Annotated in this window: 51 protein-coding genes and 2 tRNA genes (1 of these 53 running past the window's edge); 27 read left to right on the plus strand and 26 right to left on the minus strand. The window is 41.7% G+C overall.

Going from position 1 to position 57,671, the window contains the following annotated elements; all coding sequences use genetic code 11:
• Positions 1–514: 514 nt before the first annotated feature.
• Positions 515–1,120 (minus strand): LysE family translocator, encoded by a 606-nt coding sequence (locus WAE57_RS13195; protein WP_337710934.1) that lies wholly within the window; start codon positions 1,118–1,120, stop codon positions 515–517.
• Positions 1,121–1,233: 113 nt separating this feature from the next.
• Between WAE57_RS13195 and WAE57_RS13200 the strand changes: the two genes are divergently transcribed.
• Positions 1,234–1,728, plus strand: a complete 495-nt coding sequence (locus WAE57_RS13200) for an Lrp/AsnC family transcriptional regulator (RefSeq protein WP_337710935.1) — start codon at positions 1,234–1,236, stop codon at positions 1,726–1,728.
• Positions 1,729–1,916: 188 nt separating this feature from the next.
• Here the strand turns inward: WAE57_RS13200 and WAE57_RS13205 are convergent, their stop codons facing one another.
• On the minus strand, positions 1,917–2,303 hold the full coding sequence (locus WAE57_RS13205; RefSeq protein ID WP_337710936.1) for a hypothetical protein: 387 nt from the start codon (positions 2,301–2,303) through the stop codon (positions 1,917–1,919).
• Positions 2,304–2,564: 261 nt separating this feature from the next.
• Positions 2,565–3,458 carry a site-specific tyrosine recombinase/integron integrase gene (gene xerA, locus WAE57_RS13210; RefSeq protein WP_337710972.1) on the minus strand — a complete coding sequence of 298 codons (894 nt, stop codon included), beginning with the start codon at positions 3,456–3,458 and terminating at the stop codon, positions 2,565–2,567.
• A 202-nt stretch (positions 3,459–3,660) separates the two neighbouring features.
• Between xerA and WAE57_RS13215 the strand changes: the two genes are divergently transcribed.
• Complete coding sequence (locus WAE57_RS13215) at positions 3,661–3,990, plus strand: hypothetical protein (RefSeq protein WP_086176885.1); 330 nt, start codon at positions 3,661–3,663, stop codon at positions 3,988–3,990.
• Positions 3,991–4,044: 54 nt separating this feature from the next.
• Here the strand turns inward: WAE57_RS13215 and dapF are convergent, their stop codons facing one another.
• The 4 genes from dapF to WAE57_RS13235 form a co-directional block, all read right to left on the minus strand.
• The gene (gene dapF / locus WAE57_RS13220; protein WP_337710937.1) at positions 4,045–4,890 is read right to left on the minus strand and encodes a diaminopimelate epimerase; all 846 of its coding nucleotides are present in this window, start codon (positions 4,888–4,890) and stop codon (positions 4,045–4,047) included.
• Positions 4,891–4,904: 14 nt separating this feature from the next.
• Complete coding sequence (gene lysA, locus WAE57_RS13225) at positions 4,905–6,149, minus strand: diaminopimelate decarboxylase (protein WP_337710938.1); 1,245 nt, start codon at positions 6,147–6,149, stop codon at positions 4,905–4,907.
• A 38-nt stretch (positions 6,150–6,187) separates the two neighbouring features.
• The gene (locus tag WAE57_RS13230; RefSeq protein WP_337710939.1) at positions 6,188–6,409 is read right to left on the minus strand and encodes a lipoprotein; all 222 of its coding nucleotides are present in this window, start codon (positions 6,407–6,409) and stop codon (positions 6,188–6,190) included.
• 134 nt (positions 6,410–6,543) lie between these two features.
• A complete protein-coding gene (locus WAE57_RS13235) occupies positions 6,544–7,947 on the minus strand; it encodes an amino acid permease (protein WP_237786279.1) in 1,404 nt (467 codons plus the stop codon).
• 283 nt (positions 7,948–8,230) lie between these two features.
• Here WAE57_RS13235 and radA point away from each other — a divergent pair, with 283 nt between their 5' ends.
• The 3 genes from radA to WAE57_RS13250 all read left to right on the plus strand — a co-directional run bounded on the left by radA (position 8,231) and on the right by WAE57_RS13250 (position 11,369).
• Complete coding sequence (gene radA / locus WAE57_RS13240; protein ID WP_337710940.1) at positions 8,231–9,622, plus strand: DNA repair protein RadA; 1,392 nt, start codon at positions 8,231–8,233, stop codon at positions 9,620–9,622.
• Positions 9,623–9,737: 115 nt separating this feature from the next.
• Complete coding sequence (locus WAE57_RS13245; RefSeq protein ID WP_337710941.1) at positions 9,738–10,718, plus strand: Tim44-like domain-containing protein; 981 nt, start codon at positions 9,738–9,740, stop codon at positions 10,716–10,718.
• Between the two features lie 135 nt (positions 10,719–10,853).
• Positions 10,854–11,369, plus strand: a complete 516-nt coding sequence (locus WAE57_RS13250) for a tetratricopeptide repeat protein (protein WP_337710942.1) — start codon at positions 10,854–10,856, stop codon at positions 11,367–11,369.
• A 56-nt stretch (positions 11,370–11,425) separates the two neighbouring features.
• On the opposite strand, the gene WAE57_RS13255 is transcribed toward WAE57_RS13250, so the two are convergent.
• Positions 11,426–11,950 carry a cysteine peptidase family C39 domain-containing protein gene (locus WAE57_RS13255; RefSeq protein WP_337710943.1) on the minus strand — a complete coding sequence of 175 codons (525 nt, stop codon included), beginning with the start codon at positions 11,948–11,950 and terminating at the stop codon, positions 11,426–11,428.
• Between the two features lie 247 nt (positions 11,951–12,197).
• Between WAE57_RS13255 and ahcY the strand changes: the two genes are divergently transcribed.
• The 6 genes from ahcY (at position 12,198) to WAE57_RS13285 (ending at position 22,090) form a co-directional block, all read left to right on the plus strand.
• Positions 12,198–13,580, plus strand: coding sequence for an adenosylhomocysteinase (ahcY, locus tag WAE57_RS13260; protein WP_337710944.1), 1,383 nt, complete (start codon positions 12,198–12,200; stop codon positions 13,578–13,580).
• 152 nt (positions 13,581–13,732) lie between these two features.
• A complete protein-coding gene (gene metF / locus WAE57_RS13265; protein WP_237786272.1) occupies positions 13,733–14,569 on the plus strand; it encodes a methylenetetrahydrofolate reductase [NAD(P)H] in 837 nt (278 codons plus the stop codon).
• A 30-nt stretch (positions 14,570–14,599) separates the two neighbouring features.
• A complete protein-coding gene (locus tag WAE57_RS13270; RefSeq protein ID WP_337710945.1) occupies positions 14,600–15,316 on the plus strand; it encodes a 16S rRNA (uracil(1498)-N(3))-methyltransferase in 717 nt (238 codons plus the stop codon).
• A gap of 170 nt (positions 15,317–15,486) precedes the next feature.
• A complete protein-coding gene (locus WAE57_RS13275) occupies positions 15,487–18,348 on the plus strand; it encodes an EAL domain-containing protein (protein ID WP_337710946.1) in 2,862 nt (953 codons plus the stop codon).
• A gap of 145 nt (positions 18,349–18,493) precedes the next feature.
• Positions 18,494–20,773: an NADP-dependent malic enzyme gene (locus WAE57_RS13280; protein ID WP_337710947.1), complete on the plus strand. Its 2,280-nt coding sequence runs from the start codon at positions 18,494–18,496 to the stop codon at positions 20,771–20,773.
• A gap of 81 nt (positions 20,774–20,854) precedes the next feature.
• Positions 20,855–22,090 carry a multifunctional CCA addition/repair protein gene (locus tag WAE57_RS13285; RefSeq protein WP_337710948.1) on the plus strand — a complete coding sequence of 412 codons (1,236 nt, stop codon included), beginning with the start codon at positions 20,855–20,857 and terminating at the stop codon, positions 22,088–22,090.
• A 130-nt stretch (positions 22,091–22,220) separates the two neighbouring features.
• Here the strand turns inward: WAE57_RS13285 and epmA are convergent, their stop codons facing one another.
• The 5 genes from epmA to WAE57_RS13310 form a co-directional block, all read right to left on the minus strand.
• Positions 22,221–23,201 carry an EF-P lysine aminoacylase EpmA gene (gene epmA, locus WAE57_RS13290; protein WP_337710949.1) on the minus strand — a complete coding sequence of 327 codons (981 nt, stop codon included), beginning with the start codon at positions 23,199–23,201 and terminating at the stop codon, positions 22,221–22,223.
• A complete protein-coding gene (locus tag WAE57_RS13295; RefSeq protein WP_337710950.1) occupies positions 23,198–24,265 on the minus strand; it encodes a 4-phosphoerythronate dehydrogenase in 1,068 nt (355 codons plus the stop codon). Before WAE57_RS13295 ends, epmA begins: the two co-directional genes overlap by 4 nt.
• A gap of 213 nt (positions 24,266–24,478) precedes the next feature.
• Positions 24,479–25,708: a CaiB/BaiF CoA-transferase family protein gene (locus WAE57_RS13300; protein WP_337710951.1), complete on the minus strand. Its 1,230-nt coding sequence runs from the start codon at positions 25,706–25,708 to the stop codon at positions 24,479–24,481.
• Positions 25,709–25,759: 51 nt separating this feature from the next.
• Positions 25,760–27,082, minus strand: a complete 1,323-nt coding sequence (locus WAE57_RS13305) for an MFS transporter (protein ID WP_337710952.1) — start codon at positions 27,080–27,082, stop codon at positions 25,760–25,762.
• Positions 27,083–27,312: 230 nt separating this feature from the next.
• Positions 27,313–28,536, minus strand: a complete 1,224-nt coding sequence (locus WAE57_RS13310) for an acyl-CoA dehydrogenase (RefSeq protein WP_337710953.1) — start codon at positions 28,534–28,536, stop codon at positions 27,313–27,315.
• A 260-nt stretch (positions 28,537–28,796) separates the two neighbouring features.
• Between WAE57_RS13310 and WAE57_RS13315 the strand changes: the two genes are divergently transcribed.
• On the plus strand, positions 28,797–29,750 hold the full coding sequence (locus tag WAE57_RS13315) for a LysR substrate-binding domain-containing protein (RefSeq protein WP_337710954.1): 954 nt from the start codon (positions 28,797–28,799) through the stop codon (positions 29,748–29,750).
• Between the two features lie 117 nt (positions 29,751–29,867).
• Here the strand turns inward: WAE57_RS13315 and WAE57_RS13320 are convergent.
• Both WAE57_RS13320 and greB read right to left on the minus strand, forming a co-directional pair.
• Positions 29,868–29,957: transfer RNA gene (locus WAE57_RS13320), tRNA-Ser, on the minus strand.
• A 90-nt stretch (positions 29,958–30,047) separates the two neighbouring features.
• Positions 30,048–30,542, minus strand: a complete 495-nt coding sequence (gene greB / locus WAE57_RS13325) for a transcription elongation factor GreB (RefSeq protein ID WP_337710955.1) — start codon at positions 30,540–30,542, stop codon at positions 30,048–30,050.
• A 364-nt stretch (positions 30,543–30,906) separates the two neighbouring features.
• On the opposite strand from greB, the gene WAE57_RS13330 reads away from it, so the two are divergent.
• Complete coding sequence (locus WAE57_RS13330; protein ID WP_337710956.1) at positions 30,907–32,016, plus strand: transglycosylase SLT domain-containing protein; 1,110 nt, start codon at positions 30,907–30,909, stop codon at positions 32,014–32,016.
• A gap of 70 nt (positions 32,017–32,086) precedes the next feature.
• Here the strand turns inward: WAE57_RS13330 and WAE57_RS13335 are convergent, their stop codons facing one another.
• Both WAE57_RS13335 and ttcA read right to left on the minus strand, forming a co-directional pair.
• Positions 32,087–32,470 carry an SCP2 sterol-binding domain-containing protein gene (locus WAE57_RS13335; protein WP_086176171.1) on the minus strand — a complete coding sequence of 128 codons (384 nt, stop codon included), beginning with the start codon at positions 32,468–32,470 and terminating at the stop codon, positions 32,087–32,089.
• Between the two features lie 215 nt (positions 32,471–32,685).
• Entirely contained in the window at positions 32,686–33,609 is a 924-nt protein-coding gene (gene ttcA / locus WAE57_RS13340) for a tRNA 2-thiocytidine(32) synthetase TtcA (RefSeq protein ID WP_086176172.1), read from the minus strand.
• A gap of 499 nt (positions 33,610–34,108) precedes the next feature.
• Here ttcA and WAE57_RS13345 point away from each other — a divergent pair, with 499 nt between their 5' ends.
• Both WAE57_RS13345 and htpX read left to right on the plus strand, forming a co-directional pair.
• On the plus strand, positions 34,109–34,975 hold the full coding sequence (locus tag WAE57_RS13345; protein ID WP_337710957.1) for a lytic transglycosylase domain-containing protein: 867 nt from the start codon (positions 34,109–34,111) through the stop codon (positions 34,973–34,975).
• Positions 34,976–35,110: 135 nt separating this feature from the next.
• Complete coding sequence (gene htpX / locus WAE57_RS13350; RefSeq protein WP_086176174.1) at positions 35,111–36,016, plus strand: protease HtpX; 906 nt, start codon at positions 35,111–35,113, stop codon at positions 36,014–36,016.
• A gap of 220 nt (positions 36,017–36,236) precedes the next feature.
• On the opposite strand, the gene WAE57_RS13355 is transcribed toward htpX, so the two are convergent.
• Together WAE57_RS13355 and WAE57_RS13360 are read right to left on the minus strand one after the other, a co-directional pair.
• Positions 36,237–36,821 (minus strand): DUF4112 domain-containing protein, encoded by a 585-nt coding sequence (locus tag WAE57_RS13355; protein ID WP_337710958.1) that lies wholly within the window; start codon positions 36,819–36,821, stop codon positions 36,237–36,239.
• A gap of 173 nt (positions 36,822–36,994) precedes the next feature.
• Positions 36,995–40,090, minus strand: coding sequence for a multidrug efflux RND transporter permease subunit (locus WAE57_RS13360; protein WP_337710959.1), 3,096 nt, complete (start codon positions 40,088–40,090; stop codon positions 36,995–36,997).
• A gap of 315 nt (positions 40,091–40,405) precedes the next feature.
• On the opposite strand from WAE57_RS13360, the gene WAE57_RS13365 reads away from it, so the two are divergent.
• On the plus strand, positions 40,406–40,780 hold the full coding sequence (locus WAE57_RS13365; protein WP_337710960.1) for a diacylglycerol kinase: 375 nt from the start codon (positions 40,406–40,408) through the stop codon (positions 40,778–40,780).
• A 130-nt stretch (positions 40,781–40,910) separates the two neighbouring features.
• Here WAE57_RS13365 and WAE57_RS13370 read toward each other — a convergent pair whose 3' ends face one another.
• Positions 40,911–42,512, minus strand: a complete 1,602-nt coding sequence (locus WAE57_RS13370) for an isocitrate lyase (protein ID WP_086176177.1) — start codon at positions 42,510–42,512, stop codon at positions 40,911–40,913.
• A 649-nt stretch (positions 42,513–43,161) separates the two neighbouring features.
• On the opposite strand from WAE57_RS13370, the gene WAE57_RS13375 reads away from it, so the two are divergent.
• The 3 genes from WAE57_RS13375 (at position 43,162) to WAE57_RS13385 (ending at position 45,927) form a co-directional block, all read left to right on the plus strand.
• Positions 43,162–44,151 carry a LysR family transcriptional regulator gene (locus WAE57_RS13375; protein WP_086176178.1) on the plus strand — a complete coding sequence of 330 codons (990 nt, stop codon included), beginning with the start codon at positions 43,162–43,164 and terminating at the stop codon, positions 44,149–44,151.
• A gap of 127 nt (positions 44,152–44,278) precedes the next feature.
• A complete protein-coding gene (locus tag WAE57_RS13380) occupies positions 44,279–45,607 on the plus strand; it encodes a hemolysin family protein (RefSeq protein ID WP_337710961.1) in 1,329 nt (442 codons plus the stop codon).
• Between the two features lie 38 nt (positions 45,608–45,645).
• Positions 45,646–45,927 carry a hypothetical protein gene (locus WAE57_RS13385; RefSeq protein WP_337710962.1) on the plus strand — a complete coding sequence of 94 codons (282 nt, stop codon included), beginning with the start codon at positions 45,646–45,648 and terminating at the stop codon, positions 45,925–45,927.
• A gap of 60 nt (positions 45,928–45,987) precedes the next feature.
• Here WAE57_RS13385 and WAE57_RS13390 read toward each other — a convergent pair whose 3' ends face one another.
• Positions 45,988–46,488 (minus strand): hypothetical protein, encoded by a 501-nt coding sequence (locus WAE57_RS13390; protein WP_237786254.1) that lies wholly within the window; start codon positions 46,486–46,488, stop codon positions 45,988–45,990.
• Between the two features lie 361 nt (positions 46,489–46,849).
• Between WAE57_RS13390 and WAE57_RS13395 the strand changes: the two genes are divergently transcribed.
• From WAE57_RS13395 to WAE57_RS13405, 3 genes are all read left to right on the plus strand, one after another.
• On the plus strand, positions 46,850–47,581 hold the full coding sequence (locus WAE57_RS13395) for a hypothetical protein (RefSeq protein WP_337710963.1): 732 nt from the start codon (positions 46,850–46,852) through the stop codon (positions 47,579–47,581).
• 163 nt (positions 47,582–47,744) lie between these two features.
• Positions 47,745–47,830 (plus strand) — tRNA-Leu (locus WAE57_RS13400).
• A gap of 116 nt (positions 47,831–47,946) precedes the next feature.
• Positions 47,947–48,354, plus strand: a complete 408-nt coding sequence (locus WAE57_RS13405) for a hypothetical protein (RefSeq protein ID WP_337710964.1) — start codon at positions 47,947–47,949, stop codon at positions 48,352–48,354.
• 28 nt (positions 48,355–48,382) lie between these two features.
• On the opposite strand, the gene WAE57_RS13410 is transcribed toward WAE57_RS13405, so the two are convergent.
• The gene (locus WAE57_RS13410; protein ID WP_237786251.1) at positions 48,383–48,697 is read right to left on the minus strand and encodes a DUF5713 family protein; all 315 of its coding nucleotides are present in this window, start codon (positions 48,695–48,697) and stop codon (positions 48,383–48,385) included.
• A 444-nt stretch (positions 48,698–49,141) separates the two neighbouring features.
• Here WAE57_RS13410 and WAE57_RS13415 point away from each other — a divergent pair, with 444 nt between their 5' ends.
• A complete protein-coding gene (locus WAE57_RS13415; RefSeq protein WP_337710965.1) occupies positions 49,142–49,696 on the plus strand; it encodes a hypothetical protein in 555 nt (184 codons plus the stop codon).
• Between the two features lie 49 nt (positions 49,697–49,745).
• Here the strand turns inward: WAE57_RS13415 and folP are convergent, their stop codons facing one another.
• The 3 genes from folP to rlmE all read right to left on the minus strand — a co-directional run bounded on the left by folP (position 49,746) and on the right by rlmE (position 53,405).
• Positions 49,746–50,603 carry a dihydropteroate synthase gene (gene folP, locus WAE57_RS13420; RefSeq protein WP_337710973.1) on the minus strand — a complete coding sequence of 286 codons (858 nt, stop codon included), beginning with the start codon at positions 50,601–50,603 and terminating at the stop codon, positions 49,746–49,748.
• 129 nt (positions 50,604–50,732) lie between these two features.
• A complete protein-coding gene (gene ftsH / locus WAE57_RS13425; protein WP_086176187.1) occupies positions 50,733–52,622 on the minus strand; it encodes an ATP-dependent zinc metalloprotease FtsH in 1,890 nt (629 codons plus the stop codon).
• A 132-nt stretch (positions 52,623–52,754) separates the two neighbouring features.
• Complete coding sequence (gene rlmE / locus WAE57_RS13430) at positions 52,755–53,405, minus strand: 23S rRNA (uridine(2552)-2'-O)-methyltransferase RlmE (RefSeq protein ID WP_086176188.1); 651 nt, start codon at positions 53,403–53,405, stop codon at positions 52,755–52,757.
• A gap of 196 nt (positions 53,406–53,601) precedes the next feature.
• Here rlmE and yhbY point away from each other — a divergent pair, with 196 nt between their 5' ends.
• Complete coding sequence (gene yhbY / locus WAE57_RS13435) at positions 53,602–53,925, plus strand: ribosome assembly RNA-binding protein YhbY (RefSeq protein ID WP_237786249.1); 324 nt, start codon at positions 53,602–53,604, stop codon at positions 53,923–53,925.
• Positions 53,926–53,934: 9 nt separating this feature from the next.
• On the plus strand, positions 53,935–54,474 hold the full coding sequence (locus WAE57_RS13440; protein ID WP_337710966.1) for a DOMON-like domain-containing protein: 540 nt from the start codon (positions 53,935–53,937) through the stop codon (positions 54,472–54,474).
• Positions 54,475–54,625: 151 nt separating this feature from the next.
• On the opposite strand, the gene WAE57_RS13445 is transcribed toward WAE57_RS13440, so the two are convergent.
• Entirely contained in the window at positions 54,626–55,099 is a 474-nt protein-coding gene (locus WAE57_RS13445; RefSeq protein WP_337710967.1) for a hypothetical protein, read from the minus strand.
• A 312-nt stretch (positions 55,100–55,411) separates the two neighbouring features.
• Here WAE57_RS13445 and carA point away from each other — a divergent pair, with 312 nt between their 5' ends.
• Both carA and carB read left to right on the plus strand, forming a co-directional pair.
• Positions 55,412–56,551 (plus strand): glutamine-hydrolyzing carbamoyl-phosphate synthase small subunit, encoded by a 1,140-nt coding sequence (carA, locus tag WAE57_RS13450; protein WP_301434634.1) that lies wholly within the window; start codon positions 55,412–55,414, stop codon positions 56,549–56,551.
• Between the two features lie 13 nt (positions 56,552–56,564).
• A protein-coding gene (gene carB, locus WAE57_RS13455; protein WP_237786245.1) for a carbamoyl-phosphate synthase large subunit crosses the window boundary here: on the plus strand, positions 56,565–57,671 show its 5' portion. Its footprint extends 2,124 nt past the window's final position; only the first 1,107 of its 3,231 coding nucleotides appear in the window; the start codon lies at positions 56,565–56,567; its stop codon lies beyond the right edge, outside the window.

Raw genomic sequence — 57,671 nt, forward strand, 5'->3', positions numbered from 1 at the left:
AAGAGCCTTCATGTAATCCTCGGCTGTTTTAGCAAATGTAAATGTTGAGAAAAGTTATAATAACTCTTCACTTAAATTTTTTTAGGTGCCCTATCTTGCAATGTGTACGGCATTTCGGTCAAGTCACAATTATCGAAACAGCCGTAAAAATGCATCATTTTCCTTGAACTTGGCGTTCATATTTTTTTACACTACTTTTATTAAGATGAAATTCCTAAATATTTATTTATTTTTTAAGCATTGATTTTTATTATGTTTTTATCTGATTAACTTCATCAAAAGTTCTGATTTAATACGTGTTTCCGATTAGTGCCTGGCTGGTCTGGCACACATGGATGACGAAACAACCAAAGTAATGAATTGTCATTTAAGACAGATTCCGCTAAATTTTTCAGTCTGTTTGTCCTAAAATCGAGCGCTTTTTTAAGTTAAACATGTAACAAATTACTTTTTATGCCCAAATACTACTCGGCATTAAAAAAGCATGTCCTCACAACATGCTTTTTCACAGCTCTTAATTAATGATCAGCCAGGTTGCAGCCAGCATTAACAAACCACCTGAACCACCATCAATCCATTTTTGTTTACGTTCATCAATATGGGTTTTTTGGGTGATTGTGGCAAACAACACACTCAAGCCGCAATACACCACAAAGATCAACCCAATAAAGATGAAAGACAAGATTAACCCTTGGCTCACCGTGTCCCTAGTTTTATCAATAAACTGCGGTAAAATTGCAAAATAGATCAGCATGCCTTTGGGGTTTAATAAGGCAGTAAAAAAACCTTTTTTGATCGGGTTGGAAGATGATTTTCTCTCGATGGTTAATTTATTTTGACTAAACACCGACTTGATCAAGCTAAAAGCCAGAAATAATAGATAAGCGATCCCGAGCCAGCGAATGGTTTCAAACAATAGCGGGAAAGATACAATAATGGCGGCAATTCCCAAAGCCACCAAAACAGAATGGACCAAATAGCCCAAGCAAATCCCTACAGTTGCCCGCATGCCTGCCTTTGCATCTTTACCCATCACTTGAGACAGAATAAATAGCATATCTGGTCCAGGGGTGAAAATAAGCGGAATAACCGTTAAGGCAAACAGTGCAAATACAGACATTTCCTTTTCCCTTTCTATGTCTTGAAAGTGAAAATTAGTATCGAATAAATAATACAAAATAGGATTTCAAATATTCTATAATTATGATTATTTTTCGAATTATATTCTAATTTATGAAACTATCTTCCAAATTTGTTTCAGTAAAGCTGGATCGTATTGATAAAAATATCATTCAGGCTTTACAAAACAATGGTCGGATGCAAAATAACGATCTGGCCCGTAAAATTGGGCTGTCGCCTTCTTCCTGTCTGCGTCGGGTGAAACTGCTCGAAGAAGCAGGCGTAATTCAGAGTTACACCACAGTTGTGGATCCGCAAAAAATTGGCTTGCAGCTGATTTTGTTTTCACGAATCTGGTTAACCGGACAGGATGCAGAAACCATTGATACCTTCATTGAAGCCATGAAGGAACTTCCTCAGGTGATGGAGTGCTATATTATTTTGGGGGAATGCGATGCGATGTTAAAAGTGGTGGTTCCAGATCTGGAAAGTTACCGTAAATTTCAGTCAGCGCATCTGACCAAGAAAAACGGCATTACCAGCGTAAAAACGGATTTACCCAGTCAAATTATTAAACAGAGTTTTCAATTACCGCTTGATGGTCTGTAAAGACATCTTATTTTTCGAAATTTTGGAAATTACTGTATATAGAAATCAGTTATTGAATATAAGTGGCATTACAAGAATAGGCTTAAGCTTAAAACTGCCATTACTCGAATTAGGACTTTAGGGCTACATGAAGGATATCGCATGAAATCAGGTAGCCCTTGAACAAACCTATAAGCTAAAAAGGCTGCTTATACAGGCTGACTCTGCAAGAAGTCACGATGAACATGACTTAAATCAATTAAATCGTAAGCTTGAAGATTAAATATTTTCCAGACTGCTAAAAAATCTTCTTTTAAGTCTACATTTGAGGTCGCAATTGGACGCTCCTGCCATTGCAGGTCTGAAATCCACAAATAGGTTTGTTGGGTCACATTATTAATGGCCTGCACCTTACCTTCTGCATTAATCCCTTGTACATGCGTATGTGCAGGTAAAACCGGTTCGATATTAGGCAAACTTATTTCTACAAAATGTTTAACTTGACGAAGTCCATAACCTGCAAAAATTTCTTTCTGCGCAGCCGTTAACTGGTCATACTTCTCTAAAATATCTGAAATCATTGTTTCGCCTATCATTTTCCTTCCCAAATTTAACCGACCTGCAGTGAAAGCATAAATAATTTCATCTCTATACATGATTCATGCAATTCACTGTATAGTTATAGGTGATTCTTATACCTTATAAATTGACTTTTTATTATCCGACAATAGTTCAAAATGTCATCTTTATGAACCGATATTTTTACATATGCTTATTTAACTTTGATTAAATCTCATTAACTGGCGCTAAAATAATTAAGCAAAGTCCAGGCCAGATTGATTTAAATTTTAATATTGTTACGACTTTTTCAGTTGCGCTCGCGGATGTGCCTGATCATATACTTGTGCCAAATGATCAAAATCGACATGGGTATAAATTTGCGTAGTAGTCAAATTGCTATGTCCCAGCATTTCCTGTACCGCACGCAAATCCCGGCTGTTTGACAACATATGACTAGCAAAACAATGCCGCAACAAATGCGGATGTAAATCCACATTAACTCCGGCACGCTGTGCCTGAAACTTCACCCGATTTTCAATTTGACGCGCACCGAGCGGATTGCCCTTTTGAGTAATAAAAACCTGCGCATCCGGTACAAAATCACCCTGCCATAATGGATAGACTTGCAGCCATTTCATCACTGCATCTTTGGCTTTGCTACCAAAAGGCACCACCCGTGTTTTATTCCCCTTACCGGTAATACGCAACAACTGGCGGTTAAAATCGATATCCTTAATCCGCAGACCCTGCACTTCAGCCAAACGCAAACCACTGGAATATAGCAGTTCCAAAATAGCTTTATCCCGTAGCCACATTTGCTGTTCAATGGGTTTTTCAGGTGCTGGCTGATCTAGAATCTGGTTCACGGTTTCAATATCGACCATCCCCGGAAGTGGTCTGGGAATACGTTTTAACTGAAAATCATCCGCCGGATTAAACGCCAGATACTGCCCCTGCTCGGCCCATTTCATAAATTGGCGTATGGACGATAGCATACGCTGTAAACTGCTGGAACTGAGCTGCTGCTGTTCCACTTTATGGGCTAAATATTCGCGTAAATCTGTGGTTTCGATATTGGCCAGATTCAGTTTTTTAGTTTCACAAAAATTTAAAAAATCGGAAACATCACGTTCATAAGCCTGCAAGGTATGTTTAGACTGATTTTGAATTTCCCGTTCTTTTAGCCAGATGGATAATAATTGCGTTGCATCCATTAATATAAACCTTCCTACACCAATCCACCTTTCTCAATATTACATCTATCTATATTTTGTATCTAAAAAATCAATCATTTAAAATTCATTTTATAAGATAAATTCTGATCAGCTTTTGCTAATATTAAATCACTTACCAAAAAACATGACATAAAAACGATTTCATAGCGAGTATAAAATGCATTCATTTGAAAAAATTGCAGCATCTTTTAATTTGAACAGCCTACAGACCGAAGAACTCACCAATGAATTAAAGGAGTTACAAAAGCGCTTTAATCCAGATAATATCCAAGCCTTTTATCCTGAATTTGAAAAAATTGCCTCAAGCTTTGGCATTCAAGATGATCAAATTGAAGTATTTGTAGACATGCTTTATGCCAACCCTGAATTTAGCAATCTAGTGACTTTTATCATTCCAAGTTTCTACAGCATTGGTGGCGATCGCATGATATTTGAAGCCACGTATGAACAAATGATGGCAGACCTGCAAGCAGAATTAGATCAATAAAATAGAAAGCAAAAAGCCTATCTCATGGATAGGCTTGTTTCAAAGTAATACCGCTTAAGCCTGGTAATAACTCAAATCAATACGACCTTGATAAACATTTGCCGTTGGACCGGTCATCCAGACCACATCACCCTCTTTCCATTCAATTTGCAATTTGCCACCAGCCAGTTCAATCTCGACCGAGTTAGCCAGCAAGCCACGACGCATACCGGATACCGCTGCAGCACAAGCGCCTGTACCACAAGCCAAGGTTTCACCTACGCCACGCTCAAACACACGCAAACGTGCATGCTTTTCATCAATAATTTGCATAAAGCCGGCATTGACACGTTGCGGGAAACGTTCATGCGATTCCACTTGCGGGCCAATACGTGCCACATCAGCGGTGATCACATCGGGAACGATGGTCACTGCATGTGGATTGCCCATATTGACCACATCAATCGTTAACTTTTCATTGTTGGCCAGATCAATGTCATACAAACTTTCAGGCTCATCTGCCAAAAACGGGATTTCATTCGGCAAGAATTTAGGATAACCCATGTTCACACGAACCCAGCCATTGACACCCAGTTCAGGCTCGACAATACCGGCTTTGGTCTGCACTTTAATTTTGGTTTTGGTGGTGAGCTGACGCTCATGCACAAAACGTGCAAAACAGCGTACACCGTTTCCGCATTGCTCGACTTCAGAACCGTCGGCATTAAAAATACGATATTTAAAATCGACATTCGGTAAATCAGGCGGCTCAACAATCAGCAACTGGTCGAAACCGATGCCAAAATGACGGTCAGCCAGACGCTGAATGGTAACGGTATCCAGGTAGGCACGCTGGCTGATCAGGTCAACCACCATAAAGTCATTGCCCAAACCATGCATTTTGGTAAATTCTAAAAACATCTCAGAGCTCTCCATTATGGCAATAAGCGTTCGCGTTCCCACAAAGATTCAACGCTTTCACGCTCACGAATCAAATGTGCCTGATCACCATCAACCATCACTTCAGCAGCACGACCACGACTGTTGTAGTTCGAGCTCATCACAAAACCGTAAGCACCTGCACCCAATACGGCAAGTACATCATTTTCTTTGATTGCCAGCTGACGTTCTTTACCCAGGAAATCGCCAGTTTCACAAATCGCGCCCACCACATCCCACTCTTTCGCTTCAACGTCAGTACGTGGCATTACTTCCTGAATATCCATCCATGCTTCATATAAGGCAGGACGAATCAGGTCGTTCATTGCGGCATCAATAATCGCAAAATTACGGTGATTGGTCGGTTTAAGCAAATCCACTTTGGTGAGCAATACCCCTGCATTGGCAGAAATACTGCGGCCTGGTTCCATATACACTTTCAAACCGAGTTTTTCTAAAGCCGGTTTCAAGGCATTGGCATATTCTTCAACTGTAGGTGGAACTTCATCTTTATAAGTCACACCCAAACCACCACCGATATCAATGTGTTTTAGATTGATACCTAATTCTTTAAGCTTCTCAATCATCACAATCACACGATCAAGTGCATCAACAAAAGGCTGGGTTTCAGTCAACTGTGAACCGATATGACAGTCAATCCCTACGACTTCTAAATTAGGTAAAGATGCAGCATATTGATAGGTTTCAAATACAGTATCGGAAGGAATACCGAATTTGTTTTCTTTTAACCCGGTTGAAATATAGGGATGGGTTTTGGCATCGACATCAGGATTGACCCGTAAAGAAATCGGAGCTTTTTTACCTAAACTTGCCGCCACTTTCTGAATGCGATCCAACTCGGCATAAGACTCGACGTTAAAGCAGGCAATACCCACTTCAAGCGCTTTTTGGATATCCGCTTCAGATTTACCCAAGCCCGAGAAGACAATTTTAGACGCATCGCCCCCTGCTTTAAGCACACGGGCAAGCTCACCACCGGTGACAATATCGAAGCCCGCGCCACGCTTGGCCAATACATTCAACACCGCAAGGTTAGAGTTAGACTTTACCGCAAAACAAATTTGATGATCGATAAAGCTAAATGCACGATCCATATCTAAATAATGCTTTTCAAAAGTCGCTTTTGAATAAACATAAAGTGGCGTGCCAAATTGCTGCGCAAGCTGTTGTAGAGAACATTGCTCGGCGTGCAAAACCCCATTGATGCGGGTAAAACTCATGAATGTATCCTTTCGATGACGCGTTTAAATATTGAAAATTAATTCGTTTCAGCTGATGAAGCGGGAAGCTCTTGTGCTATCGGAGCTGCTTCTTGCTTATTCGAAGATTGCTGTTTTGAATCTACATTGGGATATAACAAATATTTTGCACGTTTGTCATAGTTTTGGTCGCTAGGTAGCTGTAAAGCACCCGATTGACCACAACCGACCAGAGCAAAACCTGTTGCCAATAAACTGATGCAGCAAATGACAAGACGCATCTGACCACCTATTTCATATTTTCGAAGAAGTATAACCTGATCATGTGACCTGACCAAAGCACTAAACGCTAGAGATTATAGTGAGATAAAAAAAAACGCCAGTTTGAAACCGGCGTTTTAATCATTTGTGTTAATTATTTATGTTTCGGTTTGTAGAAACCAAAATAGCCAATAATCAAAATGATGAACCAGATTGGGCTGACCATCAGCGCTTTCATGGTATCGGCTTCCAAAGACAGCACATAGATCATGCCGATAAAGAAGATAATTACCACCCAACAGGTAAACAATCCACCTGGCAGTTTAAAGGTTGATTTTGCATGTAATTCTGGACGTGTTTTGTAGTACACGATATAGCTCCAGATGATCATCAGCCACACACAGATAAACAAGATCGTCGACAGTGTTGTTGCCAAAGTAAAGGCTTCAACTGTATTTGGTACAAAGTACTGAAGCGCAGCACCTAACAATAAACAAATCGCAGAGAAATATAAGGCATTCGCAGGAACAGCACGTTTATTCAGGTGACCAAAAGCTTTAGGACCCTGCTCTTCACGTGACAAACCAAACAACATACGGCTGGTCGAGAACACACCACTATTCATGGATGACATCACTGAAGATAGTACCACCAGATTCATGATAATCGCTGCTGCAGCAATACCGGCTTGGCTAAACAGGTTTACAAATGGACTAATGCTTGGATCAATTTTATTCCATGGTGTTACCGACATGACAATGATCAGTGCCAACACATAGAAAATAATGATACGAATCGGAATCGAGTTAACCGCTTTAGGCAAATTACGCTCTGGATCTTTGGTTTCAGCTGCAGTTGTACCAACCAGCTCTACCCCAACAAAGGCGAATATCGCAATCTGGAAACCTGCCAGGAAACCGGTTACCCCAGTTGGGAAAATACCGTCATGTGACCACAGATGGGTAAATGAAGCCACTTCACCTGCGGTTGAGCTAAAGCCAGTAAAGATCATCCATAAACCGACTGCAATCAGTACCACAATGGCAATAATCTTGATTAATGCAAACCAGAACTCCAGTTCACCGAATAATTTAACGGTAACCAGATTCAAACCCATAATAAAGATAATGGCCGCAACACTGATCATTACCCCTTCTCCAGGCGTAAACGGCAGCCCTCCATTAAAGAATTGCAGGTAATAAATAATTGCGGACAAATCAGCAATACCAATGGTGATCCAGCACAGCCAATAGGTCCAACCGACAAAATAACCCGCCCAAGGACCAATTAAATCTGTTGAAAAATCAATAAAAGACTTGTATTTCAGGTTAGACAGTAACAGTTCGCCAAGCGCACGCATGACTAAAAACACCATAAAACCAATAATCATATAAATGATCAGAATGGATGGTCCGGCCAGGCTGATGGTTTTACCTGAGCCCATGAATAAACCTGTACCAATTGCCCCGCCAATCGCAATAAGTTGCAAATGCCGATTAGACAAACTTCGCTGAAGTTCACCATGTGCAGCAGATGAACTATGGTTTTCATTTGACATTGTTATTTTCGTCTCTAAATTTAATGTGTTAAAAGTAGCCCAAAACAAAAAAATAAAAAAAGTTTTTTGAGCGATTATTTAATATTTTTCAAGCCTAATGGCGCTTTAGATTATTTTTCATACACTTTAAGTCCTTTTTATTTCCTTTATTAAACTTTCCATGAATTAGCAGTTTACGTGCCAATTTTTGATTTGGCGATAGAACATACAAAAAATTGTGTTTCTGAACGGCTATTGCTACATTCACAAATACTCTTTTTAGCTTTCACAAGATTTATATTTTATGAGCAAGGTCAAAACTGTTTACCGCTGTGAACAATGTGGAACGGATCATCCAAAATGGGCAGGTCAATGTACAGATTGTGGTGAATGGAATTGTCTAACCGAAGTTCGGCTTGAGCCTGCAGTGAGCCACCGTGCACAACCGAAAATGGGCGGCGGCTATGCCGGTCAGGCGGCAAACATTACCACCCTGAATAAAGTTTCTGTTTCACATGAAACACGTTTAGCGACTGGGATTGGTGAATTTGACCGTGTTTTGGGCGGCGGTCTGGTCACAGGTTCTGTAGTGCTGATTGGCGGTGACCCCGGGATTGGTAAGTCTACCATTCTGCTGCAGACTGCGACCCATATGGCAGATGCACAAAGTTCTGCACTCTATGTGACCGGTGAAGAATCACTGTCGCAGGTTGCGTTACGTGCTCACCGTTTGGAATTGCCGACTGAACATCTTAAAGTGATGGCAGAAACCTGTGTGGAACGAATTTGTGAAGTTTTAGCTCAGGAACGCCCTGCTGTTGCCATTCTGGATTCCATCCAGACGCTGTATACCGAAACCTTGCAGTCTGCACCAGGCGGTGTTTCGCAAATTCGTGAATCCGCAGCCTTGCTAACCCGTTTTGCCAAAAATAGTGGTACTGCCCTGTTCTTGGTCGGACATGTGACCAAAGAAGGCGCATTGGCTGGCCCTCGGGTACTGGAACATATGGTCGACTGTGTACTGTATTTTGAAGGTCAGTCCGACTCACGTTATCGCATGATTCGTGCGGTGAAAAACCGTTTCGGGGCAGTCAACGAACTAGGCGTATTTGGCATGACCGATAAAGGTCTGCGTGAAGTGGCCAACCCATCGGCTATTTTCTTGAGTCGTTATGATGAAGCCATTCCCGGTTCTATTGTAATGATTAGCCGCGAAGGAACCCGGCCACTTTTAGTGGAAGTTCAAGCGCTGGTGGATGATGCCCATGGACAACCGCGTCGTGTGGCATTAGGCCTGGAACAAAACCGTTTAAATATGCTACTGGCAGTCATGCACCGTCATGGTGGCGTGCAAACATCCGGACAGGATGTGTATGTCAATGTGGTCGGCGGTCTAAAAATTACTGAAACCGGTTCCGACCTTGCTGTATTGCTTGCCTGTGCCTCAAGCTTGCGTGGTAAGGCCTTACCCCAACAACTGGCAGTATTTGGCGAAGTGGGCTTATCGGGTGAAATCCGTCCGGTGCCGAATGGTCAGGAGCGCTTAAAAGAAGCCATTAAGCACGGTTTTAAATACATTATTTTACCGCGTGGCAATGCACCACAAAAACCGATCCCGAATGTACAGATCATTTCGGTTGCACGCTTACATGAAGCTTTAACCGAAGCCATGAATCTAAGCGAAGAATTGGCTTAAGCTTAAACACATGAAAAGTCATGTAAAAAAAATACCAGTTTGTTATTGAAATTCGCTCTAAATGGCTGCATAACTATAGGGCTATAATTTCATTTTTATTTATTAGGAAAAATCAATGGAAGTTCGACAGCGTAGTTTGATGGCCGGTATTTTAATGGCAGCTTTGGTCGTTGCACCAATGGCTGAAGCGAAACGTGCGGGTGGCGGTAAAAGCCATGGCATGAGTCGTTCTGCTGCTCCAAGCCAATCTTACCAACAACCACGTCAAGCTGCTCCTGCCCAACAACCTGTTGCTCCTGCTACAGCCCCACAAAAATCAGGTCCGGGCGTAGGTGGTATGGTTGCTGCTGGTGTTGCTGGTGCTGCGATTGGTGCAGTTGCAGCCAATGCAATGGCGGATGATAAACCTGCTGCAAGCAGTGCTGATGCTACAGCACAACAGCAACAAGAAGAAAAAGGCGGACTTCCAGGCTGGATCTGGATTCTTCTGGCAGCAGCAGTCGCTTTCTTCTTGTTCCGTAAATTCGGAGCAAAAAAAAAACTAGCCGCTAACAATCCGTATGCACCAAACAATGCTGGCAATACAGCACCGTTTGGTCAGCAAAATGCAGCACCACGTACTTCAAATGACAACAGCAATATTTTTGGTCAAACAGTAGGTGGTTCTGCAGGTGCAGCAACCCAAGCGCCATTTGGTGCTGCTTCAACAAGCAATGGTAATCAATTGCCAGATGGGACTGAACCTGCTGCATTCTTACGTGTTGCTCGTCAGCGTTTTAACCACATTCAGTCCATGAATACAGCAAGTAACATTGCTGAAATTCAACGTTATTTAACACCTGATCTTTATCAGTCAATGCGTAACGACATTATGGCAAACCAGGATCAGGACGTTGCTGAATTCTCTAACCTCAATGCGATGGTGGTCGATTCTGCAACTGAAAATGGTCAGTATGTGGTAAGCGTACGTTTCACCGGTACAGTAAGCGAAGACTTAAACAGCTTGCCGCAACCGTTTACTGAAATCTGGCACTTTGTAAAACCTGCCGGTTCTAACCAAGACTGGTTGGTTGCAGGCATTCAGCAAGAAAGTTAATCCCTTGCTAAAAACTCATCTAAATGCACTGACATGAGTTGATGTTTTTAGCGACAATACTGTAAAAGCCAATCTTCGGATTGGCTTTTTTATTTCATTCCTTTTAGGCTATAGCAAAAGTTTTTGGATACATGTATGTCTAACCGAATTTCTCCCCCTGCCTCGCTGATGAATTTAGCTATTACAGGAAACGCCAAAGCGCAATTTGAACTGGCCGAGCTATATATGCAAAGCGAGCATGATGATGACATTATTCTTGCAGAAGAATGGGCACTCAAAGCTGCTGAAAATGGCAATATTGAAGCGATGTACTGGCTGGGTGAAGGTTATACCGTTTATGCTAAAGACTTGGCTGAAGAAGACACGGAAGAATCCAAAGCGCATTTTGAATTGGGCTATTACTGGCTCAGCAAAGCCAATATGCAAAAACACCCTGCTGCGACTTTAGAGTTAGCGGGTTATTTCCGTCGTGGTGATGTGATTGAAAAAGACGTGGAAAAATCGGTTGCTTTAGTTAAACAGGCAGCTGAATGGGGCGATGCTCAAGCCATGCGTGATCTAGCTTGCATCTATGAACACGGTTTAGGTGTGGATGTAGATGAAGAAAAAGCGGATTACTGGTCTGAAAAAGCACAAGCAACTGAACAATAATTGAATTAAAAAAGCCCATCCAATGATGGGCTTTTGTTTTATACAGTTTTTAAATATTAACTCTGGATATCATCATTTACTTCGACAACAATCACTTGTCGACAAATTCCGTCTGCTTGACGTTGCTGCTCAAACACTAAAGCAGGCATCGGATCAAAACTGTCAAAGAAACAGATTTCATCCGCATTTATATCGTAAACAAGTGAGTGGTTACCCACATCATCTAAGGTGTCGTAATAGACAATCACAAATTTATTTTGCTCAAATGCTTGTTGGATTTGCTCATAACTTAACGCCGGGAGAATGGGTAAACCCAGTTGTTCAGCTTCTTTATAACTGAGTTTTTCACTGTCCTGAAGATCAGGGTCATGCTCGGTATAAAACTGCACATGAAAACCAAACTTTTTCAGACCGACAGCTAAGCCGATGGTCGTCGTGCCATTTTCCGAATCATACCCACATACATCTACAAGTTGCTGAATATCAGCATCGATACCTAAATGTTGCAGCAACATCCATACCGCAAAAATTCCACCATTTGCTTCTAGATTCGCTAATTCTTCAGGCATTTCTAAAGCCATAATTTTCATCCAAAATATGATTGTGCTGATAATAATCAATTTCAGATTGGAACAAAATCAATTTCCAAGTACAATAGCCGGCTAGTCGAGGGATGCTGCGACTTTTTCACAGGCTCATTTTAAAAAATAGCAATGTGAAATCGCTAGGCTCGACGATCCGGTCAAAACATCTGTAAAAACTGGTTTTGATCAAAAACGGCATCCGCGAACATAACGATCCAATCTATTTTTTCTCTAGGAGATCCTGATGAACGCGGTTACTGCTTCATTTACAGATTATAAAGTTGCCGATATTTCACTTGCTGATTACGGCCGTAAAGAAATCAAACTAGCTGAAGCTGAAATGCCAGCCCTTATGGGTCTGCGTAAACGCTACTCGGCATCAAAACCACTTGCAGGCGCGAAAATTCTCGGCTGTATCCACATGACCATTCAAACTGCGGTTCTTATTGAAACTCTGGTTGAATTAGGTGCAGAAGTGCGTTGGACTTCATGTAACATCTTCTCTACTCAAGACCACGCTGCTGCTGCAATTGCTGCATCTGGTGTTCCAGTATTTGCTTGGAAAGGCGAAACTGAAGAAGAATACATGTGGTGTCTTGAACAACAAATCAACGTGAATGGCAAACCTTGGGATGCCAACATGATTCTAGATGATGGCGGTGACTTGACTGCTGTTGTTCACGAAAAATATCCTGAACTGATTGCTAAAATTCACGGTATTACTGAAGAAACGACTACAGGTGTAGCTCGTCTTCTAGAAATGTGGAAAGACGGTTCACTTAAAGTTCCTGCAATCAACGTAAACGATTCAGTAACCAAATCTAAAAATGACAACAAATACGGTTGCCGTCACTCACTCAACGATGCCATCAAACGTGGTACAGATATGCTTTTATCTGGCCGTCGTGCGCTTGTGATCGGTTATGGTGACGTAGGTAAAGGTTCTGCTCAATCACTTCGTCAAGAAGGCATGATTGTACGTGTATCTGAAATCGATCCAATCTGTGCAATGCAAGCCTGCATGGATGGTTACGAAGTTGTATCTCCATACAAAAATGGCGTACAAACAGGTAAAAAAGAAGATGTAAATGTTGATCTTCTTCAAAACACTGACTTGATCGTAACGACTACGGGTAACTACCACGTATGTGACTCTGCAATGCTTGATACATTAAAAGCTGGTGCAGTAGTTTGTAACATCGGACACTTTGATACTGAAATCGATACCAACTACCTACGTGGTTACAAATGGGTTGAAGTTAAACCTCAAGTACACCAAGTGTATCGTACAGAAAATGAAAACGATTACCTGATCCTTCTTTCTGAAGGTCGTTTGGTGAACCTTGGTAACGCAACTGGTCACCCATCACGTGTAATGGACGGTTCATTTGCTAATCAGGTATTGGCTCAAATGCACTTGTTCGCTGAAAAATTTGCTGATCTTCCTGAAGACAAAAAACAAGCCGCAATTCGCGTAGAACTACTTCCTAAAAAATTGGACGAAGAAGTTGCTGCCGCAATGGTTGCTGGTTTCGGTGGTGTATTGACTACACTAACTCAAGAACAAGCGGATTACCTTGGCGTACAAGTTGAAGGTCCATTCAAATCTGAGACTTATAAATACTAAGTTGTTAAATGACCTCTCCCTAGCCCTCTCCTATAAGGAGAGGGAACATTCATTACCAAATGTATGTCATCGAGGGTAAATCCTCTCCTTTCAGGAGAGGATTTAGGAGAGGTAAGACTAATTAAAACAGTATTTATAAAAAGGATTTGAAAATGTCTAAACGTGTTCCTATTTCGTTTGAATTTTTTCCAACTAAAACTGATGTCGGTGCGGAAAAACTTCGTGTTGTTCATAAAGAATTACAACTGTTAAATCCTGAATTCTTTTCAGTGACTTATGGTGCTGGCGGTTCTACTCGCGAACGTACACTTGCTGCAATCAACGACTTTAATGGTAAAGGCACCCCTGTTGCCCCGCACCTTTCTTGTATCGGGGATGACAAAGCGCGTATTGCAGAATTGCTGGATCTATATAAGTCCCAAGGCATCAATCGTATTGTTGCGCTACGTGGTGACTTGCCTTCAGGTCAGGTTGGCTTGGGTGAATTGCCTTATGCTCAAGACCTTGTTCGCTTTATCCGCGAACATTCAGGTGACCACTTCCAAATCGAAGTGGCTGCTTATCCTGAAATGCACCCACAAGCAGACAGCTTTGATAAAGATATTCAACACTTTGTTGAAAAAGCCAATGCCGGTGCCAATGCAGCATTAACCCAGTTCTTCTTTAATCCAGATGCATATTTCTATTTTATAGACCGTATTCAAAAAGAAGGTGTGAATATTCCGGTAGCGCCTGGCATTATGCCAATTACCAATGCAAGCAACCTGATTCGCTTCGCTGATGGTACCGGTGCCGAAATTCCACGCTGGATTCGTAAGCAATTGGCCACCTATGGCGATGACACAGCAAGCATCAAAGCCTTTGGTCATGAAGTTGTGGTGAACTTGTGTGAACGTCTGCTGGCAGGCGGTGCACCAAGTTTGCACTTCTATACCATGAACACCACTGATCCAACCCGTCAGCTTGTGCTCGATCTTGGCCTGGCCTAATTTTTTATCTAATTTGTGAGTAATACTTAAATGCCGCGTTTTTATATTGAAGCTGATTTAGCTGTTGATATGAATGTTGAATTAACTGAAACGGTTTTTCATCACTGGGTCAAAGTATTACGTGCACAAACAGGTGAAAAAGCCACCTTGTTCAATGGACAAGGTGGTGAATATGAAGTTACGCTTATTGAAGTAACAAAAAAGTCAGCGACCGTTTCTGTCGACTCATTTAATCCTGATGATCGCACCCCTGCATTTAGCACCTTGCTTGGACAAGTGATGAGCAAAGGTGACCGGATGGATTATGCCATTCAAAAAGCAACCGAACTGGGTGTATCAAAAATTCAGCTGCTGACTTCCGAACGTTGTGAAATGCGGCTTAAGTATGATCGTGACCAAAAGAAAATCGACCATTGGCAAGGAATTGCAATTGCAGCTTGCGAACAATGCGGGATGAACAAGGTTCCTGAAGTGTTAGCACCTGTATCGTTACAGGACTGGCTGGCCAGTGAATTACCGGCAACAAAACTGGTACTCGCACCCAATAAAGACCAGGTCAATGTATTGGCCAATGCTACCCCAGATATTGCATTATTAATTGGTCCTGAAGGCGGCTTAAGCGAAGCAGAGATACAATTATCTAACAATGTAGGATTTATAAATTGGTGTATCGGCAATCGTGTGTTACGCACAGAAACTGCCCCTATTGTAGCCTTATCCATTTTGAATTATAACTTAACTGTATAGTTCATCAGAATTTAGATAAATGGGGTATGATTAGATTGATTTTTTCAAATAACGTTATTACTCTTGACTTAAAGAGACAAATATATATTTAGAATATAGTTTAGTTTTTTAACAGAGTTAAAATTTTAATAAGTAATTTATTGCAAAACAAAAATAAGGTTTTTGCTTATATGTCAGATATTCAAGACGAGTACATTAAGCAGCATGTGAGTGCTGCTCAAATTATCAATACAATTCGGCTCAGTCGCTTCTTTCTCATAAGTATTGTTCTCGTTTCATTATATGTATATGGCATTTATCAATTTTATTACAGCAAGCCATCTTTTTATTTCAATCTCTGGTTTATTGGCATTGAACTGTTCTGTGGCCTGAATATCCTGCTGACCAGCATCTACTTTAAGCCCGATCAGTTCTGTTTGAACCATGCGCACCGTTGGCTGCAATTTCAGAGTTTATTGACTGGAAGTGCTATTGGCATCGGCATTAGTCTGATTTACTACTATCTACCGCAATACAATCCTGCATTTAATTATGTAAATGCATTAATTTTGTCAGCGTTATTACTCATCGTCAGTCAGGCATTTGCACTGACCTTTTTAACCCAGCGCTTAACCTATTTCTGCCTGACGTTTATACCGGCTATTTTTCCTTATCTGGCCTCACAATTTATCAGCACAGAAACAACAAATCACTTATTCCATCTGACCATAAATTTTGCCCTGATTGTCATGTTGTTATGTGCCAATACCACATCGCGTATTCATCAGCGCATTTCTGCCCTTTATTCAAAAAACAATCGTTTGGTTGAAAATGCCAAACAACAGGTTTTATGGACGGATGAATTATGCAAGCAATTACAAACTGAAATTAATAAATCGAAAGATATTGAACTGCAATTACAATTAAATAATCAGCTGCTTGAACAGAAAGTTAAAGAACGGACTTTTGATATTGCCAAAATGAATGCTGATCTAGAAAATCAGCAGCAAAATCTGGTCTTGGCACATGAAATTGCCGGACTGCGTCCATGGGACTGGAATATTAAAGATCGTGAAATTCTGGTGACGGACTCAAAACAGCAAAAGACCCTTAAACCATCCAAATTACATCATCATCAGCTAGAAAATATTATTCATCCGTCTGATCTTGACCAGTTCAAGCGAGCAATGAAAAAGCATTTACGTGGTCAGTCACCACTTTATGAAGCAAGCTATCGAATTCAAAATAGCAGCAGCAAGTGGAAATGGGTGCATGATATTGGTCGAGTCATTGTTCGTGATCCTAACAATAAAAAGCCCCTACGTATGGTGGGTATCCGTCGTGATATTCATCAGGAACGTAGCGATCAGGAACGCTTAAAACTCGCAGCGAGCGTACTTCAGCAAGCTGCCGAAGGTATTTTCATTCTTGATGAGCAACTTTGTTACATCGATGTCAATCCATTTTATGAACAGCTCACCGGCTTTACACACCAGCATATTATTGGCAAAAATTTATTTGATATTACGGCAAACTATAAGTCGCAACAAAGAAGCAGCCACAACTCGATTGTTCAGCAGCTGGAAAAAATTGGCGAGTTTGATGGTGAACTGCACGAAAAATTCCTTTCCGGTAAAGAACTGCCCCTCTGGATGCACATTAATGCCATTACCGATGAGCAGAATCGTGTCACCCACTATATTGGTATTGTTTCCGATCTAACTGAGCGCAAACTGCAAGAACAACGTTTGTCTTATTTAGAGAATTATGACCCTCTAACAGACTTGCCTAACCGTTTTTATTACAACTATCAATTACACCAATATTTAGTCAGCCAAAAAGATTCAATTAAACAACTGGCCGTGATTCGTTTGAATATCGACCGTTTCAGACCATTAAATGAGTTTTTAACCAATAGCGGTGGTGACGAGCTGTTACGCCAAGTTGCACAACGACTGCGCCTGACCAATGCCGAAGCTTTATTTGTAGCGCATCTGAATGGTGATGATTTTGCAATTGTGTATGAACTTTCACATATTCGCCCATCGATTCAGCAACACTGTGAACGCATTACCAAAGCTTTTTCCTTACCTTTTAACATTTTCGGTCAGGACCATATTATCACCCTGTCTATGGGAATTTCATTCTATCCGGAAAATGGACGCCAGCTAGACTATCTGAACAATTGTGCCGAACAGGCTTTAATCGAAGCCAAAAACCTGGGCGGCAATACCTGTAGTTTCTATTCAAATAAAAATACCGCTTTACTTGAGCAAGGCATTTATCTGGAACGTGATTTGCGCCATGCCATCAATAATAATGAGCTGATTGTTTACTATCAGCCAAAAATAAATTTCAGTGATCAAAATATTTATGGTTTTGAAGCGCTGGTGCGTTGGAATCATCCAAGCAAAGGGATTATTCCACCCAACATGTTCATTCCTTTAGCTGAACAAACCAGCCTGATCTCGGATATAGGCAGAATTGTAATTCAACAAACTGCCAAACAAATCCGCCGATGGAATGACTTAGGCTTTAATAATATATGTGTATCGGTCAATGTGGTTGCCCAGCAATTGCAACGTGGTCACTTACTGCAAGACCTTGATCACGCCATTCAAACCTACAAAATTTCCGGTTCTAGTCTGGAACTTGAAATTACCGAATCATCATTACTGGAAAATTCAGTCAAGGTGAAAAACCTGTTGAATGAAATTAAAGACCGTAACATTCATATTTCCTTGGATGATTTTGGAACGGGTTATTCTTCTCTATCTTATCTTGCTGATTTTCCGATTGATATTTTAAAAATTGACCGCAGTTTTGTATCTAGGATTGGACAAGACAAACAGGAAGCTATTGTGAGTGCCATGATTGCCATGGGCAAGGCCATGGGCATGATGGTGGTTGCAGAGGGGATTGAAACCGAACAGCAACTGCAGTACCTGCAAGATCTTGAATGCGATATCGCACAGGGCTACTTATTTTCCAAACCGCTACCTGAAAAAGAAGCAACTACATACCTAGAACAACATCGACTTATACCTTCTTGATATAAGTCAATCTTTCTAATCTCAAGTTTGCTTGAAAAAGACACATACGCGACTGTGCTAAGGTCGCAACAAATGTTATATTCGATTCAACCAAGCAAAAAACCAGCAGCTTTGCTGAATCCCCCCAGTAACAAACGAGATACAGATGGACGATCAATCTTTAAAACAACAGGCATTGTATTATCACGAATTCCCAACACCAGGAAAAATTAGCGTCACGCCTAGCAAGCAACTGGTCAATCAACGTGACTTAGCGCTTGCCTATTCACCTGGTGTTGCTGCACCATGTCTTGAGATTGAACGCGATCCTTCAACTGCTGCCCTTTATACTGCACGCGGTAACCTTGTAGCGGTGGTGACTAATGGTACTGCAGTACTGGGCTTAGGAAATATCGGTCCTTTGGCTTCTAAACCGGTTATGGAAGGTAAAGGCGTACTGTTCAAAAAATTTGCAGGTGTGGATGTTTTCGATATCGAAATTGCAGAAAACGATCCTGACAAAATTGTCGACATCGTTGCAGCCTTAGAGCCAACCTTTGGTGGTATTAACCTCGAAGATATTAAGGCTCCAGAGTGTTTTTACATCGAGCAAAAACTTCGTGAACGCATGAACATTCCTGTGTTCCATGACGATCAACACGGTACATCTATTATCGTGGGTGCAGCTCTTCTTAATGCATTGCAATTCAACGGCAAAAAAATTGAAGAGATTAAAATTGTCGCTTCTGGTGCCGGTGCTGCAGCTCTGTCTTGTTTAAATCTTCTTTGTGCCTTGGGTGCTAAAAAAGAGAATATCATCGTTGCCGATTCACGTGGTCTATTAACCACTCAGCGTGAAGGTCTGGATGAATCTAAAAAAGCATACGTACAAGACATAGAAGGCTCTCAACTTGCTGATGTCATTGGCGGTGCAGACATGTTCCTTGGTCTTTCTGCAGCCGGTATTCTCACCAAAGAGATGGTGAAACTGATGGCCAAAGATCCGATCATCTTTGCATTGGCTAATCCAGATCCAGAAATTCTGCCTGAACACGCGCACGAAGTTCGTGATGATGTCATCATGGCGACCGGTCGTTCAGACTATCCAAACCAGGTGAACAACGCACTTTGCTTCCCTTATATCTTCCGTGGTGCATTAGACGTTGGCGCAACCACCATCAACGAAGAAATGAAGATCGCCTGTGTACACGCAATTGCTCGCATGGCGCATGTTGAAGCAGATGCAGCATCTTATGGCGAAAAATCGGCATCATTTGGCCGTGAATATTTAATTCCGCGTCCACTCGATCAACGCTTGATTCTTGAAATTGCTCCTGCAATTGCACAAGCAGCTATGGATTCAGGTGTAGCAACTCGTCCAATCAAAGATTTCTCTGCATATCGTCAACGTTTGTCTGAGTTTGTTTACAACTCGGCATTCATGATGAAACCGATTTTTGCCCAAGCTAAAACAGATCCTAAACGTATTGCCTATGCTGAAGGTGAAGACTTGCGCGTACTTCGTGCAATCCAAATTGCCGTGGATGAAGGCTTGGCTAAACCGATTCTGGTTGGTCGTACCGCAGTGATTGAAGCAAACATCAAGAAATTGGGCTTGCGTCTTGAAAACGGTGTGAATATTGAAATCGTAGATCAGGAAAAAAATCCGAACTACGAAAAATTTGCCGATGATTACTACAACATTATGCAACGCAAAGGGGTAACGCCTGAGTATGCACAACGTGAAACACGCCGCCGCTCTACCCTCATTGCTTCGATGCTGGTAAAACACGGTTTAGCTGATGGGATGCTATGTGGTACTTACTCAAGTTACGATATCCACTTAGACTTCGTGGGTAATGTGATTGGGAAAAAAGAAGGTCATAAAACTTTCTTCACTCTGAATGCGTTAATGCTTGAAGACCGTAATCTGTTTATTGCTGATACGTATATCAACCGTAACCCTACAGCTGAACAGCTGGCTGAAATGACCATTTTAGCTGCTGAAGAAGTACGTCGTTTTGGCGTAACACCACGCATCGCGCTTCTTTCTCACTCAAGCTTCGGTAGCGACCAAGATGACTTAAGTGCGCAAAAAATGCGTAAAGTATTTGAAATTTTGAGTGAAATTGCACCTGAACTTGAAGTTGAAGGTGAAATGCACGGCGATTCTGCATTGGATGAAAATATTCGCCATTTTGCCTTCCCGAACTCACGTTTCAAAGGTTCGGCAAACCTGTTGATTATGCCTAATCTGGATGCCGCCAACATTTCGTTTAACCTGTTGAAATCAACTTCCGGTAATAACGTGACGATTGGTCCTATCCTGTTGGGTGCTGCAAAACCTGTACACATTTTGACACCAACAACGACTACACGTCGCTTGGTGAACATGACTGCATTAACTGTTGCTGAAATTCAGGAAAATGAAAAATCAGCACTTTAATTTAGTTAGCTAGATCACATTTTGTGACTTGAGAAAACCTCTATTCTGTAGCATGATTGCTTGAAGAATAGAGGTTTTTTCATGCAAGTTTATTTAGTAGGCGGTGCAGTTCGAGATCACTTGCTCGGACACCCCTATCACGAAAAAGATTATGTTGTGGTTGGCGCAACGCCCGACCAGCTTCTTGCTCAAGGCTATCAGCCGGTGGGTAAGGATTTTCCTGTTTTTTTGCATCCCGAAACAAAAGAAGAATATGCACTGGCACGTACTGAACGCAAGTCAGGTCGTGGCTATCATGGTTTTGAATTTCATACCGATCCTAGTGTTACTCTTGAAGAAGACTTAATCCGTCGCGACCTAACCATCAATGCCATGGCGATGGACAGTGAAGGCAATATCTATGACCCCTATCATGGTCAGCAAGATTTAGAACAGCGAATTTTACGTCATGTCTCCGATGCCTTTGTAGAAGATCCCCTGCGCGTTCTTCGTATCGCCCGCTTTGCTGCACGTTATAAACGTTTAGGCTTTAGTGTGGCGGAAGAAACCCTCGCTTTAATGAAACAATTGGTGGAATCAGGCGAGCTCAATGCACTGATCTCGGAACGTGTCTGGAAAGAAACTTCACGTGCACTGATGGAAGTTCATGCCGATGAATACTTTAGTATTTTGCGAACCTGTGGTGCATTAAAAGCCTTGTTCCCGGAACTGGATGCCTTATACGGTATTCCACAGCGTCCTGAATATCATCCGGAAATTGATAGTGGTATTCATACCATGATGTCATTACAACAAGCCTGTAAAGCCAACTATTCTTTAGATGTACGATTTGCCGTTCTGGTTCATGACTTAGGCAAAGCATTGACTCCTGCAGACGAATTACCGCGTCATATCATGCATGAAGAACGTGGAGTAAAACCGGTCACTGAAATTTGTGATCGCCTTAAAGTCCCAACCAATACCAAACAACTGGCCATTGCTGTATGTAAAGAACATTTAAAATGCCATCAGGCTTTAAGCTTGAAACCGGGTACCTTATGGCGTTTATTGCAACGACTCGATGTGCTGCGTCGTCCTGAACGTGTCGAAGCTTATGTACAAGCCTGTGAATGTGATTCTCGTGGCCGTTTAGGTCTGGAAGACCGTGAATATCCTCAGGCTGCTTATGTGCTTGAAGCCATGCAAGTGGTGCGTAATATCAAGGCACAAGATTTACCGCCTGATATTCAGGGACCTGATATTGGTGAAATGCTGATTCAACGCCGCATTAAAGCGATTGAACAGCTCAAAGCACAACAGATGGTGGCTGCTGTATAGCCCATAAAAAAAGCACCTGAAGGTGATTTTTTTTGATTTCTATCAATCTCCCTAAATCCCTCTTTGGAAAAGAGGGACTTCCTCCCCTTTATGAAAGGAGGTTAGGGGGGATTACTAGTAATCATTTAAATCAAGAAACATCTGCCGGGAAAGTAATCACTTTTTCCAGCTTCATTTGTTCAGTCGCAACCATTAATAGACGATCTATACCCAAAGCAATACCTGAACATTCTGGCATCTGAGGCAAAGCTGCCAACAAATATTCATCGATTGGCATCACATGCAGTCCCAAAGCTTCTCGCTCTGAGTTATCAGCGGCAAAACGGGAACGCAATACATCAGCATCGATCAGTTCATCATAAGCATTGGCGAGTTCCAAACCTTCAATATAAAGCTCAAAACGAGCGGCAACCAGCTCACCATCTTCATCGATTTTCGTCTTGGCGAGCGATGCCAGTTCAGGTGGAAAATCGGTTAAAAATACCGGAGTATCAAAACCCAGACTCGGTTCAACAAAATGCGAGAACAGCAGATCGATGTAACCCAAGCGATCATCACCTAAATCCAGATTTAACCCCACCCGGTTACAGCAATCTTTTAATTCTTTTAAGCTCGCTTGCAATGGATTTAAATCCAGACGATCGATGAAGGCATGCTTATAGCTAAGGATGGTCGGACGTACTGAACCAAAACGATGCTTTAAAGTCACATTTAACAGGTCGGTCACTTCAAACATCAGTTCTTTCAAGCTTAATCCGGGACGATACCATTCCAGCATGGTGAATTCGCTATTGTGTTTACGGCCATGCTCATCATCACGGAAGACTTTGCAGATTTGATAAATGGGTCCGCTACCACTGGCCAACAGCCGTTTCATGGCAAATTCAGGCGAAGTTTGCAGATAGTGGGTCTGCTGTTTGCCTCGTACATGACGCTGCGCCTGTATGGATGCCAGATGCACATCGGACACCCCTGCCTGTGACAAGATCGGCGTTTCCACCTCAAGCACATTGCGTTCAGCAAAAAACTGACGGATTTGTGCATACATTTTGGCACGCGCTTGCATAGCCTTTAAATCACAAGTCGGCTGATAAGAAACAGATGGACTCATGCCTTAGGCCCTCCATGCGCAGCCCACTCACGGCGTAGCGGATAGGTTTTGCGTAAATAATCAAAGGCTTTTTGATCGACCTTGCCATCTTTTAGGCAGGCGCGTAAGTTCGCATCATCACGGGCAATATCATAAATCTGGGAAAGATATTGTTTCAGTACAGCTTTTAGGTCGCGCTCTTTGAAATACTGTTCGCAAACCGGCAACTGGGTTTCAAATTTTTTGTCGGCCGGATAATCAAAGGTTTTGCAAAAAGTATCATAGATCATCTGGGTGCCACGTGCCTTGCCTTCCAGACTGTAGCCGGCAATATGCGGGGTGACCAAAGTGATTAGATCCAGCAACTCAGCTGAAATTTCTGGTTCATGTTCAAAGACATCCAGCACCACCTGACGGCCGGTCTTTTCAATATCTGCTATTAGAGCTGCCTCGGACACCACAGGCCCGCGTGCCGAATTAATTAAAATGGCTTCAGCTTTCATGCTTGCCAAAGCTGCAGCATTGATCAGATGATAGGTCGGATGCTCACCCGTCTTGATTAGAGGCACATGGATGGAAATGGCATCGGCTGTTTTTAATAATTCCTCAAATTCAACTTGATTGACTTGTTCGCGTTGTACAAAGGGATCATAACCAATCACATTCCAGCCCAGAAGTTTGGCCATAGTCGCCAGACGTGAGCCTACATTTCCCAGCCCGACAATACCCAAGGTAAAAGTATCATTGGCATCAATCAGCTCAGGTTTTAGCTGTAATAAAGCGGTAATCACATATTCAGCAACGGCCTGTGCATTACAGCCTGCGGCATTTGACCAGGCAATCTTGTTGTGTTCCAGTGCTGCAATATCCAAGTGATCGGTACCAATGGTTGCACTGCCGACGAACTTGATCGCACTATCTGCAATTAAAGCTTGATTAACTTTCGTTACCGAACGAACCAAAAGTGCTGCTGCATCTTTAACATCGGCATGGCTTAGGGTACGCCCTGCTTTTTGTTCTATTTCACCAAATTCGGAAAAGAAATAGTCGGTAAATGCCAGATTTTCATCTGCAACGATTTTCATAATGCAATCCAATGATCTTATGCCGATTATGATAACGCTTAGCACTGCATCTGACCATGCACCTTATAGGTATCGCTTTCTCGCTTTGGACAATTTCACCAACACTAGGCTGCATAAAATAAATGTTATCTTTCCTTGCACAAAAAAAGGACCGAATACTTTAACAATCCGGTCCAACAGGAGCAAAACAAATATGGATCAAAAGAAGGTTGCTTAAGCTATCTCTCCATCAATAATGCCTTGCAATTTTAAGGCACGCAGCTCATCCGCCGTTTTAAAACGCGATAGAATCTGTTGAGTATGTTCTCCCAACTGCGGTGGCGCATTGCGATATTCTACCGGTGTATCCGAAAGCTTGATCGGAGATGCGATCACTTTAAAGTTTTCATTCAAAGCATGTGGAATATTCACCACCATGTCACGATGCTGAATTTGCGGTTCAGCCAACGCATCTTCCACTAAGTTGATCACACCCACCGGGACTTTCATGGCGTGAATGGCATCGACCCAATCTTTGGCATTTTTACCGAGAAAATATTCCGACAGTAATGCAATCAATTCATCACGGTGTTTGACCCGATCCTGATTGCGCTGAAATTTCACTTCTTCCAATAATTCAGGCAGTCCAATGGCAAGACACAAGTCCTTAAATTGCTTGTCATTACCACAGGCTATAATAAATTCCTTGTCCTTGGCCTTAAAAGTTTGATACGGCACAATATTCGGATGACTATTTCCCATCCGCTTTGGCGAAATTCCAGTGCTTAAATAGTTCATACCCTGATTGGCCAACGTGGCAACTTGTACATCCAGTAAAGACATATCGATATATTGGCCACGTCCAGTATGCTGACGTGCCAACAAGGCTGCCTGAATGGCGATGGTTGAATACAGGCCGGTTTGAATGTCCACAACTGCCACACCTACTTTTTGCGCACCTGCGCCCGGTTCACCGTCTTTTTCACCGGTAATGCTCATCAGCCCCGACATACCCTGAATGATAAAGTCATAGCCCGGTTCTTCGGCACGCGGTCCATCCTGACCAAAACCGGTAATCGAGCAATAGACCACATTGGGATTCAGTGCACTTAAGCTTGCATAATCCAGTCCATATTTTGCCAGTGATCCGGCTTTATAATTTTCAATCACCACATCGGCAGTTTTGGCAATTTCCCGTATAATTTCCTGACCTTGAACTGAGGCAATATCCACAGCCACTGAATATTTATTACGATTGGCACACTGAAAATATCCAGATTCACGCGTGGCATTGCCCTGCTGGTCTGGCATCCATGGCGGCCCCCACATGCGGGTATCATCACCCACTTGTGGACGTTCAATTTTAATCACTTCTGCGCCTAAATCTGCCAGGATCTGTCCACACCAAGGACCAGCCAATACCCGACTCAAATCCAGCACCCGAATTCCCTGTAATGCACCCATTGTCATTCCTTAATAGAGGAAGATGCCGCACAGACATCTTCCTGTGATTGATTATGATTGTTGTTGTGGATCGTACTGACGGTCTTTAATGAACAGACCCGGTAACACACCTGCGACAAAGTACGCTACGCCCATTACAATAAAGGCCATGGTGAATGTGCCGCCCGATGCCAGGAAACCAATCGTCGCTGGGGCAATTGCCGCACCGACGCGGCCGATGTTATAGGCACCGCCAATCGCTGTACCGCGTACATCTGTAGAGAAGCTCTCTGCCATATAGGTCGCATTTACGCCATATGGAATGCCGTATAGGAAGCCAAAAGTCACCAACAAGTACAGAATGTTGTCTGGCGTATTGCAGAAGATAATCACTGGCAAGAACACGGCACTGGCAAGAGTACCGAATACAAACACCGCACGACGGTTAAATTTATCTGCCAGATAGCCTGCCAGAATCTTGCCGAGAATCATGGCGGTATATGAACCCACCATATAGCTGGTCAAGCTCTTAAAGTTCATGTGAACTTCGGTTTCCAGATAGCTTGGCATCCAGTTGTTAATGCCGTAATAACCGAATTGCAGGAAGAATGCCGTAGTCATCCAGAGCAAAAACATTTTGCGATGCTTAAAGTTATTGAAAATCTGCTTGTAGATGCTGCCACTTTTCGATTTTTCCTGAGCAACCACCGCTTTAGGCTGAGTTTTGCCTTGTAGGGCATTCAATTTGGTCAGCTGCCATGATTTTGGTTCTGGCACAAAGCGTTGCAGGAAAATATTGATAAATGCAGGAATCACAGTAATAAAGAACAGAATACGCCAGCCATGATCTGGAATGATCGAACCTGCTAGCAATGTTGCAACAATATAACCGACCGTTTGACCCGTTTGTAGCGTACCCAACACCGTTGTGCGGTAAGTGGTTGGTACATATTCGGCCATTAAAGTATTACAAGCCATATATAGTGCGCCAATGCCCAAAGCTCCAATAAAACGCAGTGCCATAAAGTGCTCAAAGCTATGGGTAAAACCTAACAAACAGGTGGCTATCGAAAAGAAAGTTACTGAGTTGGCAATGGTACGAACACGGCCAAATTTATCACATGCCCAGCCGCCCAATATTCCGCCAATCCCCATCCCTGCGAGTGATGCACTACCTAGAGCACCAGCCTGAAAGGTCGACAATCCAAATTCGGTCTTTAAGCTGGTTAAGCTATAAGACAGCAACATGATATCGACACCATCTACCACCATGGCAAAATAGGCGAATAGCAACGCCCACTTCCAGGTGTTGGGTCCGATTTTTTCATAGGTTCCAATATTGCGTGGCAAAGAACTCGCTGGAGTTCCTGCAATTGTTTGAACGTCATTGTCCATGATTTATTACCTCATTTTCCCAAATGAGTCATCGGCAGTCTCATGTCTCTACATTTGCCTTATACCGTTCTTTATTGTTTTTCTTATGACATCTTTTGAACTCAGGCTTGCAAATGCACAGCTTTACAAGAATGTTTCACGACGAATCCTTTATCTATGTTTATTAATTTTTGAAAACAAAAGCACTCTGGGATGTTCACGAATGAACATCCTGAGTTGATCTAAATGAATTAGTTACAGAATGCGGCAATGCCTGTTTGTGCTCGGCCTAGAATCAGCGCATGCACATCATGTGTACCCTCATAGGTATTCACCACTTCCAGATTCACCAGATGACGCGCCACGCCGAATTCATCACTGATGCCGTTGCCGCCCATCATATCGCGTGCTACACGCGCAATATCCAATGCCTTGCCACAGTTATTACGCTTGATCAGCGAGGTACCTTCAACCGCTGCAATGCCTTCATCTTTCATGCGTCCAAAACGTAGTGCCGCCTGTAAACCTAAGGCAATTTCAGTCTGCATATCCGCCAGTTTCTTCTGAATCAGCTGGTTGGCAGCCAATGGACGACCAAACTGTTTACGGTCCATGGTGTACTGATGAGCTGTATGCCAGCAGAATTCCGCTGCACCCATTGCACCCCAGGCAATGCCATAACGCGCACTGTTCAGACAGGTAAATGGACCTTTTAAGCCACGCACTTCAGGAAAGGCATTTTCTTCCGGAACAAAGACATTATCCATGACGATTTCTCCGGTAATCGAAGCACGTAAACCGACTTTACCGTGAATCGCAGGTGCAGACAGCCCTTCCCAACCTTTTTCTAAAATAAAACCACGAATGTCACCGACATTACCTTCTTTCGATACTTCTTTGGCCCAAACCACAAATACATCCGCGATTGGACTGTTGGTAATCCACATTTTCGCACCGGTTAAACGGTAGCCACCGTCGACTTTTTTGGCGCGGGTAATCATGCTACCTGGATCAGAACCATGATCCGGTTCAGTCAAGCCGAAACAGCCAATGTATTCCCCCGTAGCAAGCTTCGGCAGATATTTCCGTTTTTGTTCTTCCGAACCAAATTCATTAATCGGCACCATCACCAATGAGCTTTGTACACTGGCCATAGAACGGTAGCCTGAATCGACATATTCAATTTCACGTGCAACCAGACCATAGCTGACATAATTCAAGCCTGCACCGCCGTATTGTTCAGGAATGGTTGGACCTAAAAGACCTAACTCCCCCATCTCACGGAAAATGGTTGGATCAGTCTTTTCATGGCGGAACTGTTCAAGTACCCGAGGTTGTAAACGTTCCTGGCAGTAGGCATGAGCGGTATCACGAATCATGCGCTCTTCTTCAGTCAATTGCTGTTCCAGTAAAAATGGATCTTGCCAATTGAACTGCGCTTTAACCGTTTTTTTAGTATTGACCATTTGATTCATCGCTTCCTCTGCTTGAGATCAGTTTTCATTGTAAATGTTCTACTTTGAGTTCGATGGTATGTGTGAATGATCATCCTTTCAAACGATAAATTTGCATGTAGATATTCTGTTTCTGCATACCTGAATGCTTCATGATTAATTTTCACAGCTTAGAGCACTGAATCAACTACATGATTAAATGATTTTCAAGACTAAAGTCGAATAGGCTAGGGTTTACATTATGTCATTTTGAAATATCTGCACGATTAAAGGACTAATCCATGCGTCGAAGTATTCCTTCATTACAAGGCTTGTTATGTTTTGAATCTGCCGCGAAGCATGCCAGTTATACCCACGCATCTCAGGAACTGTTTATTACCCAAAGTGCAGTTTCCCGGCAAATCCAGCAACTGGAAGACTTTTTAGGCGTGAGCTTGTTTACCCGTACCCGTCACGGCGTAGAACTGACCCACGCCGGACAGCAATATTATAAAACCATTATCCCCTATTTAAGGGGGCTGGAACAAAGTACGCTGGATGTCATGTCACATAAGGGTCTAGGCGGAACGCTCAAGCTGGGCGTGGTTCCGACCTTTGCCACGCGCTGGCTGTTACCCAAATTGCATCGTTTCAATACACAATATCCTGAAATTACCGTGCATCTGGAAACCAGTACCAAGCCATTTTTATTTAATGAAAATATCTTCGATGCTGCCATTTATGCCGGTACACCGCAGCAGATTGAACACTGGCCCGGCACACAAACCCATTATTTAATGCATGAAGATGTGGTTCCGGTATGTTCACCTGCGCTGATTCGAAAATATTTTCCTGAAGCTGTAATGCTAAATCAAATGAGTTTTAATTTAACTGAAGAACAACTGGTTCAGCTTCCTTTGCTGCAACAGACCACCCGCCCCAGCATTTGGGAAGAATGGTTTGCACATCATCAAATTAAGCACACCAATCCCTTTGAAGGACAACGGCATGAACTGTTTTCCATGCTTGCCGTAGCGGCTAATCATGGCATGGGCATGGCTTTAATTCCTCAAATGCTGATTGAACAGGAATTAAAGGAAAAAAAACTGGTGATTGCTTCTACTAAAAAACTGGAAGGTCGCCGTGCCTATTATCTGGTGCATTCCAGCCAGGAGAGCTCGCCTTTGATTCAAAAGTTTGTCGACTGGATGCAGCATGAATTGTTGATTTCCTCACATAAAAAGCAAGATGAATAATCTCTTCAATTAACATAATAAAAAGTCGATACATGGACATATTTAAATATTTTTATCGACTGGTTTATTTTGAGCAGGCATTAAAAAAGCCCCTGTTTTCACAGGGGCTTTTGAATTTGGCGGAAGCGGTGAGATTCGAACTCACGGAGGACTCGCACCCTCGTCGGTTTTCAAGACCGGTGCATTAAACCGCTCTGCCACGCTTCCAATGGCGGCTATGATATAAATAAAATTCTCTCTTGGCAAATACTTTTCTAAGTTTTTCTCATCAACCGCTTAAAATAAAAACAAAACGCATTAATTTGCTGAATTTTCAGGCTTTTCATAACGAATTTCATTCACATACCACAGCTTTTTACCTAAGGGTGTCAGCACCTGCACTTCATCATCTACCTGCTTGCCCAATAAAGCTCGTGCCATGGGTGAATCAATAGAAATATTCTGTGGGTGATGATCATAAATTTCATCCACACCCACAATACGCAGTTTTTTTTTCTCACCGTCTTCGTTCTCGATTTCCACCCAGGCACCGAAATACACTTTGCCCTCTTGCTCAGGGGAAAAATCAATAATTTTGAGCTCTTCTAAACGTTTGCCCAAGTAACGAACACGACGGTCGATCTTACGTAAAATTTGCTTATTGTACTGGTAGTCAGCATTTTCCGACCGATCCCCGAGACTCGCTGCCCAGTTCACTTTTTTGGTAATTTCAGGCCGTTCTTCATGCCATAAATGTTGTAATTCTGCGACCAGTTTGTCATGACCAGTACGTGTAATTAAGTTAGATTTCATGATGTTTTTTGAAGTTCTGCTTACATTTTGTTTACAAGAATGGTCTATTCTATCCCGTATTTACACACAACTAAAGTTTATAAAATTAATTCTTCAATAAAATTAATTTGTTATGCTACATTTCTCTAAAATTTTTCGTACAAAATTTGACAAGCTTATTTTTCAGCCGTATTATGCGCGCATGTTTTTAGATCGCTTAATTTTTAATCTATGTAGAAATTCTACATTATTCTCCTTTTAATCCAATGTCATTTTTTGAATGACGTCATGTGCCCAACCCTTATTGAATTTATCAAACTTGCAAAAGTCCGAGGCCTATTTGCCTTTGCTTTTTAGGGCATAAATTACTTGTAGCGGAGACACCATGCACAGTAGTTCAACTTCTGGAGTGAGGCTTTGCCTTAACTCATTAACTTCTTCTCTCCCATTAAAAATTCTTGCATTTACGACTGCATTAATTCCATTCCACAGTATCAATGCAAGTAAATCTTACCAATATGATTCTGTGGTCGATGGCAAACAGCTGACTGTGGTTTCAGTTGAAAATCCAACCACAATATTTCAAGATGGTTCACACCAACATGGTTTTGGTTATGATCTGGCACGCAACTACGCCAACAGCTTGAATGTTAAGCTGGTGTTTAAAACTGTGCCGGATAATGCCACGGCATTGAAATGGGTTGCACAAGGTAAAGCCAACTTTGCCATGACGACTGCAGATGTACGTACTATCGAGCAAAAGCATTTAACTTCTTTTTCTGCAACTTGTGGTGATATCAGTAGCTTGCAGCAAAATGGCCTAAATACCAATCTGAACTGGGTATTTAAGCATGCCAATGATCCATTGACTCAAACTGCAAGTGGTTTTGTCTGTCAAGGTAAACTGTCTGGTTCAATTCGCCGATTGGCTTCATTCTATAATAGGAATGTAGTAGAAGAACAATCATGGGATAGTATTCAGCGTGATCTGAATCAGCGCATGCCGATTTATAAGGCCAGCTTTAAAAATACCGCTGCAAAATATGATCTGGACTGGCACTTATTGGCAGCGATTGGTTATCAGGAGTCCTACCTGAAACCTAATTCTGTTTCACCAACAGGCGTGCGCGGTTTGATGATGCTAACCAATGGTACAGCAAAGGCCATGGGTGTCAGTAACCGAACCGATCCGGCACAAAGTATTGAAGGTGGTGCGAAATATTACGACCAGATGCTAAGCCGTTATTCAGACGTACCTTTGCCTGACCGTAACTGGTATGCTCTGGTTGCTTATAATATGGGGCCAGGTGCAGTGGATCAGATTCAAGATAAAATCCGTGCACAAGGTCAAAACCCGAATAACTGGGTCAACCTGTATGGTTATTTAGAGCGTAATAAAGCCAGCAATGGCCGTTACCGTCAAGCAGTGCAATATGTAACACGCATTCGTGCCTATTTAGAACATATTAAGACTTCAGAGTTAGTGAATATTTAATTTCTTCTAAATACAAAAAAGCTTACCCTTGGGTAAGCTTTTTATTGCGCTAGATATTAGTTATAGAGACTTAAGCGGTTTGTTCAAGCACTTTCTTGAATAAATCTTTTTGTTCTTGGCTTGGCTTGGCTGTTTGTAAAGCCATCAATTGTGACATATCACCCTGAACTTTAATTTTACCGGTCATGAATGCCTGCATTGCAGCAGCCATATCAAATTCCAGGAACACTTTACGTAAAGTTTCCCCATCCATGTTCAAAGTGGTTTTCGCATTTGAAGATAGACCTTTTTTGATTGCACCACCATCAAGAGACAATTCTGTATTGCCTTGGGCATCAGATACCACCAGGTTGATGGCTAAATTTGCAAGTGCAGGTGGCAAGTTTAAATCACCGGCTTGCGCAGTTAATGTTTCTACAGTTGAAAACCAATCATCAGTTAAAAAGGCAGGCATGATCTTTCCTCAATTTATTTGTCCATTGGTGTCGCCTATCCAGACAACATCTTTGTGAAGCTATTTTGCTTGAAGCTTGTTATAGCATGTAAAATTGTTTTCTGCTTAACGTTTTTTGTACGATGCGTTCAATTTTTATATTTTTAATACATTTCTTAAGTAAATCAGATATATAAAATAGACACCAATCCTGAAATTGGTGTCTAAAGACCATCTTAGTCGGCAGCAAAACCTAAATTGACCATATTGATACGTTTGCTTTGCCCTTCTTCTTCTTCAGTTGAACAACTGCCGGTGAAATCAATTTCACGTTGCGCATCTAAAGCTTCAAAGTCAAACAATTCACGATCCGCCAATTGTGAAGGCGATACATTCTGCATGGCACCAAAAATACTGTGTAAACGTTTCGGATATTGTGCATCCCATTCACGCAACATATTGTTGATCATGGCACGCTGCAAGTTTTCCTGTGAACCACACAAGTTACACGGAATAATCGGGAACTGACGCATTTCTGCATATTTAATAATGTCTTTTTCTTCCACATAAGCCAGTGGACGAATCAGGATATTCTTTTTGTCAGAAGACAACAGTTTTGGTGGCATCGCCTTCAAGCTGCCGCCATGGAACAGGTTCAGGAAGAAAGTGGCCATAATGTCATCACGATGATGACCTAAAGCCACTTTGGTTGCGCCAATTTCCTGCGCAAATCCATACAATGAACCACGACGTAAACGTGAACACACTGCACAGTAGGTTTTACCTTCAGGGGTCAGTTTTTTGGTAATGCTGTAAGTGTCTTTTTCCAGAATATAATAAGGAATGTTATTTTCTTCTAAATAACGTGGCAAAACATCTTCAGGGAAACCTGGCTGCTTTTGGTCAAGGTTGACTGCAACCACATCAAAATTGATCGGTGCAATCCGTTTGAACTGCAACAAAATATCCAGCAAGGTATAACTGTCTTTACCACCAGAAATACAGACCATTACCTTGTCGCCATCTTCGATCATTTTAAAATCACGAATGGCATGACCGACTTGACGGCGAAGCTTTTTCAACAAACGGTAATATGCCGAGCTAGTTGGCAGTTCTGGTTTGAAATTAAATCCTTGTTCGGACTCAACTGGCGAGTACATAGACGAGATTTACCCATAAATAAAAATACCGCGCAATTTTATCCGATTCAGTCCCACATCGCACCAAAAGAATGTAATTTCTGCAAATTGCTTATTACTATCCTTTTCATCTAAAACCCTGATATTTATTTTGACCTTAGCAGTTCAAAAAATAGCCACGATGCTTGCCATTTGTACTTTTCCACAGTTGTCCACAAAACCTGTGGATAACTTTGTGGATTTTAAAACACTTGACAAGGTGTCTGACCTGCAAGTTAAGGCTTCTATTTAAATTGATCATTTTTTGATCAATTTTGTTTTTATTTAAAATCAATAGCTTATATGTGTCAAGTTATCCTGATTAAAAAAAAATTAAAATTTTTTTTGATTACTATCTCTACAAACAGTACTTGATTTTTACAAATTAGTGGGGAAATTAATGGAGTAATGCTTTCTAACTTGTTTTTTTTTGTTAAACTCCACTTGTACTGTTTGGAACAGATGTTTTCTATCTATAAAAATGAAAAATAACTTTGTAAAAACTGGACTTTATTTTTTGGGGTTTGTGGCAGTTCATTCTGTTGCAACGACTAGTTATGCCGGTGAAACCATTTATCAGTTAAAAGATTCGAATGGTACGACCTTGCTCACCAATAAAAAAAATCGTTATAACCATCTTAAAGTCGAAAAAAAGACTTACTACCCAGACAGCAATATCCATAGCTATAGTAACTGGGGTTCATCTGAAGCTTCGGTACTTCCGAGTTATAGTCGCAATAAAAATGTCTTTGACCCCTTGATTAAACAGGCTGCTTCTCAGCATGGAATATCTGAAGGACTGATTAAAGCCGTGATGCATACCGAATCTGGTTTTAATGTCAATGCACGCTCGCCTGTGGGTGCCCAGGGACTGATGCAGCTCATGCCGGCGACTGCACGACGCTTTAATGTTTCAAATGCTTTTGACCCGCAACAAAACATTATGGGTGGAGCAAAATACCTGGCTTGGCTGATGAAACGCTTTAACGGTAATACCTCGCTGGTATTAGCCAGTTATAATGCCGGTGAAGGCAATGTCACCAAATATGGCGGTGTTCCTCCGTTCAAAGAAACACAAGATTATGTCAGACGCGTGAGCAGCCGTTTCAGCAACTTATATGCCAATGGCTTGGGTCATAGCTCAAATTCAACAAAATCTGGTTCCGATGCCGGCAAAATTGTTGCCCAATCCGACAATGATAAATCTGCTTCATCACATGCAGCCCCTCGTTATAGTTCCCAGCGTCAAATTATCATGGCATCCGATGGCAGTTTCACCGATGCCCCCGGCTCGTATGCCACGGCACATGCGACAGCTTCTGCAAGAATTTCAATTGTTGATAATTAAATTGTTTTAGAAACTGCACCATTATCGAGTTTTCTTAATTTTTCCTTGAATTTTTAACACTTACACCTCATATTTACTAAGACGATTTTTGATTCATAAATCAGATTATTTTTTTATTATAAGAGGATTTTCTCAATGATGCGGATTGGTTTGTTCTTGCTTACCAACCTCGCGGTACTGGTTGTAGCTGGCATTATTTTGTCACTCTTCGGTGTCGGTAGTTACCATGGCGCGGGTGGCTTAAATCTAGGCAACCTAATGGTCATCTGTTTTGTCTTTGGTATGGTTGGTTCTCTCATTTCCCTCTTCATGTCAAAATGGATGGCGAAAAAAACCACTGGTACAGAATTAATTGACCCGAATGCGCCTCGTAACCAAGCAGAAGCATGGTTATTACAAGAAGTTGCACAATTGTCGCAACGCGCTGGTATTAACATGCCAGAAGTGGGTATTTTCCCTTCTTATCAGTCCAATGCTTTTGCTACAGGCTGGAACAAAAACGACGCTTTAGTCGCCGTTTCAACGGGTTTACTCGAACGAATGAACAAAGACGAACTTCGTGCGGTACTTGCGCATGAAATTGGTCACGTTGCCAATGGCGATATGGTGACTCTTGCCTTGATTCAAGGTGTCGTCAATGCCTTTGTCATGTTCTTTGCTCGTGTAGTCGGTGACTTTATTGACCGTAACGTGTTTGGTCGTGAAGACGGCGAAGCACCGGGCCTGGCTTACTTTGGTATTACCATGGTACTGGATATTGTATTTGGTATTTTGGCATCTTCTATCGTCATGTGGTTCTCACGTCAGCGCGAATATCGTGCCGATGAAGCAGGCGCGCGTTTAGCGGGTAAACAAGCGATGATTTCTGCATTATTGCGTTTACAGGCAGAATCAGAACTACCTGATCAAATGCCGAAAGAAATGAAAGCCTTTGCAATTGCAGAAGGTAAAGAACAAGGTTTTAGCCTGGCTGCTTTGTTCCAGACCCACCCTACCATTGAACAACGTGTGGCTGCATTACACCAGTTAAATTGTCCATAATCTGTTGAGATAAATGGAATATAAAAAGCCTCCGTCATGGAGGCTTTTTTTATGTGGCTGGATCTAATCTAAAAAATTGCTTAGATCAATTAATCACAGCCTATCTTTGATGAATACTTAAATTAAAACGTAAATATGCGATCCAAATGATATGTCAGCAAAACCATTTACAGCTAAATTCATAGCACTATCATCGATTGAGGTATACTCCCGCACGGCTTTAAACCTTCAAACCTTGCCACCATTGCCATAACCAACTGAACCCCAACCACATGGCAATGATTAATAAAACGATAAAAACAACACCGAACAGATCAGGAAGATGCAGCCAGATCCAGGCCACGACAGGATTCCGCCAAAAAGCAGAATATTGCTGCTTGTGCTCTAGACGTTCATGTAAAAAGGGATGGGTGACATGCGACTCACTGCGAATCTGATATTCCTCACGTATATGATCATGGACGATTGCCAAGGCTTTACGACTGGGGCGAATAAACACATCAAATATAGTTCCCAACACTGGGATAAAACCGACCACAGCATCCATCATGGCCAATCTCAGCACTGGAGCCAGCTTGCTTTGTGGCACGCCAATTTGCTTAGCCTTATAGATGGTATAGCAAGTCAGTACAAATCCGGCAACATCTCCAACCACTGGAATGGTACTTAAGGCAGCATCCGCCCCGACACCCTGCTTGGTAAATGGAATTCGAACCACCGAATCCATCATATTGGCAAATTTGGCCAAATCCCGTTCCAAACGTATGACTTCTTGCTGGCTAAGTTTTTTTGGTTGTTCAGACATCGCCTGTTCCCAAGACATGATTCATCTAAATAATTGAGATTACATCATATCTTCGTGCATTGATGTGTATTGATGTAATGAACAAGTGAGAGGAAACTACGAACTATGTACTACACAAATCCCTCAATATCCCACTTTTGCTTCAGAATATTGAGGGATTGAATTACATCAGATTATGCCTGTGGTTTGGCTTTAAACAGGGTACGAATCAGCACATACATAAAAGGAATAAAAATCAGCACCAAACAGGTCGCAAAGATCACGCCGCCTAAAACACTCACCCCGATTTCCTGACGGCTGGCTGCACCTGCACCAAAGGCAAATACCAGTGGAATCACCCCCGCACCAAAAGCCAGTGAAGTCATCAGAATCGGGCGTAAACGCAGACTTGCCCCTTCCAGAGCAGCCTCAATCACACTGCGGCCTTGCTGCTCCGCAAGTGCGGCAAACTCGACAATTAAAATGGCATTTTTACAGGACAAGCCTATCGTGGTAAGCAAGGCAATCTGAAAATAAATGTCATTTGGAAAACCGGCAAAATAGCTGGACAGGATATTACCGCCAATCCCCAAAGGAATAGCAGTTAATACTGCCGTAGGAATAGACCAGCTTTCATACAGGGCTGCTAAACACAGGAAAATAAATCCAATCGACAACACATACAACAATAAAGCCTGATTACTCGAGCGTTTTTCTTCATAGGATAAACCGCTCCATGCCACGTCTATCCCCGGGTGCTGTGCAACCAGCTGCTCAACATCACCCATTGCCACGCCCGAACTGACATCTTTGGCAGTATCGGCTTCCATTTGCAGGGCGGTATAGCCCATATAACGATTGACCACATCCGGCCCACCACTCCAGCTGACCGTGGCAAAATTGCTAAAAGACACCATCTGATTCAAGTCATTGCGCACATACCAGTATTGCAGGTCTTCAGGTTTAGAACGGAATTCAGCATCGCCCTGCATCATTACCCGTTTAATCCGGCCGCGATCAATAAAATCATTGATATAGCTGCCGCCCCATGCGCTCGCCAAGGTACTGTTTATGGTCGCTTGTGACAGGCCATTTGCCATCGCCAGTTTCTGGTCAATATTCACCTTCAATCCTGCTTTATCAGGATTCGAGCGTTTGTCCAGATTTTCAAAAGTGCGGTATTGTTTTGCCTGCTGCTGCAATTGCTTAAACTGGCTATCCAGATAGGCACGACCTTGGCCATTGATGTCACGAATCCAGAAATCCAATCCATCAGTTTGGCCTAAACCACTGACCGAAGCGGGCATGGTCACATTAATCTGTGCATTCGGATTGTTTTTAAAATGTTTTAAGGCGCGTTCCCGAATCGCTTGGGCCGAATTTTCTTTGCCGGAGCGTTCATCCCAATGTTTTAAGGCAATAAAACCCTGACCTAAATTTTGTCCCGTTCCCGCCATATTACGGCCATAACGCACCATCACCAGATTTACATTCTGTTTTTCATTGTTCAGAAAATATTGTCTAATCTGCTCACCAATTTCGGAACTTCTCGACATCGGTGCACCATCTGCTAGCTTAAACTGCACATTTAAAATGCCCTGATCTTCACTGGGAATAAAACTGGTCGGTAAAGCCCTATAAAACAAGGCAAACACACTGATCAGCGCAGCAAACAGTACCAGACAAATGGCTTTATGCTGCAGGGTTAAAGTGGATAATTGAAGATAGCGCTGCTTTAAGCCATCCAGATTCTGGTTAAACCAGACCGCCCATCGGGCAGGCTGTGGATTCGGCTTTAAAATCAGGGCACATAAAGCTGGAGTTAAAATAAGGGCAACAACCAAAGATAAAGCCATGGCAGCGACCAAGGTAATCGAAAACTGGCGGTAAATCACACCTGTTGAACCGCCAAAAAATGCCATGGGAATAAACACGGCCGTCAGTACCAGTGTAATCCCGACCAATGCCCCACTAATTTCCTGCATGGATTCAATCGATGCCTGCTGAGCCGTTAAATTTTTCTCATGCATCAGCCGTTCAATATTCTCTACCACTACAATGGCATCATCCACCAGCAGCCCAATCGCCAAAACCAGGGCAAACAGGGTTAGCGTATTGATACTCAAGCCGAGCACATACAATATCGCCATTGTTCCTAGCAGTACCACAGGTACGGTAATTGCGGGAATAAGCGTTGCGCGCCAGTTTTGCAGAAACAGAAACATCACTGCAATCACCAGCAATACCGCTTCGAACAGGGTTTTCACCACTTCCTTAATCGATTCTTTGACAAATGGCGTATTATCACGCGGATAAACCAGCTTATAGCCTTCAGGAAGCTGCTTCGAAATCTGATCCACTTCAGCCTGAATTAGTGCTGAAGTCGCTAGGGCATTAGCACCGGAAGCCAGCGAAATGCCCATCCCGGCAGAAGGAAAACCGTTGATGGTATTCATGGATTGATAATTTTCTGCCCCCAGTTCTACTCTAGCGACATCTTTTAAATAGATAAAACTGCCATCACGCGCAGATTTGACAATGATATTTTCAAATTCTGGCACCGTTTTTAAACGTGAACCCGAAGTGACTTTGGCATTTAAATACTGGTCTGCGACTGTCGGCAGATCCCCTACCGCCCCTGCTGCGACTTGGGTATTTTGGGCTTCAACCGCAGCGCGGATATCACTCGGTATTAAACTGTATTGTTTTAATTTTAACGGGTTTAGCCAGATACGCATGGCATATTGCGAACCAAAAACATCGACTTCACCAATACCGTCTATGCGTGCCAGATCTTCTTCCAGATGGGTCTGCATATAATCGGACAAGGCAATGCTGTCACTTTTACCAGTGGCATCGTACAGGCCAATGACCATGTGTGTATCACCCAGTGACTTGAATACATTCACTCCCTGACGCTGCACCTCATCCGGTAAACGATTCAGTACCCCATTAATCGCATTTTGTACCTGAACTTGTGCCGTATCCGGATCGGTGCCATTTTCAAAACTGATGTTAATGCGGCTGCGGCCGGATGAATCACTGCTGGAACTAAAATAAAGTAGATGATCAATGCCTTTAATTTGCTGTTCCAGCACCTGGGTAACACTTTCTTCCACCGTTTCCGCCGAAGCGCCGTTATAGCTGGCACTTACACTAATACGTGGCGGGGCAATATCCGGAAAGCGCTCTACCGGTAAATTCAGCATCGCAAAAATACCAAAAGCCATCAAGATAATGGCTAAAACACCTGCAAAAATCGGTCGATGAATAAAAAATCTAGACAGCATATGTCCTGGTCACTTAAAGGGTGAGATATGAAAAATTCAACTCAATCATTGAATACTTAAAATGATTTATTTGATATTGATCATCAATGACAGAAGTATAAAAGCCAACCATATTTAACAGAAAAATGAGACTTTGCCTTAAATAAGGAGAAAATATGAAGGGAATTTTTATATTAAATCGTTATCTCTTGTGACGCTTGGCTCATGGCACATATTTTTAATGTTTTTATTTCAATATTTTAATTTATTTTTTGATTAATTTTAGATTAAGCAAAATCGAATATAATGGCTCAAATTAGTCAATGTTTGAGTGCAATGAACTCTTATTCCCCTTTTAAAGGCAAAACAGGTGTTAAGCGTGTATTCAATGCCACCCAGTATTCACTGGCTGGTTTTAAGGCAGCATTTATGCATGAAGCTGCTTTTCGTCAGATCGTATTCATTAATACCATTTTAATTCCAGTCAGCTTTTTTCTGGATGTCAGTACCGTTGAACAAGCCCTCATGGTGGCTGTCTGTTTGCTGGCACTCATTGTGGAATTGTTCAATTCAGCCATTGAAGCCGTGGTCGACCGTATTTCATTAGAAAAACATCCGCTTTCAAAGAATGCCAAAGACATGGGCAGTGCAGCGCAGTTTGTTTCCCTCAGCATAATCTTTTTTGTTTGGCTGATTATTTTGATTCACTAGTTATTTTATGTCCTTAATCTAGGCGATTTAAAAGCACCTTAACGGGTGCTTTTTTTCATCTATTACCCAGAATTTTAAGCATAAAAAAACCCTGCATGCGCAGGGTTTTTTTTTGAATCAATCGGGAGGATTAGCCACCGAATTGGTTCATTGTGTTTTTAGCATCATCGTGCGCTTTAAGAGCATTGTCACCAGAGAAGATTTCTTTGTGATCATCACCGATGTCAGAACCAGCCATTGCTTGGTGTTTAACACAAGCGATTGTACCGCGGATTTCTTTACGTTGAACGCCAGCAACATAAGCCAACATACCTTCAGAACCGAAGTAACCTTGAGCAAGTTCGTGAGTAGAAAGCGCAGCTGTATGGTAAGTCGGAAGTGTGATCAAGTGATGGAACACGCCCGCTTCACGAGAAGCATCTGCTTGGAATGTACGTACTTTTTCATCAGCATCAGCAGCTAATTCAGTAGCATCATACTCAGCGCTCATTAATTTAGCGCGGTCATAAGCAGAAACGTCTTTACCTTCAGCAACCCAACGATCGTAAGCTTGTTGACGGAAGTTTAAAGTCCAGTTGAATGATGGCGAGTTGTTATAAACAAGTTTCGCATTTGGAATCGTTTCTTTAACACGGTTAACCATGTGAGCGATTTCGTCAACGTTTGGCGTTGCAGTTTCGATCCAAAGCAGGTCAGCACCGTTTTGAAGGCTAGTTACACAGTCAAGTACAACGCGGTCGATTTGAGTGCCTTCACGGAACTGGTACAAACCAGACGCTAAACGTTTAGGACGGTGAAGTTTACCATCACGTTTGATTAGGATTTCGTCTTCTTGAGCTTCTGAAATGTCGATTTCAGTTGTGTCTAAGTAGCTAATGTATTGAGAAGCGATATCGCCTGGCTCTTTAACCACTGGGATTTTTTGAGTCAAGTCAGCGCCTTCAGAGTCAGTACGTGCAACGATGATACCGTCGTCAAGACCCATTTCCAAGAATGCATAGCGAAGAGCATGAATTTTCGCGATGAAGTCTTCGTGTGGAACTGTTACTTTACCAGCTTGGTGACCACATTGTTTCGCGTCAGATACTTGGTTTTCGATTTGTAGCGCACAAGCACCAGCTTCGATCATTTTCTTAGCAAGTAAGTAAGTCGCTTCTTCGTTACCGAAACCAGCGTCGATGTCTGCAATAATTGGCACAACGTGAGTTTGGAAACCGTCGATTTGAGCAGTGATTTCAGCAGCTTTAGCAGTATCACCAGCTTCGTTTGCTTTTTTAAGCGCACGGAACAAGTCGTTTAATTCTTTCGCATCAGCTTGACGTAAGAAAGTGTAGATTTCTTCGATCAATGCAGGAACAGAAGTTTTTTCGTGCATAGATTGGTCAGGAAGAGGACCGAATTCTGAACGAAGAGCAGCAACCATCCAACCAGAAAGGTAGATGTAGCGACGTTCAGTAGTACCGAAGTATTTTTTGTTCGCAATCATTTTTTGTTGTGCGATGAAACCGTGCCAGCAACCTAATGATTGAGTGTATTTGCTAGAGTCAGCATCATAAGCAGCCATATCACGACGCATAATCGCAGCTGTGTATTTCGCAATGTCTAAACCAGTTTTGAAACGGTTTTGGATTTGCATACGCGCAGCATCTTCAGGACTGATGTCTGCCCAAGTGTTGCCGAATTTCGCTTTTAATTCGCGGATTGCATCAATCGCTGTTTGGTATGTAGTCATGATATTCTACCCTGTATATAATTTTAGGATTTCATCAATCAAAGGACTAAATCTGCAAGATATTGATTTGTTCAGATTTAGAGCGCTTCGTTGCTATGGACACAGCTTAGATTGACTGAAAAAATTAATCCAATATCCTCCAGTAATTCTCAGTATTTATTTAAAAAATATGTAGATCAAAGTCGTATTATATTTATGTTTCAAAATTTTAAATTATTGTTTTAATTTAATTTATTTGAAATTAACAAAATAGCATTTCGCTTAAAAAATATTCTTTTTGCTGTTATTTTCTTCATTAGACTTAAGTCTTGCCTCGCAACAAAAATGCTTGACCCGTTATTTTTAAGCTTATTTTTGTACATTTTTATCCCCTATCTTCAAAATACATTTGTATTTTATTTCAGCTATTTTTGCTTTTTTCAGATCATTACAGCTGTACTTTTGCAGCATATTGAAAAACCTGACCAATTTTTTTTGGATTTAGTAGACTTTACTGTAATCATTCCTGCCCAAAGCCGTTCATTGAGTGATTTTTCTATAATAATCTCGGTATTATCCCGTTTCTTTTTTCATCAATATTCCTACACAAGCCTTGTCGCTTATGGCATAATCGAAATAATTTCATGAGTTTATTTTCGGTATTTCTTTTATGAATCTGGAGCGAGTCGATCTCAATCTATTAATATATCTTGATGTACTCCTTCGTGAAAAAAATGTAACGCGTGCGGCAGAACAATTGGGTGTCACCCAACCTGCCATGAGTAACATTCTGCGTCGTTTACGTAACTTATTTAATGATCCGCTATTAATCCGTTCTTCTGAAGGGATGACACCCACAGAACGTGCTTTGGAGTTACAACCGCGTATTCGTGATGCACTTTCTGATTTGTCGATGATTCTGGAACCGCGTACCGAATTCCGTCCTTATACCTCGAATCGCGTATTCCGAATTATGACTTCGGACTATGCAGAAGCGACTTTAGTACCGCGTTTGGTCAAAGCGTTACGCTCAGAAGCACCGAATGTGGTCCTCGACTTTTTAACTCCAAGTGATGTGTCCTACCGCGACATGGAACAGGGGAAAGTTGATCTGGCCATTAACCGCTTCAATGAAATTCCGCAAAGTTTCCACCAGGTTTTGGTATGGCGTGACAGTTTTTCTTGCTTACTCAATAATAAGCACCCTGCCAGCGCCAATCTCAACCTGAAAAGTTACCTCGATGCACAGCATATTTGGGTTTCTAAAACAGGTATGGGTGTGGGTTTTGGGGTCAATCCTGAAAAACAAGCCGGTCTGGGCTGGATTGATCAGGCTTTGGAACGTATCGGGCAAAAACGCAAGATTTCGGTCTTTACCCGTCATTATCAAATGCCAGGGCTATTGGCTGCCAATGTTGATCTGGTTGCAACTTTGCCCACACGTATTGCACGTTTGCAGGCTAAAAACCAAAACTTGCTGATTAAAGACCCACCGTTCTATATTCCCGAGTTTGAATTGAAAATGGCATGGTGTCCTTTATTACACCACCATCCCGCACATCGCTGGTTACGTCAGCTGATTCTGTATGTGGCGCGTCAGATGATTGAAGAAGAAAATCGTGAGTTTTTAATGAATAATTCCCAATTTTCACACTATTAACAACGTTTTTTCTTAAATTCTTCTTTTTTAAGCTTATACTGTACTTATCTGGGTAGTAATTCCATTACTACCCACAGTTTTTTTGTGTTAAAAATATTCATAATAATGATGATCCACAGGTGGATTTGTGAGCCTCTTTCAAAATATCGTCATCATCGTCATCCTTATTGTCGGGGCAGGTTTTTTATCTTTAACTGAAATTGCCCTCGCAGGTGCACGTAAAGTTAAACTGAAAATACTTGCTGAATCGGGCGAAGAACGCGCTCAGAAAGTATTAGATTTACAGGAAAATTCAGCAGACTTTTTCGCAGCATCGCAAATCGGCTTAAATGCCGTTGCCATTCTGGGCGGTATTCTGGGTGAAGGTGCCTTCCGTCCTTATTTCCTTGAACTTGTATCCGGCTTCTACCAAGGTCCTTGGACTGAAACAATTAGCTTTACCCTCTCATTCACCTTAGTCACTTCACTGTTTATTTTATTTGCCGATTTAATGCCAAAACGTTTGGCCATGATTGCACCTGAAAAAATTGCAGTGTCGGTGATCAACCCGATTCAGATCTTTATTACCGTCTGCAAGCCTTTAGCCTGGTTTATCAATACGATTGCCAACCTGTTATTCCGCTTATTCAAGGTCAATACCACACGTGAAGACAATATCACCTTTGCTGATATCTCTGCCGTGATGGATGCTGGCGCACAAGCCGGCATATTACAAAAACAGGAACATCATTTCATTGAAAACGTGTTTGAGCTTGAAGAACGTAATGTGCCTTCGAGTATGACCACACGTGAAAATGTGGTGTTCTTTACTTTAAAAGAATCTGAATCGAGTATTCGCCAGAAACTGGCTGAATATCCTTACTCCAAGTTTCTGGTTTGCAGTGAAAATATTGATGATGTGATTGGCTATGTAGATGCTAAAGATATCCTGGTACGTATTCTGAATAACCAGTCTTTACTGCAACTTAATGAAAACACCATTCGTAATGTACTCACTATCCCCGATACTTTAACTTTATCCGAATTGCTGGATCGCTTCCGTTCTACCAAAGAAAAGTTCGCGGTGGTCATTAATGAATATGCTTTGGTGGTTGGGGTCATCACCCTGTCAGATATTATGATTACCGTGATGGGCGACTGGGTTACCCCTATTGAAGCGGATCAGCAAATTATTAAACGTGATAACAACTCTTGGCTGATTGATGGTAGCACCCCGATTGAGGACCTGAAACACGCCCTTGAAATCGATGAAATGCCGGATGAAGAAAATTATGAAACACTGGCAGGTTTTATGATGTACCGTCTACGCAAGATTCCACGTCCTGCCGACACCGTCATTTATGGCAACTATAAATTTGAAGTGGTTGATGTCGATCATTTTAAAATTGACCAACTTCTGGTTACGCGTCTTTTAAAAGAAACTGAATCTCATGACGACCTTAAAGGATCAGAGTAATCTGATTCTTTTCCTTTTAATTTAAAATAAATAAAACCATGAACTTTCCAATGACTGCCCTGCTTGCCTGCCTGAGTTTTTATTCAGGCCTTTACATGATCTATTATTTTCTCGCCCGGCAAACCCAGCCTTTAATTTTGATTCTTGCAATCGTATTGCTCATTTTGGCGTGCTGGATTACGCCTTATAGTTATGAACGAAAAAGAAAAAATTATGACTCAACCATGCGAATCGGTGAGTTATTCTGGTATCCCTTGATCAGCTGGTGGCGACTTTTTATTTGGCCTATCAGCATATTACTGGCATGGCTGTATCCATAAAGAATCGAATTAAGCGCCAAAAAAAGCACCCAAAGGTGCTTTTTAATTGTCTTTTTAAGACTAAGCGATTAAAGCATCTAAGACAGCTTGATAGTGAATGGTAATGTCTTCTTCCAGAATTTTATAAGCATTGTCAAACTGCACCATAGGCCAGCCTTCTTTCCAGAAAGGAAAAATATTATGCAGGTCATGAGTGACTACAGCATCTTCACGTACAATGGCTTGCGCAACTTGCGATAAAACCTGTGCCGTTTCGGCACCATCTATAGCTAAATAATCAATGCCACGTGCTTTTAAAATACGGATACGGTCTTTTTTATAACGAATTTTTTTGCTTTGCGCTTCGTTTAAATTCAGTGCCAAAGTCACAGCTTCAACAAACTTGTCTTCAAAGCTGGCATTTAAAGCCACCAATGCCTGTTTATGTGCTTCTTGACGACCAGCCTTACCGCCATTACGGATAATCTCTTTCGCTTCAGTATTCAGCTCATCGTCTTTCATGGACTGTAAAATGTCTAAAATTTCGATATCGCTTAAAGATTCAGGAGATTGATCAGTCATGAACTGTCCTTGGACAAAAATAAGAAAGGACTATTTTCGCATAATTCCAGACTGAATACAGGAATAAAATCAAGCTCCCGATACTGTTACCTATCACATGATTTAAAATATGGCTGAAAGCCTGATTATTGAGTGCAATATCTCCCACTCATTATGGATACATCAAATACCCATGTCTTCATGTGAAATAAGTAAAGACAAAATTTAAGTCTATATAGCGAACTGAAAATTTAGTTCAATTCAAACAACCAAATAAAGATTTATTTTGAAATGAAGGAAACAGTAAGTTGCAGGATATTTCTCTGTTAAATACTGTCAAATCCTTTATATTAGCCTTACTTTTTATGTTTCTTTAATCCTTATGATCAGCAATAAGCAAACTGCACTTTTTTTAAAACAACTTCGGGAACAATACCCTGCAGCGTTTAAAAGAAATTATTTGTTTTATAGCATGATCAAAACCAAAGGCATCTTAGACGAACTGAAAGAACTGATTCCCTGGGTTCTCGCCGCCATGATTTTCATCTCTCTTTCAATGAGTTTAAGCCCTTATATTGCTAGCCAATTTCCTCAATTTAATGCTTTTCGCGCACAAGGAATTGCCGTTCTAGCCATTATGTTGCTGTTTATGCTCTACACTCCAGTGGTTATTAAACAAATTAAACATAGCTCGACTTCTTTATATCAGCAACTTCGCCATACTCCAGTTAAACTGGCAGTTGTAATTGTGCTACAAACAGTCAATATCGCCTATATTGAAAGTACAGTTTTACAAATCATTCTATTTTTCTTTGCCTTAAGTTTTGGCTTTGTTCGTTTTTACAAAGAAAATATGTTTCGTGAAGGGACTCAAAACGAGCAATATTTTTATCTGCAAGAAACCCGCCGCATCTGCTTTTGGGCCTATAAGCAAGTTTTAAAAATTCAATTTAAAAGCCTATTCACCAGCAAGAACTCAGCTGCACGCCATACGCTGCGACAACAAGAAAAAAAGTTTATCGATCTGCATATACAGCTGATTCGTTATGAAAATGAACTGTGTAAAACCCACAAGTATGTCGATGTCGAAACCTATCTGGATAGTTTGATGTAGATTTTAAAAATAGCTTTGCTCATCTTTCAAATAAGCTCCTAACCACAAAAATTCGGTCAAAGCCCTATTTTACTGCGATAAACACATGAATTGATTGAAAAGAAAGCAAATACACGGAAAGACACTTGCCAAGTTTTATTTCGTCCACTATTATTGCGCACATGCCCGAGTGGTGAAATCGGTAGACACAGGGGATTTAAAATCCCCCGCCCACAAAGCGTGCCAGTTCGAGTCTGGCCTCGGGCACCATTTTAATACTGATTAAAATGGTGCAATAAAAGACCCAGCGATAAGCTGGTTTTTTTATGCCTGAATGATTAAGATAAATAGATTAAAAATATTCAAAAAATAAAAAAAGAATAAAAATGAAACGAATTAAACTATATACCCTGCTCCTGTTTATCCTGCTCTGCGGCTGCCTGTTTATATTGATCAGTACAAACTTGACTCATGCGCTAGAGGCTATTAAAAAACCACAAACCCAAAAGGTTTATGATTTGTTTTCTGGCACCATAAGCGAAAAACAAGGACAACTCATTTTAAAGCATTGCACTTTAGCGAAATACCCTTATCCGCTGCATTTTAATCATCCTGAAGATGAAAAGCGAATCAGAAATTTGCTGCAACAAGACCCGCACTTTTGGCTTAATCTAAGAGCAAGTGCTTATTCTGAAAATAAGGAATATCACTTAATCGTAGATGGGATAGCAGAAATTTATCCTCAGGCAAGTTGCCATCTCACCGAACTATTGTCTAATCTAGATAAGCTTTAAACATAGATTCTAACCAATAGAGAGTGACTTACCACTCTCTATTAGACACCAATTCTTCCATTTCAATATCCATATAGCCCTGATCTTGCACCACCATCATCATGGCTTCAGCAATATAATCTGCGGCAGTATCATCTAAAGATGACTCAAGATCTTCAAACTGTGGCTTCATTTTATTAATTAAAACCACTGTTTCAGCAGCAAATTGATAAATCTCAGTTTCAGATAAATCAGTTTTGGCTAATTTTTTCGCAAACTGTTGAATAAGCTGCTTAACTTCAGCCACCAGAATATCGGGATAATATTCATCATCAAACATAGGGAGAAGTAAATCTTCAAACATACAAAACTCAAAAAAGACACGCATTAAAGCGAGCCTATATAACACAAAGAAACAAAATTACCAAACCCAACCATAAATACGGGGGATACCCTCCTTCATTTAATGCATTTGAACTTTGATATTCAGCATGATTCCTAGCCCTGCAAAGTAATGGTATTACTGATCTTGTCAACATCATGTGCCTGCACAATTCAAGCACAACCTAAATCCTAAATGGATTATTTCCATACTAGCTTTTACTTTCTGTATTTATGGCTCACTACACGATCATTAGAACAATTAAAGCTGTAACCCTTCTCACCTTACAATCTAAGTTACTAATTTATTTTAAAATTTATTTCATGTAGGGATTTGGTTGAGTTTTCGATACATAGGATAGAATGGCTAGGATTTAAATAAAATCTAACTTATAAAATAAAAACATAACTTTTATAGGGAAATGTTATGAAAGCCATTTTAGTTACATTTCTTGGAATAACCTTAGCAGCATGCTCTACCACACCCACGAAAGATACTCAAAAAAATATTATTTCTGAACCCGAAGTAATAGCGGCACAACAAGCCTGGTGTAAAGCATTACTTGATATCAGTTCAACCTATGATAAAAGCGGAAAACAGGCAGCAAGTGATTTCGCAAGCAAGGTCATTGATAGCGCATATTTTTATCAAGATGGCCCTGTTTTGTTTAAACCCACATTAACCACAAATCCACAAACATTCAGAACGACAAAAGAAGGTGCTTTGTCTTATTTCGTGGGAGGAGATTCAAATTATCCTAATGACAAAGGCTTTGCCCTCGGTGGATGGCAAAAATGCGAAGTCGATAATGCAGCTATAAATATATCCGGTGACAGTGCAAGCACTTTAGGCAAAGTCCACTTTACCAATAAGAAAGGCGAAGTAACAACTGTAGATAAAACCTGGAAATTTGTAAAAGATAACGAAGGTAAATTACGAATCGTTGTTCACCATTCTTCGCTTGAGTATAAAGGCAAATAATTACCTCTTAAAGCAAAAAGGCTCGATACCTTATCGAGCCTTTTCTTGTTTATACTGCTAGATTATTCATTGCATTCCAAACTTTAATTGCATCACTCATTTCTTTAACATCATGCGCACGTACCATACAAGCACCTTGCTGAATACTAAGCAAATGCGCCGCTACCGAACCAACCGCTCGATGCTGTGCATCTGCCCCACCCAATGCTTCACCGATAAAACGTTTACGTGATAGGGCTGAAAGAATGGGATAACCCAAGTCATTTAATTTATAAAATTCATTTAATAGTTTTAAGTTTTGCTGTGCATTTTTGGCAAAACCAAAACCCGGATCAATCATGATATTTTCAGGCTTGACTCCTATCTCCAAAGCATCCTGAACCCGTTGCGACAGTTCACGGATGACATCCAGCGTTACATCCTCATATTGATCCAAATTATTCATGGTGGTGGGTTCACCACGCATATGCATAATAATCACAGGAATATTCAGCTGAGCCGCAGTTGCCAAGGCATGCGGACGTGTCAACGCACGGACATCATTCCAGATATGGGCACCTGCTTGCACAGCAGCTTTAATGACTTCAGGTTCCGAAGTATCAATTGAAATGATCACCTCATGTTTCGCCAATTCCTGCACCACTGGCATAACCCGACGAATTTCTTCCTCAACTGACACTGCTGAAGCTCCCGGCCGTGTGGATTCACCGCCCACATCAATCACCGTTGCACCATTTGCAATCATCTGCAAGGCATGAGCCACAGCAGTATCTTTAGCATTATGCTTACCACCATCACTAAAAGAGTCTGGAGTCACATTTAGAATTCCCATCACATGCGGCGTAGACAAATCTAGCTGCATTTCCCCACATTTCAGCACTCGATTGGGTAATGGTATTAGTCGCATCATGTTTCTCCTTCAAACAGTTGGGCTATTCTAGCAAGTCTGAATTTATACAAACTGAAATCTTTTCATTCCGATCATCATCCCCCATAAAAAAAGAGCCTCAGTTGAGACTCTTTTTAAACATTCAGCTTAGCTGGCCGGTAATGGTGGAGGTGTTGCAGGACCATCTGTCGGGGTTACATCAATCACAGGATTTTCAGCAACATAAACTTTAGGTGGTTGTGGTTCACGACCTTCCATGATGTCACGGATTTGATCACGATCAATGGTTTCCCATTCCATCAACGCTTTCACCATTGCATGCGCGATATCTTTGTTATTTTCCAAGATATGACGAGCAACCTTATATTGTTCATCCAAAATACGACGAACTTCAGCATCAACTTGTTGTTGAGTCGCTTCAGAAATAGTACGGCTACCTACGTTTCCAAAGAAACCATTCTGGTTTTCATCTTCGTAGACCATCACGCCCATTTTGTCTGACATACCGTATTTAGTCACCATTGCACGCGCCATTTTGGTTGCACGTTCAAAGTCGTTGGAAGCACCAGTCGACATCTGGTTAATAAACACTTCTTCAGCAATACGGCCACCGAATAAAATTGAAATTTCATTCAGCATTTTGTCTTTGTAATGACTGGTCTGGTCGTGTTCTGGCAACTGCCAGGTCACACCCAATGCCCAACCACGCGGCATAATAGTCACTTTATGTACAGGATCTGTGCCCGGTAAAATTTCAGCAACAATGGCATGACCTGCTTCATGGTAAGCGGTAGCACGACGTTCTTCTTCGCGAATCACCATCGATTTACGCTCAGGCCCCATGTAGATCTTGTCTTTTGCATCTTCAAAGTCATGCATATCGACAGTATTCTTGTTACGACGTGCAGCGAATAATGCTGCTTCGTTTACAAGGTTAGCCAATTGTGCACCAGAGAAACCAGGTGTACCACGAGCAAGAATTTTCAGATCCACACCTGTGTGTGAAGGCAATTTTTTCAAATGCACGTTAAGAATCTGTTCACGACCTTTAATGTCTGGTAAACCAACCATCACTTGACGGTCAAAACGGCCTGGACGAAGCAAGGCTTTATCAAGTACATCTGCACGGTTAGTTGCAGCGATAACGATAATCCCTTCATTGCCTTCGAAACCATCCATTTCTACCAGCATCTGGTTCAAGGTCTGTTCACGTTCATCGTGACCACCACCGGTACCTGAACCACGGTGACGACCCACAGCATCAATCTCATCAATAAAGATGATACAAGGCGCATGACGTTTTGCCTGTTCGAACATGTCACGTACACGTGATGCACCAACACCGACAAACATTTCTACGAAGTCAGAACCAGAGATACTGAAGAACGGAACTTTGGCTTCACCGGCAATGGCTTTAGCTAGCAAGGTTTTACCGGTACCCGGAGGACCAACCATCAACACGCCTTTAGGAATACTTGCACCCAGACGTTTGAATTTTGAAGGATCTTTTAAGAAGTCAACAATTTCAACAACTTCTTGTTTTGCTTCATCACAGCCGGCAACATCGGTAAAAGTAACTTTAATTTGGTCTTCAGAAAGCATTTTTGCTTTTGATTTACCAAAACTCATTGGTCCGCTTTTACCACCTGCACCACCACCCATGTTGCGCATAAAGAACATGAATAACAAAATGATCAAAAGTACAGGGAAACTAGCGATAAGAAGTTGCATCAACAAACCTTGACGTGCAGGAGCAGTGCCCTCTACGACAACATTATGTTTAATGAGGCTTGGCATTAGTTCTGGGTCTTGAACCGCAGGACGAATACTTTCAAACTCTGAACCGTTTGTTTTTTCACCACGAATTCTTTCGCCATCAATGGTGACTTGCTTAATTTGACCAGCATTCACCGCTGAAACAAACTCTGAATAATTCATTGCAGTCGGTTGATTACGGTCACTGATGTTACTGAAAATCAGAATCAGCACACCCAGTATCACCAGCCACAATACGGCATTCTTGAAGAGATCGCTCAAAGCTTTATTCCCATATCAATCTAATTTGATCATGCCCAGAAATGGATGACCTTAATTTAAGCTGAAGATCAGCTTTGCAATATTTTAAAAATGTACAAAATGCACAATTTTTAACGTCTTGGCAAGTAAACTTTATTTAGAAGCCTTCTTACGACCTTGCCCGATCAAAAATACTTCTTTAGAACGGGCACGTGAAGCAGCGGGTTTTGCCGTCTTCAATACATCAAAGCTATCTACAACTTGTTTACGGAATTCATCAAATCCGGTGCCTTGGAAAACCTTGACTACAAATTGGCCTTTAGGTCCTAAAACCTTATTGGCAAAATCTAAAGCCAGTTCACACAGGTAAATTTGACGCGGTTGATCTACAGCCTTATTACCTGATGTATTGGGGGCCATATCCGAAATTACAACGTCTACAGTCCGTCCGTTTAAAATATTTAACAATTTTTCAAAAACTTCTTCCTCACGGAAGTCACCTTGCAGGAAGGTCACATCAGGCAATGCATCCATAGGCAAAATATCGGATGCAATCAATAACCCTTTATCACCGACTAACTTACCGGCAATTTGCGACCAGCTTCCAGGTGCAGCACCCAGGTCAACGACAGTCATGCCCGGTTTAATAATTTTGTATTTTTCTTGAATTTCAAGAAGCTTATAAGCAGCACGCGCACGATAACCTTCCTTTTGCGCTTTCTTTACAAAAGGATCATCCAAATGCTCGCGCATCCACTCTCGACTACTTTTTGACAACTTCTGGTTGGTAATGCGTGTCGCCATAACTCTCTAAATAATAAAAAACTTCTAATATATGATTGTACGTGAAAAACACCACTGTTGCAGTATACATCTGTATCTAAATCTGATCTTTGGTGATGTTTTTTTCAATTATCTAAATTGATTATTTCAACAGAATATACAGCGTTTAAACTTGGCATTTGTTATACTAGGCCGTTTTTAAAATTAGGTTATCTTTATGGCGGCTTTATCTATTCAGGAACGTAAACGTTTACGTCAAATTGGTCATGCATTGAACCCGGTGGTTATGCTTGGCGATAAAGGTTTGACTGAAGCTGTGGTTGAAGAACTCAACCGTGCTTTAAACGATCACGAATTGATTAAAGTGAAAATTGTGGCTGAAGATCGTGAAGAACGCGCATCTTTAATTGAAGACCTTTCAGCTCAAACTGGTGCTGAAGTTGTTCAAAAAATTGGTAAAATTGCTTTGCTTTATAAAAAAGCGGCAAAACAAAATGCCAAATTATCTAACTTAGTTCGTCACGCTCATTTATCGAACTAAGCAGATTTCATGGCCAGTTACGAACTTAGCGCCTTTGATCGTCGCTTTCAATCGATCTCCCTAGTTGCTGCGATTGAACAACAAAGCCCATATAGCTTAAATGTGGGCTACTGGTTACGTGATCCCAATCAGCTCATGCAATGGCCTGAAATGGTTCAAGATCATCCTCGTCAGGATTTCTTGTGGGAACACACCTGTTTTGAAATTTTTATTGGGGTACAGGGTGAAGATTTCTATCGAGAAATCAATCTCTCCCCTTCCCAGGCATGGCAAGCGTATCTGTTTGAAGAATATCGTTATCCTGAAGATATGCCGCCGCAAGCTACCCATGATATTGAGCTCAACCAGCTCAAACGCACCCATTACGGTTTAAATGTGAGCCTGGACTTAACCGAGTTTATGTTAAAGCACAAATTACAGTGGTCGGATCTATTCTTGGGCTTAACGGCTGTACTCCAAACTTCGCAAGGCGAGCAATACTTTGCGATGCAACACAGCAGTCCAAATGCAGACTTTCATAACAAACGTGATTGGCTACATCAGTTTTAAAGCATAGCAGTAATATTCAAATAATAAAAAAGTGAGGCAAAGTACCTCACTTTTTTATGTCTGCATTGCGTAGATCTGCAATGTTGACTGAAGGAAAACCAGCATAGCGACCTTCCTCGCCAGTATATAAGTAGATTTCTCTACCTATCTATCAGCTTTTTAAAGTAGGTTCATCATCCGACTTAACCGACACCTTTTTCCACGCATCTAAAGTATGCTCCTTAGAACGTTTTAAAGTTTCAGCCAGATGGTCTTTATGTTTTACTGAAATTTGGCTGACATCCTCTTTTAACTCTTTGCCAAGTTTCGATAAATCTTCAATCACAGCATTAAATTCAGATTTGATGAACTCCTTCAATTCACTTAAATCTTTTTGTGAAAAATTCAATTGCTTTTTAATGGTTTCAATACGCTGAAAAAGATCCTGTTTTAGATTTTGAACCTGATCCTGTACATTGGCATGTAGCTCTTTCGCTTCAACTTTTACATTTTCAGTTGATTCGGTCACTGCTTCTTTCACTTTTTGCTGCGCTTCTTTAGATGCGTGTTCCAACTTGTCAGCACCTTCTGCGACCACTTCTTTTAAAGTGGTTTTTGCTTTCACTGTCTTTTGTTCTACTGTCATGATCTTGTTCCTATAGTTATTGTATGAGAGCACTAGCGTAGTCGGTTTTGATAAAATTTAAGTTTTGATTTGTTAGACAATTCTAATTTGCTTACATTTTATATACACAGCAGCACAAACAGACTTTTCAACAAAACACAAGGCATTTATCTTACATATTCATAGTTAAATAAAATGGACTTTAAAGAGCTTTCTGCGTATAATGCCGTGTTAAGTTCAAGCGAGCAGACATAGGGAGGGTAGGTTTTATAATAGCCTTCCTTTTTTTTCGTCTTCTCGCTTTTTTACAGCCTAAATTTCAGGAGCTTTGGTTTGAGCACCCCAGCAATTTTAGCCCTTGCCGATGGTACTATTTTTAAAGGTACTTCAATTGGCGCATCGGGTAGTACGACTGGTGAAGTCGTTTTCAACACTGCCATGACTGGCTATCAAGAAATTTTGACTGACCCGAGTTATGCACAACAACTTGTCACCCTAACTTACCCACATATTGGTAACACAGGTTGTAATGATGAAGACGCTGAGTCAGGTCGAATTCATAAAGTATGGGCCAACGGATTGATCATTCGTGACCTGCCTTTATTGCATAGCAACTTCCGTTCCGAACAATCACTTGGTGATTACCTTAAACAACACAATGTTGTTGCTATCGCGGATATCGATACACGTAAATTAACGCGTATTCTGCGAGCTAAAGGTGCACAAAACGGTTGTATTCTTGCAGGCGAAAACATCACTGAAGAACAAGCACTAGAAAAAGCACGTGCATTTGGTGGTCTTAATGGTTTAGACCTTGCTAAAGAATGCTGTGACCCTGAAGGTTATGAGTGGACTGAAGGCTCTTGGGCTCTTGGTAAAGGTTTCTCTCAACCAGAACTTAAATTCCATGTTGTTGCATACGATTACGGTGTCAAAACCAACATCTTACGTATGCTCGCAGACCGCGGTTGTAAATTGACTGTAGTGCCTGCACAAACTCCTGCTGCTGACGTTCTTGCACTTAATCCAGATGGCGTGTTCTTGTCGAACGGCCCCGGCGATCCAGCTGCATGTGACTACGCAATTGAAGCTGTAAAAACAATTGTAGAAACCACAGAAATTCCGGTATTTGGTATTTGTTTAGGTCACCAAATTCTTGCACTTGCATCAGGTGCAAAAACTGTGAAAATGCCTCACGGTCACCACGGTGCCAACCATCCTGTACAAAATCTTGAAGATGGTACAGTAATGATTACTTCTCAAAACCACGGCTTCGCAGTAGATACAGACACGCTACCGGCTAACTTGAAAGCTACGCACAAATCATTGTTCGACCAAACCTTACAAGGTATGCATCGCACAGATAAACCTGCGTTCAGCTTCCAGGGTCACCCTGAAGCAAGCCCTGGTCCACATGACTGCGCACCACTGTTCGATCATTTCATCGAACTTATCGAAGCATCTAAGAAGTAATTAAGGAAGCATCATGGCTAAACGTACAGACATTAAAAGCATCTTAATTATCGGTGCTGGTCCAATTGTGATTGGTCAGGCTTGTGAGTTTGACTATTCTGGCGCGCAAGCGTGTAAAGCACTTCGTGAAGAAGGCTACCGCGTTATTTTGGTCAACTCTAACCCAGCGACCATTATGACTGACCCTGCAATGGCAGATGCTACGTATATCGAACCGATTACTTGGCAAACTGTTGCTGCAATCATTGAGAAAGAACGCCCAGATGCTGTTCTTCCTACAATGGGTGGTCAAACAGCATTGAACTGTGCCCTTGCCCTTGATGAGCATGGCATTCTTGCAAAATACAATGTTGAATTGATTGGTGCGACTAAAGAAGCAATCGAGAAAGCTGAAGACCGTAAACTCTTCGACATCGCGATGCGTAAAATTGGTCTTGAATGTCCAAAAGCTGACATTGCCGAGTCAATGGAAGAAGCTTTGGCAATTCAAGCACGCTTCGGTTTCCCTGTAATTATCCGTCCTTCATTCACCATGGGTGGTTCAGGCGGCGGTATCGCTTACAACCGCGAGGAATTCATTGAAATCTGTGAACGCGGTTTCGATCTTTCTCCGACTAAACAATTATTGATCGATGAATCTCTAATTGGTTGGAAAGAGTACGAGATGGAAGTTGTTCGTGACAAAAATGACAACTGTATCATTGTATGTACTATTGAAAACTTTGACCCAATGGGCGTGCACACAGGTGACTCAATCACTGTAGCTCCTGCGCAAACATTGACTGACAAAGAATTCCAATTACTACGTAACGCTTCTTTAGCTGTACTTCGTGAAATTGGTGTTGAAACTGGCGGTTCGAACGTTCAGTTCGGTATTAACCCGAAAGACGGCCGTATGGTTGTGATCGAGATGAACCCGCGTGTATCTCGTTCATCTGCGCTTGCATCTAAAGCAACGGGTTTCCCTATTGCGAAAATTGCTGCGAAACTGGCAGTTGGTTACACGCTTGATGAATTGAAAAATGACATCACTGGCGGTACGACTCCTGCATCTTTCGAACCTGCAATTGACTACGTTGTAACCAAGATTCCTCGTTTCAACTTCGAAAAATTCCCGCAA

The sequence above is a fragment of the Acinetobacter sp. NS-4 genome (assembly GCF_037402435.1).
Lineage (GTDB): Bacteria > Pseudomonadota > Gammaproteobacteria > Pseudomonadales > Moraxellaceae > Acinetobacter.

Coding starts and splice junctions, on each gene's coding strand:
- WAE57_RS13195 (WP_337710934.1), bottom strand. CDS start 1,120: ATGTCTGTATTTGCACTGTTTGCCTTAACGGTTATTCCGCTTATTTTC.
- WAE57_RS13200 (WP_337710935.1), top strand. CDS start 1,234: ATGAAACTATCTTCCAAATTTGTTTCAGTAAAGCTGGATCGTATTGAT.
- WAE57_RS13205 (WP_337710936.1), bottom strand. CDS start 2,303: ATGATAGGCGAAACAATGATTTCAGATATTTTAGAGAAGTATGACCAG.
- WAE57_RS13215 (WP_086176885.1), top strand. CDS start 3,661: ATGCATTCATTTGAAAAAATTGCAGCATCTTTTAATTTGAACAGCCTA.
- dapF (WP_337710937.1), bottom strand. CDS start 4,890: ATGTTTTTAGAATTTACCAAAATGCATGGTTTGGGCAATGACTTTATG.
- lysA (WP_337710938.1), bottom strand. CDS start 6,149: ATGAGTTTTACCCGCATCAATGGGGTTTTGCACGCCGAGCAATGTTCT.
- WAE57_RS13230 (WP_337710939.1), bottom strand. CDS start 6,409: ATGCGTCTTGTCATTTGCTGCATCAGTTTATTGGCAACAGGTTTTGCT.
- WAE57_RS13235 (WP_237786279.1), bottom strand. CDS start 7,947: ATGTCAAATGAAAACCATAGTTCATCTGCTGCACATGGTGAACTTCAG.
- radA (WP_337710940.1), top strand. CDS start 8,231: ATGAGCAAGGTCAAAACTGTTTACCGCTGTGAACAATGTGGAACGGAT.
- WAE57_RS13245 (WP_337710941.1), top strand. CDS start 9,738: ATGGAAGTTCGACAGCGTAGTTTGATGGCCGGTATTTTAATGGCAGCT.
- WAE57_RS13250 (WP_337710942.1), top strand. CDS start 10,854: ATGTCTAACCGAATTTCTCCCCCTGCCTCGCTGATGAATTTAGCTATT.
- WAE57_RS13255 (WP_337710943.1), bottom strand. CDS start 11,950: ATGGCTTTAGAAATGCCTGAAGAATTAGCGAATCTAGAAGCAAATGGT.
- ahcY (WP_337710944.1), top strand. CDS start 12,198: ATGAACGCGGTTACTGCTTCATTTACAGATTATAAAGTTGCCGATATT.
- metF (WP_237786272.1), top strand. CDS start 13,733: ATGTCTAAACGTGTTCCTATTTCGTTTGAATTTTTTCCAACTAAAACT.
- WAE57_RS13270 (WP_337710945.1), top strand. CDS start 14,600: ATGCCGCGTTTTTATATTGAAGCTGATTTAGCTGTTGATATGAATGTT.
- WAE57_RS13275 (WP_337710946.1), top strand. CDS start 15,487: ATGTCAGATATTCAAGACGAGTACATTAAGCAGCATGTGAGTGCTGCT.
- WAE57_RS13280 (WP_337710947.1), top strand. CDS start 18,494: ATGGACGATCAATCTTTAAAACAACAGGCATTGTATTATCACGAATTC.
- WAE57_RS13285 (WP_337710948.1), top strand. CDS start 20,855: ATGCAAGTTTATTTAGTAGGCGGTGCAGTTCGAGATCACTTGCTCGGA.
- epmA (WP_337710949.1), bottom strand. CDS start 23,201: ATGAGTCCATCTGTTTCTTATCAGCCGACTTGTGATTTAAAGGCTATG.
- WAE57_RS13295 (WP_337710950.1), bottom strand. CDS start 24,265: ATGAAAATCGTTGCAGATGAAAATCTGGCATTTACCGACTATTTCTTT.
- WAE57_RS13300 (WP_337710951.1), bottom strand. CDS start 25,708: ATGGGTGCATTACAGGGAATTCGGGTGCTGGATTTGAGTCGGGTATTG.
- WAE57_RS13305 (WP_337710952.1), bottom strand. CDS start 27,082: ATGGACAATGACGTTCAAACAATTGCAGGAACTCCAGCGAGTTCTTTG.
- WAE57_RS13310 (WP_337710953.1), bottom strand. CDS start 28,536: ATGAATCAAATGGTCAATACTAAAAAAACGGTTAAAGCGCAGTTCAAT.
- WAE57_RS13315 (WP_337710954.1), top strand. CDS start 28,797: ATGCGTCGAAGTATTCCTTCATTACAAGGCTTGTTATGTTTTGAATCT.
- greB (WP_337710955.1), bottom strand. CDS start 30,542: ATGAAATCTAACTTAATTACACGTACTGGTCATGACAAACTGGTCGCA.
- WAE57_RS13330 (WP_337710956.1), top strand. CDS start 30,907: ATGCACAGTAGTTCAACTTCTGGAGTGAGGCTTTGCCTTAACTCATTA.
- WAE57_RS13335 (WP_086176171.1), bottom strand. CDS start 32,470: ATGCCTGCCTTTTTAACTGATGATTGGTTTTCAACTGTAGAAACATTA.
- ttcA (WP_086176172.1), bottom strand. CDS start 33,609: ATGTACTCGCCAGTTGAGTCCGAACAAGGATTTAATTTCAAACCAGAA.
- WAE57_RS13345 (WP_337710957.1), top strand. CDS start 34,109: ATGAAAAATAACTTTGTAAAAACTGGACTTTATTTTTTGGGGTTTGTG.
- htpX (WP_086176174.1), top strand. CDS start 35,111: ATGATGCGGATTGGTTTGTTCTTGCTTACCAACCTCGCGGTACTGGTT.
- WAE57_RS13355 (WP_337710958.1), bottom strand. CDS start 36,821: ATGTCTGAACAACCAAAAAAACTTAGCCAGCAAGAAGTCATACGTTTG.
- WAE57_RS13360 (WP_337710959.1), bottom strand. CDS start 40,090: ATGCTGTCTAGATTTTTTATTCATCGACCGATTTTTGCAGGTGTTTTA.
- WAE57_RS13365 (WP_337710960.1), top strand. CDS start 40,406: ATGAACTCTTATTCCCCTTTTAAAGGCAAAACAGGTGTTAAGCGTGTA.
- WAE57_RS13370 (WP_086176177.1), bottom strand. CDS start 42,512: ATGACTACATACCAAACAGCGATTGATGCAATCCGCGAATTAAAAGCG.
- WAE57_RS13375 (WP_086176178.1), top strand. CDS start 43,162: ATGAATCTGGAGCGAGTCGATCTCAATCTATTAATATATCTTGATGTA.
- WAE57_RS13385 (WP_337710962.1), top strand. CDS start 45,646: ATGAACTTTCCAATGACTGCCCTGCTTGCCTGCCTGAGTTTTTATTCA.
- WAE57_RS13390 (WP_237786254.1), bottom strand. CDS start 46,488: ATGACTGATCAATCTCCTGAATCTTTAAGCGATATCGAAATTTTAGAC.
- WAE57_RS13395 (WP_337710963.1), top strand. CDS start 46,850: ATGATCAGCAATAAGCAAACTGCACTTTTTTTAAAACAACTTCGGGAA.
- WAE57_RS13405 (WP_337710964.1), top strand. CDS start 47,947: ATGAAACGAATTAAACTATATACCCTGCTCCTGTTTATCCTGCTCTGC.
- WAE57_RS13410 (WP_237786251.1), bottom strand. CDS start 48,697: ATGTTTGAAGATTTACTTCTCCCTATGTTTGATGATGAATATTATCCC.
- WAE57_RS13415 (WP_337710965.1), top strand. CDS start 49,142: ATGAAAGCCATTTTAGTTACATTTCTTGGAATAACCTTAGCAGCATGC.
- folP (WP_337710973.1), bottom strand. CDS start 50,603: ATGCGACTAATACCATTACCCAATCGAGTGCTGAAATGTGGGGAAATG.
- rlmE (WP_086176188.1), bottom strand. CDS start 53,405: ATGGCGACACGCATTACCAACCAGAAGTTGTCAAAAAGTAGTCGAGAG.
- yhbY (WP_237786249.1), top strand. CDS start 53,602: ATGGCGGCTTTATCTATTCAGGAACGTAAACGTTTACGTCAAATTGGT.
- WAE57_RS13440 (WP_337710966.1), top strand. CDS start 53,935: ATGGCCAGTTACGAACTTAGCGCCTTTGATCGTCGCTTTCAATCGATC.
- WAE57_RS13445 (WP_337710967.1), bottom strand. CDS start 55,099: ATGACAGTAGAACAAAAGACAGTGAAAGCAAAAACCACTTTAAAAGAA.